Below are 57,060 nucleotides of genomic sequence, written 5' to 3'. Positions count from 1 at the left end.
GCATCGTGCCGTAGCGCACGGCATTGGTGCCGGACGCCCGCGTTGCCGCCATGCCGCCGAGCGAAGCATTGGCGCCCGGATCGATCGGAAAGAACAGGCCGGTGTCGCGCAAATGCCGGTTCAAATCCTCGCGGGTAACGCCGGCTTCGACCGTGCAGTCGAGATCCTGCGGATTGACCGCAAGGATGCGGTTCATTCGCGACGTATCGACCGAGATGCCGCCGCCCGGCGCATTGGTGTGGCCTTCCAGCGATGAGCCAACGCCGAAGGCGATCACCGGCACCCGATACGCGGCGCAGGCGCGCACGATCTCCTGCACCTCGGCCGTCGTCTCCGGGAAGGCGACACCATCCGGCGCCTGCGTCGGAATATAGGTGGTGGTGTGCGCGTGCTGGGAACGGATGGCCTGGCCAGTCTGGAAGCGCTCGCCGAGTCGCTGCTTGAGGATGCCGAGCACCGCCGCGATGCCTTCCTCGTTGCGTTCGACCAGATTAAGGTCGCTCAGAGCCATGAATTCCTCCGCGAATGGACCAGCGCGCACCCTTGTTGTGCATCTATGGATGATGCGCTCGGCGATTCCAGGAAAGGCGTGAAGCTTCCGTCCGGAATTGCGTCAAACAAGGAGATAGAGCAGTTCGGCGTTTCCGTGAAACGATGAACCGATCTAGTCTCACCGGCAACAGTCTGTCCAGCACCAGAACAAGGAAGTTTCGATGCCCATTCCCGCCCCCTTCGTCTCCCAATCCATGGACATCGAGAAGGACTGGATCGACTATAACGGCCATCTCAACATGGCCTATTACAACGTGCTGTTCGACCGCTGCTCGGACGACGCCTTTGAGGCGATGGGCATGGGGCCGAATTACGCCAGGGACCGCCGCCTCACCATCTACACGGCGGAAGTCCATGTCTGCTACGTGCAGGAGCTGCACCTCGAGCACAAGGTCACCGTCACCTTCCAGCTGATCGACCATGACGACAAGCGACTTCGGGTCTACCAGGAAATCCGCCACGTCGACGGCTGGCTGGCCGCGACATCGGAATCGCTTTCACTGCATGTCGACATGTCCGGGCCGAAGGTGGCGCCCTTTCCCGCCGATGTGCTTGCCAAGGTCGAAGCCATGCGCGCCGCCCATTCGGCACTGCCGATGCCGGAGCGCGCCGGCCGTTCGATCGGGATTCGCCGCAAGACCGCTTGAAGCGGCTCGACAGCCACGTTAACCTTACCGAGGTTTTAACGGGAACAAGCCAATTGAGCCATTGAACGACTCAGCGGAGCGGTCGAGAACGATGCTCATGGGTTGCGATACGGCGGCGGGCGAAGCCGGTTCGAGGGACGTGCATGAAAACCGACATCAAGGTCGAGGTGGACAGGCTGGTAGCCGATCCGCGCATCACCGACTATGATTTCTGGCGCTCGCTCAAGAACGTCAACAACGAGATCTTCCACATCGCCAACAACAACGAGCCGATCCCGTTCGACATGATCCGCTGGCGCGCCATCCTGAAGCAGGCGCGCATGAAGCGCGGCCACGCCTAGAGCCTTCGACCGACATCCTCGCCTTCAAGACTGGCGCTTCACCGCTCCCAGCGGCGAGCGCGCCACCACCGGCGACGACTGAATGATCGCCGTGTTGGTCATCGCGTAGGGAATGATGCGGTCGATCACCCGTTCGAGCTCGGCCACGGAGCCGACATGCGCCAGCGCGATGAAACAGTCCTCACCTGTCACCCGGTCGCATTGCGCAATCTCCGGCAGCTCGCGGATGATCTCGGCCACCACAGCCAGTTGCCCCGGCACCGGACGGATGCGCAGCCATGCCGATAGCGGCAGGCCAAGTGCCGCAGGGTTGATCCTGACCGAATAGGCCTCGATGACGCCGCTCTCCTGCAGCCGCTTGATGCGCTCGGCGACACTCGGCGCCGACAGGCCGACCGAGCGGGCAAGCTCCGCCGTGCTGATGCGCGCGTCCTTTTCCAGCAGCCGCAGGATCTTCATATCCGCCGCATCGAGGTCGGCGCTTTCAGTTCGAAGGCGTTTCAAGGAAATCTCCTTGCTTCCGGGAGAGAGATAGCCAGACGAGCCAATCATCACCCATATAAATCGACAATACTGCCTGCGATACTGATCCGATGGATGATCAAACGCAAGCTCTCGCGGCAAGCCCTTCCCCTGCCGGCCCTGTCCAGAGCGGGCTGGCGACAAGACTGCCGCCGCATGTCTGGTTTGGCGTCAGCGCCGTCTTCCATTATCTCGGGCCGGCATTCGCCGTGCTGCTGTTTCCGCATGTCGGCGTGCTCGGCATGGCGTGGCTGCGCATCGCCACCGCAGCCCTGGTCTTCGCGCCAGTGACCCGTCCATGGCGAACCTTCGCCCGCGCCGATCGCTCGACGCGGCTGCTGTTGCTGGCCTTTGGCGCCTGCCTGGCGGTGATGAACTGTTCGTTCTACCTGGCGCTCGACCGCTTGCCGATTTCGCTGGTCGCGGCAATCGAATTCGTCGGCACCATCGGCATTGCGCTGATCGGCCTCAGGAGCACGCGCAATCTCGCCGCGCTTGCCATTGCCGTCGCCGGCACTCTGCTGCTCATCGACGTCAAGTGGTCGAGCGATCCGCTCGGCCTGTCCTGGGCCTTCCTCAACGGGGTTCTGTTCGTTGGCTACATCGTGCTCGGCCACCGCGTCGCCCGCGCGGGCGCAGGCGACGGCATAGCGGGCCTCGGCGCAGCGATGGCCATTGCCTTCATCGTCGTGCTGCCGATCGGCCTCACCGACGCGCTGCCGGCCCTTTTCTCACCAGTGCTGTTGCTCGCCGCCATCGGCGTCGGCATTTGCTCGTCGGTCATTCCCTACATCTGCGACCAACTCGCCATGTCGCGGCTGCCGCGCGCGAGCTTTGCGCTGATGCTGTCGTGTCTGCCGGTCACCGCGACGCTGATCGGCGTCATCGTCTTGCGCCAGATTCCGAGCCTCATTGACTGCTTCGGCATCATTTTGGTCGTCGCTGGCGTTGCCTTGCATAAACCCGCAGCCGTCAGACAAGTTGAATAAAACAGTTTATTATCAAAGGCTTAAATCAACAACTCTTGAGCTCCGCGATTCGCCAGACTGCGATAAAATGGCTCAAGATTGAACTATTTCCACTCCTGAGCCGTTGGTCCCCACGAAAACGGCTTGGAGTAGAAAGAAATGGACTGGAAACGGACCAGGGAACCGGCTGACGCCTGGCGCATGACAGACGATCTGCATGCAGAACACGGCAAGGGCGATCCGTTCGCCGCCGCCATCCGCGCCACCCGCATGTCGATGATCATCACCGATCCCCGGCAACAGGACAATCCGATCGTCTTTGCAAATGACGCGTTCCTGCGCCTGACCGGCTATGAGCGCGACGAGGTCATGGGTAAGAACTGCCGTTTCCTGCAAGGACCCAAGACCGACAAGGCCGCCGTCGACAAGGTGCGCGCCGCGATCGAAGATCGAGCCGACATCGCCGTCGATCTTCTGAACTACCGCAAGGACGGTTCCAGCTTCTGGAATGCGCTCTACATCAGTCCGGTTTCCAACGACAAAGGCGAATTGCAGTTCTTTTTCGCCTCGCAACTGGACGTCTCGGACCGCAAGAGCTCGGAGCATCGCGTAAAAGCGGACAAGGACCGCTTCGAGAAGGCAGTACAGGAACGTACCAGCGAGCTTGAAGCCGCACTCGAGGCGCAGACAACCCTGCTCCACGAGGTCGACCATCGGGTGAAGAACAACCTGCAGATGATCTCCTCACTGATCATCATGCAGAGCCGGACCATGAAGGACGAATCGACCAAGCAGTCGCTGTCCACCATGCTGGCGCGCATCGAGGCGCTGAGCACCGTCCACCGCCGGCTCTACCAGTCGAAGGACGTTAGCCGGTTCGACGTCTCGGATTTCGCCAGGGATCTCGTATCCGACCTGCTCACGGCTTCGGGACGTTCGGAGATCAAGTCGACCCTCGACCTCGAACCCATCGTCATTTCGGCTGAAAAGGCAACGCCCGTCGCCCTGATGGTCAATGAGCTTGTCACCAACGCGCTAAAACATGCTTTCAAGGATAAGCCGGACGGCACGAGGGCGGGACGCATCGGCATCAAGATGAGCCAGCCTGACGGCCACTTCAACATCGAGGTGTCCGATGATGGGGTCGGCATGGCTGATGCCAGCGGCGACGGGTCTTTCGGCATGCGGCTGATCAAGTCGCTGGCCCGTCAGCTGCGAGCCGACATCGAATGGCGCGACGCCGGCCCCGGCACCAAAGTTATCATCTCGATGCCGAACGAACCGCAGCAAAAAGGGAATCTGTCATGATTGAACCGCTCAAGGTCCTGATCGTCGAAGACGAAGCGCTGCTGGCAATGGAACTGGAAGGCCTTGTCGAGGACGCCGGCCACAGCGTCGTTGGCTGGGCGACCTCCCTGACCGAAGCAAGGACCATGGTGGATACAACGGCCGCCGACATCGCCTTTGTCGACATTCATCTGACCGACGGGCCGACCGGCGTCGAAGTGGCCGAATATATCGGCCAGAAGAAGAACGCCATGGTGGTGTTCATGACCGCCAACCCGAAACGTATTCCCGATCATTTCGCAGGCGCGATCGGCGTGATTGCCAAACCTTACACGATGAACGGGCTGACCTCCGCGTTACGCTATCTGCAGGAAGGCGTGCGCCGTCCGCCGCCCGTCTCGGTGCTGCCGTCCGGCTTCACGCTGTCGCCGGCCTTCGAAACCGTCTGGGCGTCCTCAGGTGCCTGACTCCAAAGCTGGAGCACGGGAAAGCGCGTAGCGCTTTCCCTAAGGCAAATCCGAGCGGCGCGGCGTTACCGCGATGAAAAGCTCTACGCCAGCTTCTCCTTGAAGAATGCGATCGTGCGCCCCCAGGCGAGATCGGCCGCCTTCTTGTCGTAGCGCGCCGCCGAGGTGTCATTGTTGAAGGCGTGGTTGGCGCCTTCATAGACATACACCGTGTATTCGACATGCGCGGCATCGAGCTCCTTCTTGAAGGCGTCGATGCCGGCATTGGTGCGCTCGTCCAGCCCGGCATAGTGCAGCAGCAGTGCAGCCTTGATCTTCGACACATCGGCGGCCTTCGGCTGCATCCCGTAATAGGCGACGGAGGCGCTGAGATCGGGCGCGTTGACCGCCAACATGTTTGCCGTGCCCCCGCCCCAGCAGAAGCCAACGGCGCCGACCTTGCCGTTGCCGTCCTTTTCGGCCTTGAGGAAAGCGACCGTTGCCACCCCGTTGGCGACGGTCTGCGCGGAATCCAGTTTGGCGAACATGTCGCGCGCCTTGTCCTCGTCATCAGGCGTGCCGCCGAGCGGCGACAGGAAATCCGGGGCCAGCGCCACGAACCCTTCCAGCGCCACGCGCCGCGCCACATCGCGTATATGCGGGTTGAGTCCCCTGTTCTCGTGGATGACGATGACGGTGCCGAGCTTGCCGGACTGGCTCGCCGGCTTGACCAGATAGCCCTTCATCTCGCCCCCACTGCCGGCATATGTGATGTCCTCGCCCTTCACGCGTGGATCGTTGTCGGCGACGATTGCCGCTTGCGCCGAATTTGCCGCCAGCAGCGGTGCGATTGCGGCGGCGGCAGCACCCGATCCGGCGAGCCGGGTCAGTTGCTCCATGAAGCGGCGGCGGTCGAGTGTCAGATGGGTGTATTCATCGTAGGCGTCGATCATCGCCTGGGTGATGGCAGGTTTCGTCATGGGCGCGCTCCTTCGATCCGCTGTGGCATCGTTCGCAAGATAGGGGCGAGGCTCCTGTCGTCCAGTCACGGCCCGGTGACACCTCGTCCTTCCCTCGCGAATGCCCTGGAGGCTTCCAGCATCATCACGTTTTGGTCATCGGCCACAAATCCTGATGGCGCTGCCACAATAGTGGGGGACACTGACAGACGTCGGCCGCGCCTTGGCGCGGTCACGGTCCTGATCTTAAAGGCCCGATCTGGAAAGGAACGACGCCGATGACCATGCCCTCGCCAATCCTGGCAACCGCCTTCCTGTTTGCCGCGACCGCCATTCCAGCGTTGCGCGCGACGATCGTTGCCGCAAGTCGAAGGTCCATGATCAAGGTCCGCAGCCATCAGCGCCATCCGGCAAACACGAAAACCCAGGGTTGAGGTGAAGTCATGGACGTACAGGACATCGTGAACACAGTTTCGCAGAAGGCCGGTCTCGACCAGGCGACGACGGAAAWGGTCGTCGGCACCATTTTCTCGGTGCTCGAGCACGAGGCGGAAGGCACCAGCGCCTCCTCGTTCTTCGCGAAGATCCCCGGCGCCGACGCGTTGGCCCAGAAGTATGACGTCATGGCCGCCGCTCCGGCCGGCGGTGGCGGCTTTTTGTCCTCGCTGCAGGGCGCGCTTGGCGGAGTTCTCGGCGAGAAAGCCGGCGCACTGGTCAACGGCATTGCGGCGCTCAAGGCATCCGGCCTTGACATGGCGCAGATCCAGAAGGCGGGCGCGACGCTGATCCAGCAGGCCGAGGCCGCCGCCGGCCCCGACTTGACCAACGAGGTGCTGGGCTCGGTGCCCGGCCTGAAGAGCCATCTAGGGATCAGCTGAAGCGTCGATCTGCCAAGACAATACGTCCTGAAGTAGGCTCCCTACTTCGGCAGCGCGTAGGCCATCACATAGTCGCCCGGCTTTGTGCCGACCGAGCCGTGGCCGCCGGCAACGATGACCACGAATTGGCGTCCGTCGGCGACGGTGTAGGTCATCGGCGTCGATTGCCCGCCGGCCGGCAGTCGCGCCTGCCAGAGCTGCTTGCCCGATGTCAGGTCATAGGCGCGCAGATAATCGTCGACCGCGGCACCCAGGAAGGCGACGCCACCGGCGGTGATCATCGGTCCGCCAATGCCCGGCACACCGACCTTCAGTGGCAATGGCAGCGGCGTCATGTCGTAGACGGTGCCGTTGCGATGCTTGTAGGCGATGGTGCCGGTCCGCAAATCCACACCCGCGACATAGCCCCAGGGCGGCGCCTGGCAGGGAATGCCGAGCGGCGACAGGAACGGTCCCATCACCACCGCAAAGGGCGCGCCCTCGTTGCGGTTCAGCCCCTGCTCGCTGCCGCGCCCTTCATCCGGCGGCGGCACCTGATCGCGCGGAATGAGCTGCGACTTGAAAGCCAGATAGGTCGGCATGCCGAATAGTACCTGCCGCACCGGATCGACCGCGACGCCGCCCCAGTTGAAGGTGCCGAAATTGCCGGGATAGATTAGCGACCCCTGCACCGACGGCGGCGTGTAACGGCCTTCGTAGCGCAGGCCCTGGAATTCGATCCGGCACGCCAGTTGGTCGAACATGGTGATGCCCCACATGTCAGCGCCGGTCAGCGGCCTCGGATTGAAGGAGAGGTCCGACGCTGGCTGTGTTGGCGCGCTGTGGTCACCCTCGATGGCGCCGCCGGGCGCCGGCACTTCCTTGACCGCAACCACCGGCTCGCCGGTGCGACGGTCAAGCACATAGAGGTCGCCCTGCTTGGTCGGCCCGACCAGCGCCGGCACCACCGTGCCGTCGGCCTTGGTGATGTCGATCAGGCTCGGCTGCGCCGGCACGTCCATGTCCCACAGGTCGTGGTGCACGGTCTGCCGCACCCAGCGCAACTGCCCGGTGTTGAGGTCGAGCGCGGTGATCGAGGACGAGAACTTCTCGACATTGTCGCTGCGCCCGGCGCCGAGCTGGTCCGGCGTCTGGTTGCCGAGCGGCACGTAGAGCAAGCCGAGCTTCTCGTCGGCGCTGGGCGTTGACCACATGTTGGGCGAGTTGGCGGTATAGGTCTGGCCCGCCGCCAGAGGCGTCGTCTGGTCCGGATTGCCGGAATCCCAGTTCCACACCAGGGCGCCGGTGTTGACATCGTAGGCGCGGATGACGCCGGACGGCTCCTGCGTCGAATAATTGTCATTGACGGCGCCGCCGACGATGATCATGCCGCCCGATACCAACGGTGCCGAGGTCGAATAGTAATAGCCCGACTTCGGATAGGGCATGTTGGTCAGCAGGTTCAGCGTGCCGCCCTCGGCGAAGGCCGGACAGACCTGCCCGTTGGCGGCGTCGAGCGCGATCAGCCGCGCATCCGAGGTCGGCAGGTAGACCCGGCTTGCACAGGGCTGGCCGGCGGCGATGGCGGCATCGGCATAATAGGACACGCCGCGGCAGGTCTGGTGCTGGCGGTCCTTGTCGAGCTTGATCTTGGGATCGTAGCGCCATTTCTCCTTGCCGCTCGCCGCATCGACGGCGATGGCGAAATTGTGCGGCGTGCAGATGTAGAGCGTGTCGCCAATCTTCAGCGGTGTCACCTGATACGTTGTCTCGCTGATATCGTCCGGCCCCTTCACGTCGCCGGTGCGATAGGTCCAGGCCGGCTGCAGCTTGGCGACATTGTCCGGCGTGATCTGGTCGAGCGGCGAATAGCGTTGGCCAAACTGCGTGCGTCCGTAATAGTGCCACTCACCGGCCGGCACATCGTTGCCGAGATTGGCATTGGGGATCACCTTGTCGGTGTCGAGCTCGCCGGCAATGTCCTTCGGATCCGCTGTCATTGAATAACCGGCGACCGCCAGCGACGCCAGCACGGCAAGGATCAGCGGCGCGCGTGCGTCAGGGCCGGTAATCCCCCGCCGCGCCCACGGCGTCAGCAGCCACAGTGCAACCAGCACGATGATGCCGCCGCGCGGGCCGAGTTCCCACCAGTCGAAGCCGGTTTCCCAGACTGCCCAGGCCAGCGTGCCGATCACGATCGCCGCGTAGAGCCACAGCGCGGTGGACCGGCGCCGGTAGAGCAGCCAGGCGGCGATCAGGAAGGCGAGGCCGACGATAATATAGTACCAGCTGCCGCCCAGCGAAGCCAAGCGGATGCCGCCGCCGCCAAGCACCAGACCGATCAGGAAAAGGATGAGGGAGGTGATGGTGACAGCCAAGATGATACTCCTTCGACTGTTGCGTTTTGCGACGCCCAAGGACAGCCCGATGCACCCGTTCCTGCCCTTCGCACAGCTTTCTCCCGCCCGCCCCGCCTGTCAAGGCGACGCACACGCCAAGGTGGCAATCCATCTTGCCTGCGGTCGGGTTTTCCAGCAGTCTCAATCATCTCTCCGCAGGAGCAAGCAAATGACGTCGTTCGTTCCGCCGCTGACGCGCCTGATGCTTGCACTCTGTTGCCTTGTCTCTCTCACCGTGGCTGCGCCTGCGCAGACGCTGCATGAGATCAACAAGGCGAACGGCTTTCACGAGATGCTGATGGCTATCGGTCCGGGTTTCATCGCAGCCGTGAAATCGGCGCCGGAAACGCCGCCGCAAAAAGTCCAGGACGCCCTGGCGGCGGCCATGGAAGGCGCTTTTGACGCGAACAAGATGGAGGCAGCCATCGAAGCGCGAATGGCGGACAAACTGCCCGCCAGTGAATTGTCCGACCTGGCCTCGTTCTATGCGTCGCCCCTCGGTAAACAAGTCACGGCACTGGAAATCCAGGCGTCAACTCCGGAAGAAAGGCAACGCAAGACGATCGAAGGTCCCAAGATCCTGGGCGAACTTCCATCCAGGGATCCGGCTCGGCTCGCACTGTACAAGAAGCTCGTGGACGATCTCAGCGCTGTCGATACCGGAGAAGCCGTGGCCTTGAACATGGGCTATGCAATGCTTTCCGAGATGCTGGGAGCGGCCGGAAAGCCCCTGCCCGACGACCAGATCATGGCCCTGCTGCGTCAGCGATCCGAAGGCCTTCGCCATGACATCGAAACGGACGTCATGGCATCGGTGGCCTACATCTACCGGGATCTGCCGCTTGACGATCTCAAGCTCTACCAGACTTTCCTGACATCGCCCGCCGGCAGCCACTATTACGACCAGATGCAGGTCGCTCTCGGCGCCGTGATGACGGACGAGGCGCGCTCCTTCGGACATCGATTTTTCGTCGCCCTCGGTTACCGCAAGGCCTGAACGGCCCGTATCAGGCACTTTGGCGGAACAAAACGTAGACACTTCTGGCCTTTCGCCGCCGAATCACTACATTCGGGGGAGATGTCCGGCTTTTCCGAAGACATGCCCTTTTTCGATGAACCCAATGCGCGGCCCGCGGCCCCGTCGGGCATTGCCGCGCGCGCCATGGCTGCCCGCAGCGGCCACAACAACGCACCTGACTATCTGAAGGGGCTGAACCCCGAGCAGCGGCTGGCGGTGGAAACCACTGAGGGCCCGGTTCTGGTGCTGGCCGGCGCCGGCACCGGCAAGACGCGTGTGCTCACCACCCGCATCGCTCACATCCTCGCCACCGGTAAGGCGTTCCCCTCGCAGATCCTCGCCGTCACCTTCACCAACAAGGCCGCGCGCGAGATGAAACAGCGCATCGGCATCCTGATCGGCGAAGGCAATGTCGAAGGCATGCCGTGGCTCGGCACCTTCCACTCGATCGGAGTTAAGCTGCTTCGCAGACACGCCGAGCTTGCCGGTTTGCGCTCCGACTTCACCATCCTCGACACCGACGATGTCGTGCGGCTGATCAAGCAGTTGATCCAGGCCGAGGGGCTGGACGACAAGCGCTGGCCGGCCAAGCAGTTCGCCCAGATGATCGACGGATGGAAGAACAAGGGACAAGGCCCGGGCGACATCGCCGAGGGCGACGCACGCGCGTTCGCCAACGGCAAGGGCCGCGAGCTCTACAAGGCCTATCAGGCGCGGCTGCAGACGCTGAACGCCTGCGACTTCGGCGACCTTTTGTGTCATCCGATCCGCATCTTCCGCGCCAATCCAGATGTGCTGAAGGAATATCACAAGCGCTTCAAATACATCCTCGTCGACGAATATCAGGACACCAACACCGCCCAGTACATGTGGCTGCGCCTGCTGGCGCAGCGGCCGCCACCGTCGCGCCAATCTTCGTCGACCGCCGGCCTGCAGTCGGCCGAAGGCCGCAAGGACGACCGTCCGTCCGAGCCGTTGCGAGGCCCCCGCGGAGGGCCCGCGCCGGCAGGCGCGGAACAGCCCGTGAGCGACAACAAAGTCAACATCTGCTGTGTCGGCGACGACGATCAATCCATCTATGGCTGGCGGGGCGCCGAGATCGACAACATCCTGCGCTTCGACAAGGATTTTCCCGGCGCCACCATCATCCGGCTGGAACGCAACTACCGCTCCACCGCGCATATCCTGGGGGCTGCCTCCCACCTGATCGCCCACAATGAGGGCCGCTTCGGCAAGACGCTGTTCACCGACCGCGACGAGCCAGAGGACGACAAGGTGCATGTCCACGCCGCCTGGGATTCCGAGGAGGAAGCCCGCGCGGTCGGCGAGACCATCGAGGCCTACCAGCGCCAGAAGCACAATCTCAACGACATGGCCATTCTGGTCCGCGCCTCGTTCCAGATGCGCGAGTTCGAGGACCGCTTCGTCACGCTCGGCCTCAACTACCGCGTCATCGGCGGTCCGCGCTTCTACGAGCGCATGGAGATACGCGATGCGCTGGCCTTCTTCCGCGTCGTCGCGCAAGGCGCCGACGACCTCGCCTTCGAGCGCATCGTCAACGTGCCGAAGCGCGGGCTGGGCGAAACCACCATCCGCCAGATACACGACACGGCGCGCGCGCTGCGCGTGCCGATGCTGGAAGCCGCCGCCAAGCTCGCCGAAAGCGACGAGTTGAAGCCGAAGCCGCGCGCCGCCTTGCGCGAGGTCGCGGCCAATTTCGAGCGCTGGCAGAAGGCGCTGGAGACCACGCCGCACACCGAACTCGCCGAGACCATTCTGGAAGAGAGCGGTTACACCGACATGTGGAAAAACGACCGCTCGGTCGAAGCGCCCGGCCGGTTGGAGAATTTGAAGGAGCTGATCCGCTCCATGGAGGAATACGAGTCGCTGCGCTCCTTCCTCGAGCATGTGGCGCTGGTCATGGACGCCGAGCAGAATGCCGAGCTCGACGCCGTCAATATCATGACGCTGCATTCGGCCAAGGGTCTCGAATTCGAGACCGTCTTCCTGCCCGGCTGGGAGGAAGGCCTGTTCCCGCACCAGCGCGCACTCGATGAAGGCGGCCGCTCCGGGCTGGAGGAAGAACGGCGTCTGGCCTATGTCGGCCTGACCCGCGCCAAGAAGAACCTGCATTTGTGGTTCGTCTCCAACCGTCGCATCCACGGCCTGTGGCAGTCGACCATCCCGTCGCGCTTTCTCGAAGAACTGCCGGAAGCCCATGTCGATGTCGCCGAAAGCGGCAACAGCTATGGCGGCTATGGCAATTCCTATGGCGGGGGCTCATTCGCCTCCGGTCGCGGTGGCCGGCAAAATCCCTATGGCGCCTCGCGCTTCGACAATGTCGGCGCCAACACCGAAAAATCCGGCGCCTTCTCCAACACCTATGCGACGCCGGGCTGGCAGCGCGCGCAACAAAACCGCACCGAAGCGACCGACCGCAACTGGGGCTCGCGCTCCGGCCATCAGGTCGAGCGCATCGGCTACGGCGAGACCGACTCCGGCTACGGCGCCGGCCGCACCAGTGTCAAAGGCCGCACCATCGACGGCGAGCTGGTCGCCAAATCCGTCTCGGATACGCCATCCGCCTTCAGCGTCGGAGATCGCGTCTTCCACCAGAAATTCGGCAACGGCAACATTTCCGCCATCGAAGGCAACAAGCTGACGATCGACTTTGACAAGGCCGGCCAGAAGCGCGTGCTGGACGGGTTCGTCGCGGCGGTGTGAACGGCCGCTTGCCCCGTTGTCCTACAAGCGACCGCCCCAGCCAGAAATCTCCACCCGTCACCGATACCGCGCCTGGTTCCATTTGTGGCCGAGCAGCGACAGGATGATGATCAGCCCGTTGAAGAACTGCACGTAGAAGCCGCTCAGGCCCGCCGCCACGACGCCGGTCTGGATGAACGACACGGTGACCGCACCGATGGCGCCACCGACGACGGTGCCGATGCCGCCCCAGGTCGGCGTACCGCCGACGAACACCGATGCCAGCACCGGCAAGAGATAGCCGTCGCCGGCGGTCGGCCACCAGGTGAAGTTGATCATCACCGAGAAGGTGCCGGCGATCGCCGCACCGATGCCGACGAAGACGAATACTTTCACCCGCACACGCTTGACGTCGATGCCCATCTGCTGGGCGCTGTCGGGATTGTCGCCGACCACCCTCACCTGCGCGCCGAAGCGGTGGCGGTTGTAGAGCATCGCCGACAATACGACGAAGGCGATGGCCCAGAATATCTGCACCGGGATGCCATAAACCTGGCTGGAGAAAATCTTATAGGCCCAGCTGTCGGCAAGGTTGGTCAGCGCCATCGACTTGCCTTCGTTGATGATCTGGATCAGGCCGCGCAGCAGGAAATTCATGCCGAGCGTGGCGATCAGCGACGACAGCCCGCCATAGACCACCAGGGAGCCCACCAGGAAGCCGAGCAGTATGCCGGTGACGAGCGCCGCCAAAATGCCGAGAAACGGATCGTAGCCGGCCTGCACGACCAGCGCGAAGACCCATGAGGCAAAACCCATCGTCGCCGGAAACGACAGGTCGATCTCGCCGCAGGTAACGACGAAGACCAGCGGCACCACCACGAACAGCGCGACCGGCAGCGTGGTCAGCACCGAACTGTAGAGATACCAGGTGGTGAACACGGTCGGGTTGGCGATCATGAACACCGCCATCATGACGATGAACACGCCGAGCGTGCCGAGCGAAGCACGGTTGTCGAGGATGAACCCGCGCAGCCATTGATCGGATGGGTGTCTCCACTCCTTCTGTGGGCTGGGAATGGCGGTGGACGGCTCGTGCAGATCGGGTTCCATGGTCTTGCTCATCGCACTGCCCTCTCGGCGTCGCCGGTGTCGTGCAACCCGGCCAGCCCGCCGGGATGTGCGACATCCTCCATGAAGTTGATGAGGTCCTCGGCCGACTTGACCTCGCTGCGGTCGGCGGTGAGCGCGACCTTGCCGCGATCGAGCACCACGAAGCGGTCGGCGATGTCGAAGACATGATGGATGTTGTGGCCGATGAACAGGATCGAGCGGCCGCTCGCCCGCACTTGGCGCACGAAATGGAAGACCTTGGCGGTTTCGGTCAGCGACAGCGCCGTCGTTGGCTCGTCGAGGATGATCAGTTCCGCCTGCTTGTAGATGGCGCGCGCGATCGCCACGCCCTGGCGCTCGCCGCCCGACAGTTGGCCGACGATCGACTGCGGCGTGAACACTTTCGAGGTGAAGCCGATCTCGCGCATCAGCCGGCTGGCTTCCTCGATCTCCTTGTTGACCTTCAGCCAGCCGAGGAAGCCGGTGAGTTCTCGGCCCATGAAGATGTTGCGCACGATCGTCTGCTGCACGGCCAGCGCCCGGTCCTGGAACACCGTCTCGATGCCCGCGTCGCGCGAACGCGCCGCGCTCCATCCCGTCACCGCCTTTCCGCGCACGAGAATCTCGCCGCTGGTCGGCCTGACCACGCCGGACAGGATCTTGATCAGCGTCGACTTACCGGCGCCATTGTCGCCGATCAGGCCGACCACTTCGCCCCGATCGACGCTGAGATTGACCCCGCCCAGTGCATAGACCTGGCCATAGGACTTGCTGATATCGCGCAGTTCGATGATGCGTTCGGCCATCGGATCCTCACCTCTGTTGTCGCTGCCAGCGTCTCTGCCGGCGGTCCTGCCGGCCGGGCTCAGCCCCGGCCGGCAGCTTGGGAGGTCAGCGCAGTGCCTGCTTGGCGAGTTCGGCGACGATCTCGTAATTTTCAACCGTGACGAAGCCGGCGCCGGTGTCGACATTCATCGGCGCCAGACCGAGCACCACCTGCTGGCAGAGGCTGAGGATCGGCAGATAGCCCTGCAGGAACGGTTGCTGGTCGGCCGTCAGCTGTACCCAGCCGCCCTTGAAGGCCTCGACGATCTGCGGGCTGGTGTCGAAGCCGAAGTTGAAGATGTCGCCGGCCTTCCTCCCTGCGGCCTGCATGTATGTCGGCACATTGCCGAGCATCTGCCCGCCGGGATAGCCGACCGCCTTGACGTCGGGATTGTTGAGCAACGCGGCGGTGATTAACGGGATCGCGAGATTCGGATCGGCTGCCCATTCGGTTTGAGAATTGATTTGAATGACATCGATGCCGGCCTCTTTCAGCGCGGCGACTGTCCCACGCTCGCGCGCGCCCCGACTCTCATTTTCGAACGGGCCGATCATGATCGCCTTGTCGCCGGCCTTGAGCTTGGCCAGCTTGAACGCCTCGGCGCCGAGCGCGCGGCCCTGCTGCTCCTGCTGGGCGCCGACATAGCCGCCGCCGAACGCCGCCGTCACCGTCGGCACCGGCACGTTCTGGTACATCATCTTGATGCCATCCTTATGCGCCTGTTCGGCCAGCGGCATGATCGCCGCGTCGCCGGGGTGGCCCATCATGGCGATGCCGCCTGGCTTGACCGCGACCGCCTCGCGCAATTGCTGCACCATCTTTTCGACGTCCCAGCCGGAGAAGATGTAATCGACCTTTGGTCCGAGATCGGCTGCCGCCTGCTTGGCGCCATTGTAGACGATGGTGCCGAAGGCGTCGCCCTCGGCGCCGCCGACGAAGAAACGGATGTGGACGTCCTTGCACCATTGGGCGTCGAGCGCCTGCGCCGGCAAGGTCGAGATCGCAGCGGCGAGCGTCGTGGCGGCGGCCACGATGGTCGAGCGCAGAAGTGTCCTTCTCATCGTCATGCTCATGCACTTATCCTCCCTTTTTTCCCTGGCTAGGCCGAGGGGTTTTCGACGATCGCTTCGGCAGTGCGCCGCAATCTTGGCCAGCCGGCACCTCCCGCCGGCTCGCTCTCACACCGGGTTAGGCAGGTAGCTGGCACCTCCCCGGCATTGCTTCAGATAGTCCAGGGCGCGTACCTGCCCGGTGATCTCCAACTCGTTGCGATAGACCGGATCGTGCCAGCCCTCGATGTCGATGGCGCCCTTGTAGCCGGCCAGCCGCAGTTCGCTGATCACCCGCGTCCAGTCGCTGTCGCCAAAGCCCGGCGTGCGCATCTGCACGAACGGCAGCCGGCCGAACACGCCGTGTTCGCGGATCACATCCCAGCGCACCGTCGCGTCCTTGCCGTGGACATGGAAGATGCGCGGCGCCCATTTGCGGATTTGTGGCAGGGGATCGATCAGGTAGACGAGTTGGTGGCAGGGCTCCCATTCGAGGCCGAGATTCTCGTCTGGCAATTCATTGAACATCAGCTCCCAGGCATCCGGATTGTGGGCGATGTTCCAGTCTCCGCCAGCCCAGTTGCCGTCCATGGCGCAATTCTCGAAAGCGATGCGCACGCCCTTGTCGGCGGCGCGCCTGGCCAGCGGACCCCAGACTTCCTTGAAGCGTGGCAGGCTGTCGGGCAACGGCTTGCCACGGAGGCGGCCGGTGAAGCCGCTGACGATCGAGGTGCCGAACAGATGCGCGTTGTCGATCACCGTTTCCCAGGCCTGGAGCACGCCGCGATCGACTTCGCCGCTCTCCAGCGGATTGCCGAACACGCCGATCGAGGAGACCGTGACGTCGGCATCGCCGATCGCCTCGCGGATCTGGCCGGCAAGCCGCGGCAGATCCTTGCCGCCCAGCGTCTGCCAGAAGAAGGGCTGGATGCACTCGAAACCGAGCGGCAGGATCGCCTTGATATAGGCGGCCGGGTCATCGAGATTGGCCCGCACCATGGTGCCGATCCTGATGTCGAGAAGCGGGTTTGGCATCACTGTCCTTCCTGCGAAGAGATCGTCACCCGGCGCCCGGTCTCGGCGCTCTCGATAGCGCCGAAGACCATGGCCAGGCTCTTGATGTTATCGGCGCCGCGCGTCTCCGGCTCGGTGCCGGTCTCGATCGCGCGTATGAAATCCTGGATGATGCCAAGATGTCCGCCGACGCGGTCGGCGGGATCGAGCGGCGGCACGGCGATCGGCTCGGTACGGTCGAACAGGCCTTCACGGGCTGGCAGGACGACCTCGGCCTTCAACTCGTCATTGCCGTCCCAGACCAGGCTGCCGCGCTCGGCGACGATGCGCCATGTGCTCTCCCAGCTGGTGCGAAAGCCGGCGGCGCACCAGGAGCCGGCATAGGTGAAGACCTTGCCACCGCCGAGATCGAAGACGGCGCTGGCCGATGATCCCTGCCGGTACCAGGAACTCGCCGGCTCCCATTCCTGGCAATAGACGCCGGCCGGCTCGCCATTCACCATGTAGCGGGCGGCGTCGAAGGTGTGGATCGCCATGTCGAGCAGCAGGACGTGGGCCATCTCCTCGCGAAAACCGCCGAAATGCGGCGCGACGAAGAAGTCGGCATGGATGCTGGTCGCGGCACCGATGGCGCCGAAAGAGAGAAAGCGCCGGATACGCCTGACATTGGCGACATAGCGGCGGTTCTGGACGACGGCATGGATACGCCCGGCCCGGCGCGCGGCCTCGACGATGGCGCGCGCATTCTCGGGGCTGTCGGCGAGCGGCTTTTCCGTCAGGAGATGGCAATGATGGGCAAAGGCCGAGAACGCGACCTCACGCCGGGCGGCGGGAACCACCACATCGAACACTGCGTCCGGCCTGGTCTGGTCGAGCACCGCGTCGAGGCTGGTGCCGGTGACGGCGCTGGTGAGGTCGTATTCGCGCGCCCTCGCCTTCGCCCTGTCGGCGTCGAGGTCGACAAGGCCGACAACGGAAAGCCCGTCGATCTGCCTCACGGCATCGAGCCACTGCTTGCTCATCGCTCCGCAGCCGGCCAGGACGACATTGATCATCCAGCACTCCTCCTCCGCTCGGTCCCTCCAGACCGATCGTCACGGCATTCACGGCATGGCCGTAAACGTTTTTCCGTAAACGTTTACGAGAACACACCCGAAGGTGTAGAATGTCAATTGGTCGCTCGCAAAAAGTTGTCTTGTCGCCTTGGCCTGAGCGCTTACCGGTGCTAGCCAAGCAAGGGGGAGAACAGTCACTTGGCGTCCAGCATTCATGACCTTGCCCGTCACCTGAACATTTCGATCGGCACCGTGTCGCGCGCCCTCAACGGCCGCGCCGACGTCAACGCCGACACGCGCCAGCGCGTGCTCGAGGCGGCCAGGACGCTGAACTATTCGCCGAACCAGTCCGGCCGCAGCCTTCGGCAGGGCGCCACCCATTCGATCGCCTTCATGCTGCAGCCGCATCCGGGTGACCAGCAATATGGCGAGCCGTTCTTCATTCCCTTCCTGATCGGGCTGCAGGCGAAACTCGCCGAGAGCGGCCTCGACCTGATCGTGGTCATGGGCGCGCCGGGCGACTACCAGCAGGAACGCCTGCGTCGTGTCGTCGAGACACGCCGCGCCGATGCCGTGGTTCTGGCCTGGACGCGGCGCGAGGACGAGCGCATCGACTATCTCACCCGGGTCGGCTTCCCGTTCGCCACGCTCGGTCGCAGCCGCTCCGGAGCCAAGTCATACCCTTCGCTCGATCTCGATTTCGAAAAGGCCGGTGCCGACGCGGTCGACCGCCTGGTGGCGCGCGGCCACCGCCGCATTGCCGCCATCCGCCCGTCGCTCGATCTCAATTTCGCCTATCTGTTCCTCGACGGGTATCGCAAGGCCTTGCGGCGGCACGACATCGAAGTGGACCCCGAACTGATCGCGTCCGGCTTCATCAACGAGGCCGGCGGCTACGAGGTGACGCCGCAGGTCATGCGCTCCAAGGACCCGCCGACCGCCATCATCTTCAACAATGACGCGATGGCGCTTGGCGGTTGCAAGGCGCTGGCCGAGATGGGGATCAGGCCGGGGCACGACATGGCGGTGACCGTCATCGTCGACACGCCGCTCTGCCGTTACTTCTCGCCGGCGCTGACCGCCTTCCGCCCTGCCCTGGAGCCGATGGGTCAGCGGCTCGCTGAAATGCTGCTGGCCTCGATCCCGGCCTTCGCCGGCCCGGAGGGTCCGCGGATCATGCGCGAGGTCTGGCCGCTAGAGCTTGTGGCGCGCGACAGCGATTGATCTGGCCGAAAGCAGAGTCAGATCGGTCGCTACCTATCAGGCCTCAATCCACCTTTTTCTCACCCCTCTCGCCGGCCTTGACGATGTCGCCCGTGGTGAACAGGATTTCCTTCAGTTCCGCCCGCCAATCCTTTTTCTGGCGCAGCAGGAATTCGAGATCCATGCCGAAATGCTTGAACTCCTCGCCTTGCGCGTTCTTCATGATGGCGCGGGCCTGCGGGTCCTTCTCCACCGAGATGCGCTGTTCGTACCAGCCTATCGCTTCCGCCTCCTCGATCAGCGAGGTGATCATGCGGGCAAAGGTCCGCACCTTCTGCGACAGTTCTTCAGGCGGTTCGTGATACTGGTCGAATCCCATGTCGTCCTCCGTGGAGCCATCTCACAGAATGCCCGGGATCGACGCCGGTTCCGTATCATCGCTGCAATTCCGCCAATGCCCTCTGCAGGGGCGCCGGCGAAATCTGGATCGGGCCGGAGAACGGTATGTCCATATCCAGGATGAGGTAGATCGCACCGGCGATCAGCACGGCCGAAACCACGAAGGTCGAAACCGTGATGGCGTTGCGTGGTGCCCTGAACCCGAAGCTGGCGAAGATCAGCACCAGCCACGCAACCAGCATGGCGATCAGCGGCGCAGGGATCGTGCCCTCCGACTGCTCGATCAGAATCCATCGCAACTCCACCACTTTCTGCAGACGCTGACCGGCATCCTGCAGAAGGGCGCTGTGCGCCGCGTCGGCCGGCTCCAGCGCCCTCAGCCGGGTGCCGATCTCCGTCAGCAGATGTTCGGACAGCCGGTTGGCGACGACCGGAGTTTCACCCGTCGGCGAAGCGTCGCCCGCCACCCTCTGCACATAGACGACCAGCAGCTGGCGCGCCTCGTCGGTCTCCGGGCCATACTCGCGCAAGGTCCTGTCGAGCAGGATCAGCTCCGTCGCATAGTCGTGCACGTTGTGATCGATCGATTCGAACGTGTTCTTGGCCGAGTTGATCATCAGGCCGAGCACCAGCGAGGTCATGACTCCAAACAGGTTGGCGGCGAGCCGAACCACATTGTTCGTATCTTCGTCGCGATGTCTGACCGGCAGCCTGGGCCAGATCGCCATGCTGGCCAGCGGCGCCGCTGTCAGGCACAGGAAGATCATCACTGCGATCAAAGCTTCGCGCATGCGCCCATTTCTGCACGGGATGCGCCGATTGCCAATGACCCCGGCACCGATCACGTCGCGAAAGCTGCGTAACGCGTCTTGCGCGACTGCGCCCGCCCTCAGGACACCGGTGCTGCGCCGCCCTCTTGCGTGCGCCGGGCGATGAACGCGTCGAGGACGCCGGCGGTCGCGATAGCCGATTCCGGCGGCACGAAATCGGCCAGCGCCCGTCTCCAGACACCGGTGGCGCGCTCGCTCGCCGTCTTCGACCCGCCTTGCGTCCAATTGCCGAAATTCGACCAGTCGGCGACCAGCGGTTCGTAGAACGCGGTGCGGTAGCGCGCCATGGTGTGGCCGGCCGAGAAGAAGTGACCGCCCGGCTGTACCTCGGCGATTGCCTCGAAGCCGATGGAATCGATGTCGCCGGGCGTCGGGGCGCAGAGTTCAGCCACGGTCTGCAGCGCCTCGATATCGGTGACCAGCTTCTCGAAGGAAACACTCAAGCCGCCTTCCAGCCAGCCGGCGGCATGGATGCACATCGTCGCCCCGGCCAGCACCGAGCCCCACAGCGCGAATTGCGTCTCGTGCGCCGCCTGCGCGTCCGAAATGTTGGCCGCACTGCCGCCGCCGGACCGCCATGGCAGCCCGGTGAAGCGCGCCAGTTGGCCGGCGCCCAGCGTCGCCTTGACATGCTCCGGCGTGCCGAAGGCCGGCGCCCCGGATTTCATGTCGACATTGGAGGAGAAGGAGCCATAGACGACCGGCGCGCCGGGCCGCACGATCTGCGCCAGCGTCAGTCCGGCCAGCGCTTCGGCATGCTGCAGCGTCAGCGCACCGGCGACCGTGATCGGCGCCATCGCGCCCGCCAGGCAGAAGGGCGTGATGACGGAGATCTGCCCGGCCATGGCGAAATCGATGATGCCTTGCGCCATCGGGATGTCGAGCTGGCGCGGCGAGTTGGTGTTGATGACGGTGTAGCAGTGCGCGCCGGCAAGGAATTCGTCCTCCGACAGGCCGCGCGCCAACCGCAGCATCTCGAAGCCGTCCTCGACCTGCGGCGTGCCGCGCGCGAAGACGAACGGAAGCTTGTCGGAGAGCGTCAGCTGGGCACGGTTGACCGCATAGTGGCGAAAGCGGTTGTCGACGTCCTGCGGCTCGATGCAGGGTCCCAGCATATGCAGCACATCGAAATGCTGCACCAGCCGTATCAGATCCTCGAAATCGGCCAGCGTCCCCGGCCTCCGGCCTCGCTCGAGATCGGTGACGTTCGGCGCCCCGCATCCGGCCAGGAAAGTCATCGAGCCGAGTTCGAGCGTCAGATCGCGAGTGTGAGCACCGCCATGAGCATGGATCGACTTCGGCGCCGAGGCCAGTGCCGCCGTCACCATATCGCGGCCGATGCGCACCATGTCGGTGTCCGGATCGACCAGGGCGCCGGCGTGGGCGAAATGTTCACGCGCCTGCGGCAACAGCACCTTGATACCGAGCTCTTCCAGCACGCGCAGCGCCGTGTCGTGGATGGCGGCAACCTGATCATCCGAAAAGATCGGCTGCGGCAGGAACGGGTTCCTCAGCGAACGGTAATTGGGGCGGCGGCTGGTTTCCGAGCCGGCTTCGCCCGTCCGTCCACGCCGGCGCTCGCGCCTGCTGTCACGTGCCGCGTCATCCATCAGAAATCCTCCTCATTGCCGCATCGCCTTGCCTTCGGGGTCGTAGGGCGAGGCCGCGATGACGCGCGCCGGCCTCTCCGTGCCGACGACATGCACCGAGAGCGCGGTGCCCTCGCCTGCGAAATCACGATCGACGAGCGCCAGCGCCAGGCTTTTGCCGACAGTATAGCCATAGCCGCCCGAAGTGACGAAGCCGACGCGCCGGCCTTGATGCCAGACCGGCTCGAAGCCGCTGGCGTCGGCGTCGATGGCATCGATCTCCAGCGTCACCAGGCATTGGCCGCTGCCGCCCTCCCGCTGTTTCAATGCCGCCTCGCGACCGGTGAAGTCACCCTTCCCAAACGCGATGAACCGGTCGAGACCGGCCTGATCGGGTGTGTAGCCCTGGGTGAATTCACGCGACCAGATGCCGAAACTCTTCTCCAGCCGCAGCGCATTCAGCGCGTAATAGCCGATCTCGGCAAGGCCGAGATCCTCGCCGGCGGCCAGCAGCGTTTCGCGCAAGCTGGCATGCATGGTGACCGGACAACTGATCTCGAAACCGAGCTCACCGGCGATCGAAAGGCGGGCAACCCGCGCGGGCACCATACCGATGTCGAATGCCCCGCAGGCCATGAACGGCAGTGCCGCGCCCGACACGTCCTGATGCGTCGTGCGCGCCAGGATTTTGCGTGCATTCGGCCCGGTCAGCAGGAAGCCGCTCATCGTGTCGGAAAGGTCTGTGACAGTGATCCCCTCCGCCGCATGGCTCTCGAACCAGCGCATGTGGAATTCCCTGAGATAGTACGAGCCCATCAGCCAATAGTCGCCGCCACCCCAGTTGATGACCGTGAGGTCGCCCTTCAGCCGCCCGTCATGGCCGAGCATCGGCGCCAGCCTCGCCTGTCCCGGCTTCGGCAGCCTGCAGGCAAGCAACTGGTCAAGCCATGCTTCGGCCCCTTGCCCCGAGACCGCATAACGCGCATAGGCCGAGATATCGACGAGACCGGCGGCACGCCGAACCTGCAGCGCCTCGTCGCCGACGATGTTGAAGGCGTTGGAACGCCGCAGCGTCGTGTTCTCGCGAAACCCCATCGGTGCGAAATAGGCCGGGATTTCCAGACCCCAGGACGCCGTCCATTCGCATCCCGCCGCCGTCATGCCGTCATAGGCGCCGGGGCGTTTCAGCGGCCGGCCGGCGGGTAGCCGCTCATTGGGAAAGGTCATGACGAAGCGGCGCGAATAGAACTGGCGCGTCGTCTGCCTGAGATATTCGCGGTTGGCCGCGAAGGCGCCATAGCGGGCGATATCCATGCCGAAGATGTCGGCCTGCGGCTCACCATAGATCATCCACTCGGCCAGCGACTTGCCGACGCCGCCACCCTGGCTGAAGCCGGCCATGACGCCACAGGCAAGCCAGTAATTCTTCAGCCCGCGCACCGGCCCGACGATCGGATTGCCGTCGGGGGTGAAAGTGAAGGCGCCGTTGACCCATTTGCGGATGCCGGCCGTCCTCAGGCACGGAAAGCGCTCATAGGCCTTGGACAGTTCCGGGCTGATGCGGTCGATGTCTTCCGGGATCAGCTCGATGCCGTAATCCCATGGCGCGCCATCCATGTTCCAGTGCTTCGGGTTCTGCTCGTAGACGCCGAGCAGCACGCCCTTGCGCTCTTGCCTGAGGTAGGAAAAGCCGTCGAGATCGACCGCAAGACCGAGTTCCTTGTCGAGAGCGGCAACCTCCGGAATGTCTTCGGTGATGAAATAGTGGTGCTCCATCGGCGTCACCGGCAAGTCGACGCCGGCCATGCGGCCGAGCTGCTTTGCCCATAGCCCGCCGGCGTTGACGACATGCTCGGCCACGATCGTGCCTTGCTCGGTGACGACATCCCAGTGCCCGTCGGCACGCGCCTTCAACGCGACCACGCGGTTGCGCAGGATCACGTCGGCACCACGCTTTTTCGCGGCGCCGGCATAGGCATGCGTCGCTCCGTAAGGGTCGAGATGGCCTTCGTTGGAATCATAGAGGCCGCCGAGCACGTCGCTGACATCGACGATCGGGCAGATCTCCTTGATCTCTTCCGGTGTCACCAGGCGAGCCGTTTCGATGCCGACCGACTGGAACACGGCCCAGGCCGATTTCAGCCACTCCCAGCGCTGGGGATCGCTGGCCATGTTGACGCCGCCCGTCATGTGCAGGCCCGCGTCCTGGCCGGATTCGGCCTCGATCTCGCGATAGAGCTTGATGGTGTAGTCCTGCAGCGCCGCGACGTTGGGATCGGCATTGAGCGCGTGGAACCCGGCCGCCGCGTGCCAGGTCGAACCGGCCGTCAGTTCGGCTCGCTCGATCAGCGCCACATCGCTCCAGCCGAACCGTGTCAGATGATAGAGCACCGAGGCTCCGACCACGCCACCCCCGATGACGACTGAGCGGTAGTGCGACTTCAAGGCTTCCCTCCCCGGTTAGTCCGAAGGCTGCACCATATACGCACTGGACATATGTGTCTAGTGCGATGCGCACACACCTCGTTTTGTCGACCTGAGCCTGAGGGAGTGATCAATTCTTTCGTGCGACCACACGTTTTTGTCGGCTTACAAAGAAGCTGACGGGGAGGCCTTGCGCGCTGTCACGCAAGCATCATGTTCGGGCCGTAGACCGCTTTCGGGGAGGCGCGCGCGGCATCATCGATGCCGCACCTCTTTCAGCTTTTTCGCCATCGGCCGCTCCGGCACGCTTTGTTACAAAGAGGATCATCCATGAAACACCTGCACCGAACCGCGTCGCTCGGCGTCGCGCTGGCAATGTTCACCGCCTTGACGCCGGGGCTGGCCGACAGCACCGCGACCGTCGGCGGCATCAGCTTCGTCAACAAGGGACTGGTCGGCGTCGGCCGCATCCCGGCCAGCCAGAAGGACAAGTTCGGCGAAACGTTTGGCTCAGGTTCCGGCATGGCGATCGACACCGCCGGCTGGACGCATGGCGCCGACGGTTACAAGGGTTCGCTCTGGCTGCTGCCGGACCGCGGCTACAACGTCGTCGGCACCACCGACTACCGGCCGCGCCTCAACACGATCGGCATCGAGTTCGCGCCGACCGCCCCTGGTGCGGCACCCGCTCACGGCAAGGAGCAGTCCGGCGTCAAGGCGACACTCGCCGACACCATGCTCCTGACCGACGACAAGGGTGCTGATGCCACGGGCCTCGACCCGCTCAACGGCGTGCGCGCAGCAAGCGGCGACATGCCGATCCTGCCCGAGGCCAACGGCAAGCTGGCGCTCGACAACGAGGCGATCGTGCGGCTAGCCGACGGCTCGATGTTCATCTCCGACGAATACGGCCCGAACATCTATCGGTTTTCCGCCGAAGGCCGCCTGCTGTCGGCGACCCAGCCGCCGGCTGCCCTCGTGCCGATGCGCCATGGCGCGCCGAACTTCGCCTCGGACAATCCCGGCCCGGGTGCTGCCGAGCCCGATCCGAAGGATCCCGATACCGGCCGACAGAACAACCAGGGCCTCGAAGGCATGGCGATGACGCCGGACGGCAAGTTCCTGATCGCCGTGCTGCAGTCGGCGCCCCGGCAGGATGGCGGCGATTCCGGCGCGACGCGCCAGAACACGCGCGCGCTGGTCTATGACGCTTCCGACCTCGCCCATCTCAAGCTGGCGCACGAATATGTCGTGCCGCTGCCGGTGTTCAAGGATGCCAAGGGCAAGACCAAGGTGGCGGCGCAGAGCGAGATCGTCGCCCTGTCCGACCAGACCTTCCTGATGCTGACCCGCGACAGCGGCAGCGGCCAGGGGTTGAAGGGCGACACCTCGTTGCTTCGCCAGATCAACATCGTCGATCTCTCCGCCGCGACCGACATCGCCGGTGGCGCCTTCGACGCCGCCGACAAGCCGGTGGCGCCCAAGGGCGTGCTCGACCCATCGGTGACGCCGGCCAAGCTGACGCCATTCATCGACCTCAACGACAAGGGCGAACTTGGCCGCTTTGGCCTGCACAATGGCGCGCCGAACGACAAGAACAACCTCTCGGAAAAGTGGGAGGCGATGTCGGTGGTCAGCGTGCTCGATCCCAAGCTGCCGGACGACTATTTCCTGTTCGTGGCCAACGACAACGACTTCCTCACCCAGGACGGCTTCCAGGTCGGCGCACCCTACAAGGCCGAGGACGGCGCCGATGTCGACACCATGTTCACGGTCTATCAGGTCACGCTTCCCGGCCTCGCCAAGAAGTAACGCCACCACCCAGGCGGACGCGCCAAGCGCGTCCGCCTACGGATCGTGAAGGCAAACTTACTGTAACATCTCCGCGTCCTTCGGTACGCCCGCATCGATCGGCTCGGCAGTCCTGTTCGACACGGCGGTGATCTTCGCGGCGGCCGACAGGTTCGCGCGCACGAAGACCGGCGCGACGCCGTTGACGCGGCCGTAGAGGTCGATGATGTCCTGGTTCATGAAGCGCACACAGCCGGACGAAGCGTTCTTCCCGATCGAATCCCACTCCGGCGTGCCGTGCAGCCGGTACATCGTGTCCTTGCCGTCGCGGAAGAGATACAGCGCGCGGGCGCCAAGCGGGCTCTGCGGGCCGGGCGGCATGCCGTCCTTGTATTTCGCCAGTTCCGGCCGGCGCTGAATCATTTCCGGCGGCGGCGTCCAGACCGGCCATTTCTTCCTCGCCTGGACCACGGCGCTGCCGGTCCATCCGAAACCGGCCTTGCCCAGGCTGACGCCATAGCGGATAGCCTTGCCGCCATCGCGCACCAGATAGAGGAAGTGCTCGGAGACATCGACGACGATCGTGCCGGGTTTTTCTCCGGTCGGGTCGGACACGATCTGACGCACGAACCTCGGATCCATCTTAGCCACCGGGATCGCCGGCAGTTGATAGCCCTCGTCGACGCGCGCCGCATACATGGTTGCGACATCACCGAAAGCCGGATCGCTTGGCGGTGCCGCCACAGGTGGCATCACCACCTCCGTCGTGGTGCACGCCGAAAGAGCCACGGAGGCCGCGCCCAAAGCGGTGGCACCGAGAAACGCGCGCCTGTTCAGGCGCTCAAAACACAGTGGAATATCGGACATGAACCCCCGGCTTACGAGTTTGATCAAGTAAGGAACGCGCCCCACGCGCCCAGAACCACTATCCGATTACGGAAGCTTTGAGAACATGATTAGATCAAGGCACGGACCGACATAAGCCTTCGTCGAGTTGCCTTGCCATGGACGACAAGATGCCCACGCGCCGGCGCACCGGCGACCTGACCAGTGGCCCGATCCCGCGGACGCTGCTGCTGTTCGCCCTGCCGGTGCTCGGCTCCAACGTGCTGCAGTCGCTCAACGGCTCGATCAACGCCGTCTGGGTTGGCCGTTTTCTCGGCGAATCGGCGCTGACTGCCACCTCCAACGCCAACCTCGTCCTGTTCCTCATCCTCGGCACGGTGTTCGGCGTCGGCATGGCCGCCACCATCCTGGTGGCACAGTCGGTCGGCGCCCGCGACCTGCCCGAGGCGCGCCGCATCGTCGGCACCAGCGCGACCTTCTTCTTCCTCATCTCGGTCATCTTCGCGGTCTGCGGCTGGATATGGGTCGACGCCATCCTCAACACGCTCGGCACTCCGGCCGATGCCTTGCCGCTGGCGCGCTCCTATCTGCGCATCATCTTTGTCGCCGTGCCGATGATGAACCTTCTGTCCTTCGTCATGACCGTGCTGCGCGGCGCCGGCGATTCACGCACGCCCTTTTTGTTCATGGCGCTCGCCGTCGTCCTCGACATCGTGTTCAACCCGTTGCTCATCCGTGGCATCGGGCCATTCCCGGAACTCGGCATCGCCGGCTCCGCCACCGCGACGCTGATCGGCCAGACGGTCAGCGCAATCGCCATTCTGATCGTGCTCTATGTGCGCAAGCACCCGCTGCGGCTGGCCGGCGCCAACCTCGCTCTGCTGCGGCCCGACCCTGCCTTGCTGCGCATCATCGTGTTCAAGGGTGTGCCGATGGGCCTGCAGATGATCGTCATCTCGGTGGCGGCGCTGACGGTGATGGGCATCGTCAACTCCTACGGTTCGCAGGTCGCCGCCGCCTACGGCATCGCCGCGCAGCTTTGGACCTACATCCAGATGCCGGCGCTCGCCATCGGTGCGGCGGTCTCCTCGATGGCGGCGCAGAATGTCGGCGCCGGCCGCTGGGATCGGATCGGCCGCATCGCCGCCTCCGGTGTCGGCTTCAACCTGGTGCTGACCGGCGCATTGGTTGCCGTGCTTTGGGTTTTCGACCGTTCGGTGCTGAGCCTGTTCCTGAGCAACGACAGCGCTGCGATCGACATCGCCGCCCACATCAACAATGTTGCGTCCTGGTCGTTCATCCTGTTCGGGATCACCATCGTGCTGTTCGCCACCGTGCGCGCCACCGGCGCTGTGATGCCGCCGCTCGTCATCCTGGTGATTTCGGTGCTGGTTGTGCGCACCGGCTTCGCCTATTTCATGCGCGGCGTGATCGGCGAGGAAGCGCTGTGGTGGAGTTTCCCGGCCGGCTCGATCACCTCGCTGGTGCTGGCCGCGGCCTACTACCGCTTCGGCCGCTGGCGCACCCTGCACATGATCGAGGACAGGCCGGCTGCCGGCGAGCCGCCGGATACCGGCCTTGGCGTGCCGCGCCAGCGTGCGAATATGGCGCCCGAGACGCCCAACGGCTGAAAGACAAAAGATACCTCCACACTTCGCCTGCAACGGCGGCGAATTGATCTTCCTCCACCCGAACCGCACCTGTCCCATCCCGTCGTCAGAGGTGGTCGCCCAGCCACATGGCGGGTAGCCGCCGGTCCCGCCATCGCGTAGATTTCGCCGACAGTGGGGGAGGACTTATGGGCAAAGGCAGGGTCGAGGCATTCACCGATGGCGTCGTGGCCATCATCATCACCATCATGGTGCTCGAGCTGAAAGTGCCGCATGGCGAGGATGTTGCCGCCCTGTTGCCGTTGTGGCCGATCTTCTTCAGCTATGTGCTGTCCTTCATCAACGTCGGCATCTACTGGAACAATCTGCACAACATGTTCCACACCGTGCAGCGCGTCGACGGCCGCGTGCTGTGGGCGAACCTCAATCTTTTATTCTGGCTGTCGCTGATGCCGGTGACGACGGCCTTCATGGGCGAGAACCACTTCGCACCGGTGCCGGTCGCCGTCTACGGCATCGATCTCGTGCTATGCGCCGTCGCCTATACGATACTGGCCGCAGCACTGCATCGCCTGCATGGCAACGAGACCGCCTTTGCCAAGGCGCTGGGCAATGACCGCAAGGGCAAGATCTCGCTGAGCCTCTACATCGCAGGCGTCCTGCTGACCTTCGTCAGTCAGTGGATCGGCGTCGCGGTTTATGTGCTGGTTGCGATGATCTGGTTTGTGCCGGACAGGCGCTTCGCCCGGGTGATCGAAAAATAGCGCTTTTTGTCTGACGCGACTCCTAGGGAAAGCGCTACGTTCTTTTCCCGGGAAAACCGCCTCACACTTTTCCTGGAATTTCTCTACCTATGTCTTACGCAATTCCGGACGGAAAACCGTTTCACACTTTTCCTGGAATTGCTTCACTTTCGCATCGCCTTCAGCTTTTCCGCCACCGAGGCGGCAAGGTCGGCATAGCGCTCCTCCAGCCGTTCCGCCGCCTTGATGATCGAGAAATCATGGCCGAATTTCTCCAGTGCCATGCGCAGCTTCTCGACGAACTCGGCTTGTTTCTCCAGCGCGGAAAAGAGCGTTTTCACCTGCGCTTCGCTGATGTCGGGGTTGGCCAGCATCTGCGGCACCTCGCGGCTCATCTGATCGCCCGTGGCGGCCTGTTCCTTCAGAATTGCGACCCAGTCCGTCAATCAGGAAATCTCCATCTCTCACGGCAAAAGTCTCCTTTTGCCGAGGCAACATGCGCAGCCTCGGCCGGGCTGGTCAACCCAGGCCAATGCATGTCGCCCGAATGGGCGCAGTGGCTTTGGGACGACGACATGCATGAAAACAAGGCCCGAAGCGCGCCGCATAAATCCCTTCAAACCCAATGCGCTTTACGTGCGAGTGAGGCTTGCGCTGGCCCGTTCCAGCGCTAAGTTCTGCGCCATCGAAAGAAGGACCCCATAGCCCATGATCACCGACGCCGAAATCCAGACCGCCCTGCCCGCGCTTGGCCCGGGCAACACCGCCGTCATCACCGGCGCCGCCAGCGGTATTGGTCTTGCGGCCGCCAAGCGGCTTGCATTGATGGGCATGAAGATCGTGCTGGCAGACATCGGCAGCGCACGCCTTGACGACGCCTCCCGCGCCGTTTCCGCGATTGCGGGCGACGATGCCGTGCTTGCCGTTGCCGCCGACGTTTCGAACGCGGACGAAGTGGACCGTCTCGCCGAAAGAGCGTTCGGCGCCTTCGGCGACGTGTCGCTGCTGATGAACAATGCCGGCGTTGGCAACAACCCCGGAAAGCCCTGGGAAAACCGCGATGCTTGGAGGCGGCTTCTGGACATCAATTTCTGGGGCGTCGTGCATGGCGTCGAGGCCTTCGCGCCGCGCATGCTGGCCTCGGCCAAGCCCGGCCTGATCGTCAACACCGGCTCCAAGCAAGGCATCACCACGCCGCCCGGCAACCTTGCCTACAATGTCTCCAAGGCTGGCGTGAAGACCTACACGGAAGGCTTGGCACACGCGCTGCGCAACGAACCCGGCGCCCATCTCGCCGCCCATCTGCTGATCCCCGGCTTCACCTTTACCGGCCTCACCGAGGGCGCGACGGAAAAACCGGCTGGCGCCTGGAGCGGCGAACAGGTCATTGATTTCATGCTGGAATCCCTGACCAGGGGCGATTTCTACATCCTGTGCCCGGACAATGAGGCGGCGCGGCCGCTGGATGAAAAGCGCATGGCCTGGGCGATCGGCGACATCATCGAGAACCGTCCGGCCCTGTCGCGCTGGCATCCGGACTACAAGGAGAATTTCGCGGCGTTCATGAAGCAATGAGCATGACCGCACGGTTGATCCCGAACTAAACCGCGGACTCTTCAGGCCGCGTGCTTTTTCGGCCCTCGCTTCTGCGCCACGGCCTTCTTTGCCGCCATGGCGGCGATCTTCTCGTCATGCCGCCTGGCCGCACGCTCGCATTTGTCACGGATCTCCTCGACCTCCGATTCGGTCAGATGTTCGATGCCGATGAAGTTGTTGTGGCCCTCGCTGACGCGGATCAGCTCGTCGAGCTTGGCCTGGATCGCCGCGCCGTCGCGGTTCTGGGTGTTCTGGATGAGAAAGACCATCAGGAAGGTGATGATGGTCGTGCCGGTGTTGATGACGAGCTGCCAGGTGTCCGAAAAGCCGAAGAACGGCCCGGTCACTGCCCAGACGACGACGATCAGGCAGCAGGCGGCAAATGTCAGCGGCAGGCCGGTGACATGGGCGACCCAGTTGGCGATCTTGGTGAAAAGCTTTTCCATGTGTCGAAATCCCTCAACGCAGCGGCGCCATGAGAAACACCCAGCGACCGTTTCAGGTTCCGGCCGCAAACAAAATACATCCGGTGCAATTGGATACACGCATAAAGAGAACAAGGCGGAAAACACGCCTTATGGCTTCAATGCCACAATAGCGGCACAGGCAAGAGTGCTTGTTCCTTCCGCTACCCAGCGGGTTATCTCCAGCCCCTTTCGCCGCGCCACCCCCGCATGGCGGAAGGGGTTTCAGCCCGGTCAGATGGCGTCGTTTTCCCAGCGGTCGAGGAACGCCTCGATCGGCGATGCCTGCATGTCGGGAACTGCCCTGGCGAGCTTTTCGACCGGCCAGTCCCACCACGCGAGCGCTTCGATCCGAGCCGCGACAGTGGCCGGGAAGCGTGATCTGAGCGGTCTGGCCGGCACCCCGGCGACGATGGCGTAGGACGGTACGTCATGCGTCACCACCGCATTGGCGCCGATGACGGCGCCATTGCCGATGGTGACCCCGGGCATGATCACCGCGCCATGGCCGATCCAGACATCATGGCCGATGGTCACTGCTTTCGCCTGCCGCCGCTCGCGGAATGCGGCGTCGACGCCCAGCCAGCGAAAATACTCGTTCGGCCGGTAACTGACCTTGTGCTGGGTCAGCCGCTCGATGGGGTGCTCCAGCGCGTTGATGCGGCTGTTTGAAGCGATCGAACAGAATTTGCCGATCGTCGTGTAGATCGCTTCGGCGTGGCGCTCGAAATAGGAGAAGTCACCGACGGTCACTTCTCGGAGCACCACCCGCTCGCCGATCGAGGCATAACGGCCGAGCTTGCAGGCCTTCAGCTCCGCGGTGGGATGGATGCGCGGCTCGGAATCCTTCGGGACGAGATTTTCGGAACGGTCCATGCGGGCGGCTTTACCCCTAGGCGGTTGGTCCCGCAAGCGGGACCAACCGTCCGTAAGCTCGGTTCCAGCCGACCCACCTATTTCGGCTTGCCGCTGGTCCACACCACGTTCTGGCCGTAGAGCGGCACGGTGGTGACCGACATCTTGGCCGAGCCGTTCTGCACCTGGCGTGAATGCGACAGGTAGATCAGCGTCTCGTTGGCCTTGTCGTAGATGCGGTTCACCACCTGCTTCTTCCAGATCAGGCTGATGCCTTGCTTGAACACTTCTTCGCCGCCTTCGCTCATATCGATGTCGCCGATGGTGATTGGGCCGGTCTGGCGGCAGGAGATCGAGGAGTCGGACGGATCCTCGAACCAGTTGCCCTTATGCAGGCGGTCGATGATGCCGCGATCGAAATAGGCGACGTGACAGGTGACGCCCTCCACCTTCGGATCCTTGATCGCCTCGACGATGATGTCGTTGCCCAGCCAGTCGACACCGACCTTGCCGACTTCCTCGGCCACGGCCGTGCCAGCGCCAAGGACAACGCACGCGGCCAACGCGCCGCCGATCAGTTTCCGGCCAATCCGTGCTTGCAAGGGAGCCTCCTGCTTCGAGTTGCCGGTCACAGGTGGGGCGACCAACCCCGCTTTGCAAGCATATACGTCAACACCACTGCGGTTGCGGCAACGCGGCACTTTGCCTGGACGGGGTCGAACCGTTAAGACTGTCGTGCTGGCGCGGCCTTGGGCCGGCGCCCCGATGATTCTGCGGACGGACCTTACTGATGATGCGTTCTATTCTGGTCGGCATTCTCGTCCTGATGGCGGCCGGCATCGGCTGGCTGACCTTTGACTGGTACCGCGGCCACTATGGCGGCGAGCCCTTCGGCGCCGCCTTCACGCTGGTCGACCAGAAAGGCGCGCCGATCACCGAGGCCGCGTTCAGGGGCCAGCCCAGCGTCGTCTTCTTCGGCTTCACCCATTGCCCCGAAGTCTGCCCGACCACGCTGTTCGAACTGGCGGGCTGGCTGAAGACGCTCGGCGACGACGGCAAGAACCTGCATGCCTATTTCGTCTCGGTCGATCCGGAGCGCGACACGCCCGATGTGATGAACGCCTATGTCAGCAATTTCTCCGACCGCATCGTCGGCATCACCGGGGATCCGGACAAGGTCCATGCCATGGCCAAATCGTTCGGCATCTACTGGAAGAAAGTCGACACCGGCGACGGCGACTATACGATGGACCATACCGCCTCGGTGCTGCTGCTCAACGCCAAGGGCGACTTTGCCGGCACCATCGCCTATGGCGAAAGCGCTGACACGGCCGTCGCCAAGTTGAAGCGACTGGCCGAGGGCGCATGATCCCGAACCGAAGGACCGCGTCAGCGAAAAGTGGGAACCGGTTTTCGGACAAGATCATGCTCGAGCAAGACACATAATCGATGACCCAGACGCGGCTTCATTTCATTACCGGAAAGCTCGAATCCATCAGCATTTTCGCGGCTTTCGAGGCGGCCTTCGAGGATGAAGGCCTGCCGATCGCCGTGCTGGAGGTCGACGAGGATCGCGACATCTACGAAGTGTCGCTCTATGCCGATGGCGACGTCGATGCCGTCGAGGCGCGGGCCAAGGACATCCTTGCCGGCCTTTCCATTGCTAAGCCGATCGGCCGCGAGGCCCTGCCCGACATCGACTGGGTGGCGCGCTCGCTGGAAGGCTTGAAGCCGGTGCGCGCCGGCCGTTTCTTCGTCCACGGCGCACATGACCGCAGGAAGCGCCACAGCGGCGAACTCGCCATCGAGATCGAGGCGGGCCTTGCCTTCGGCACCGGCCACCACGGTACCACCGCCGGCTGCCTCGAAATGCTGGAAAAGGTCATGCGCCGTGAGCGCCCGCGCAAAGCGCTCGACCTCGGCACCGGCAGCGCGGTGCTGGCCATCGCCGTCGCCAAGCTGGCGCACATTCCGGTGCTGGCCACCGACATCGACCCGGTGGCGGTCAGAGTGGCCGCCGCCAATGCGCGGCTCAACCACGTCAAGGCGCTGGTGGAGACGGTGACCGCGCCGGGCTTTCACCATCCGATCTTTGGCAAGCGCGCGCCCTTTGATCTCATCGTCGCCAACATATTGGCGCGGCCGCTGATGCGGCTTGCACCGCAAATGGCCGATCACATCGCGTTGGGCGGCTCGGTCGTGCTGTCAGGCATCCTCGAGCGCCAGCGCGACGCCGTCGTCTCGGCCTATGTCGGCCAGAACTTCCGCCACGTGCGCACCTTGCACCGCGAGGGCTGGGTGACGATCCACCTCAAGCATTGAGGCCGACACGCCGGCAACGACCCAGCTTGGACCAAGCCCGGCCGGTTGTCAGTCAAGCGATGCTGTAGCAGGTTGCGCCAGCCGGAAATCGATTCCGATTTTCAAGCCCGTGCGCTACGGTCGCGCGGAATTCAGGGAGGCCACGATGTTCCAGACCTTCGATTCCGCGGGCGATGCCGCAGTCGGCAAGCCGCGCGTCGCACTGCTGCGCCAGTGGCTAGCCGCCAACGGGCTGGACGGCTTCATCGTGCCGCGCGCCGACGAACATCAGGGCGAGTATGTCGCCGATCGCTCGGCGCGGCTGAAATGGCTGACCGGTTTCAGTGGCTCGGCCGGTGTCGCCATCGTGCTGCGCGACCGCGCCTTCGCCTTTGTCGACGGGCGCTACACCCTGCAGGTGCGCCACGAGGTCGATCTCAACATCTTTTCGATCGAAAGCCTGGTCGACAACCCGCCAGCCGCCTGGCTCAGGGACAATCTGGGCAAGGGCGCACGGCTCGGATTTGACCCGTGGCTGCACACCATCAGTGAGGTCAAGGCACTGCAGGCCTCGGCCGACAAGACCGGCGCTGTGCTGGTGCCGCTCGACAAGAACCCGATCGACATCATCTGGAAGGACCAGCCCGAGGCGCCGGTGGCGCCGGTCGAGCTCCACCCGATCGGCTTTGCCGGCGAACTCGCCAAGGACAAGCTGGCGCGGTTGGCAACGGCGATCGCCAAGGACGGCGCCACCCATGCGGTGCTGACCGACCCCTCCTCCATCGCCTGGGCCTTCAACATCCGTGGCGGTGACGTGCCGCATACACCGCTGGCGCTCGGCTTCGCCATCCTCGCAGCCGACGGATCGCATCAGCTGTTCATGGACGGGCGCAAATTCTCGCGCCAGGTCGAGGCCTATCTCACGCAGCTCGCCGAGCCGCATGAGCCCGGCGAATTCGAAGCGGCGATCGTGGCCCTTGCCAAGGGTGGCGCGAAGATCGCGCTCGACCCGGTGCTGGCGGCCGACAGGCTGCGCATGCTGGTCGAAGACAATGGCGGCACGGTGGTTGCCGCAGCCGACCCCGCCCGCATTCCGCGCGCCACCAAGAACCAGGCCGAGATCAACGGTTCCCGCGCCGCGCATCGGCGCGATGGCGCTGCAGTAGCGAAGCTTTTGTGCTGGCTGGAGCGCCAGAAACCCGGCTCGCTCGACGAGATCGCCGTGGTGACCAGGCTGGAAGAGACGCGCCGGCAGACCGGCGAGGAAACCCAGATGCCACTGCGCGACATCTCTTTCGACACCATTTCCGGCGCCGGCCCGAACGGCGCCATCATGCATTACCGCGTGTCGCGCGCCACCAGCCGCAAGCTGCAGGCCGGCGAGTTGTTCCTGCTCGATTCCGGCGGCCAGTATCAGGACGGCACCACCGACATCACCCGCACGGTGCCGATCGGCCAGCCGACCGAGGAAATGCGCGAACGATTCACGCTGGTGCTGAAAGGCATGATCGGCATTTCGACGCTGCGTTTCCCCGCCGGCACGCGCGGCTCGGAAATCGACGCCGTCGCCCGCATGGCGCTGTGGAAGCACGGCTGCGACTTCGCCCACGGCACCGGCCACGGCGTCGGCTCGTACCTGGCCGTGCATGAGGGGCCTCAGCGCATTGCCCGCACCGGCACCGAAAAGCTGCTCGAAGGCATGATGCTGTCCAACGAGCCCGGCTACTACAAGGAAGGCTCCTACGGCATCCGCATCGAGAACCTGATCCTGGTGACGCCGGCGGAACAGGTCGAGGGCGGCGACATCGCCATGCACGGCTTCGAGACGCTGACGCTGGCGCCGATCGACATCCGCCTGGTGCGCACCGATCTGCTGACGCGCGACGAGCTGCACTGGCTCGACGCCTACCATGCCCGCGTGCTGGCTGAGATCGGACCGATGCTAGACGGCGAAACGTTGGCCTGGCTGGAAAAGGCCACCGCGCCGCTGCCGCACGATGCGAAGATTTAGGGACTGGTCTTGGAAAGCTGGCGCCACCCCTCATCTGCCTGCCGGCATCTTCTTCCCGTATAGTGACGGGGAGAAGGGGCCGTTGCGACCTCGGCGCCCTTTTCTGCAACGCTGGCGATTGGCGAAACCCTCGATGGCAGCGTCTTTCTCCCCGTCTCTATACGGGGAGAATTGCCCGGCAGGGCAATGAGGGGCGGCGCCAACCGTACGAAAAGGACCGCGCGGCAGAATTCCTACCCGACGAACTGCCGCGCCAGTATCAGCACCGCCGCGCCGGCGAGAAACATCGACATCAGCCCGCCGCGCAGCGAAACCACGGCGGTGACAACCAGTGCTGCCCATTCCGCCGGTCCCGCGTTCAACAGCTCCGGCGCGACCAGGGTCGTCAGCACCGCCGCCGGCACGGCATTGAGGCCGGCCTCGACGCGCGGATGGATGTTCTCGAAACGGGAGATGACCAGATGCCCGCCGATGCGCGTCAGGTAGGTCGCGATCGCACCAGCGATGATGATCCAGAATGTCGTGCTCATGGCCGTGCCTTCACGCCGCTGTGATGAGGTGGCAGGATGACGGCGAGCAGCACGCCGGCAACCGCGCCGATCGAGACGTGCCAGGGCGAGCCGACGGTCTTGTAGGCGATGATCGAGGCAGCGGTGCTGGCAATGACCACCGGCAGCCACAGCGGCCGCTGGCGAAAACCCAGGACAAGACCGAGAAAATAGATCGGCAGCAGGAAATCGATGCCCAGCGCATGCGTGTCGGGGATCAGCTTGCCAAACACCGCGCCAAGCGCACTTTCGATCACCCAGAACACATAGACCGGAAGACCGAGCCCGAGATACCAGGCGAAGCCGACCGTCTGGCCGGATTGCGCCCTCGCCTCGGCCACCGCGAACTGCGGATCGGTGAGGATGAAATAGCCGAGCGCCTGGCTGATGACAGGCCAGTGCGCGATGCGCCGGCCGATGCCGGCGGAATAGAGCACATGGCGGAAGTTGACGGCGAAGATCGACAGCACGATCAGCCACGGCGCCACGTGTTGGCCGAACAGCTGGATGCCGACCATCTGGCTGGCGCCGCCATAGACCAGCGCGCTCATCAGGAAGGCCTCGAGGACCGACAAGCCATTGTCGACGGCAAGCGCCCCGAACAGCACCGCGAACGGCGCCGACGCCACGACGACAGGCATCGAGAGCCGCACGCCCTGCCAGAAATCGCTCCTTGCGCCACTCTCGGAGATTGCGTCCGTCGCCATCAATCACTCCCTTGCGAAGGGCGGTATGTAGGTGGCGCAGCCCGGTCTGTCACACGAATTTGCTTGAGCCAAATGATCAGCGGAAATGATCGTCGTGATGCTTGTCGAAGGCTAGGCGGCGAGGGCTTTGCCCTCGATCGCCCTGCCCCAGTCGAGAAGCGGCCTGGCGCGCAAGGTGAAATCGATGAGTTCGTCGACCAGCGCCGCCGTATGGATCCCCGCCGGGTCGATAACGTGCTGGACGACAAAATGCCGGTTGCGAATGGCCTCGACCAGATCGGGTTCGCTGATCTGCTCGAAACTGCGTGGCGTACGCTTCATGCGGCCTTCCGTCTCAAGCTCAAGGCCGTTCTTCTTCAGCGCCTTTACCATGGCGCGGAACTTGTCAGGCTGCGTCGCGATGGCTTTGCGCATAGCCAGCAGCAGTTCCGGCTCCGGCTGCCACCAGGCAACGTCGGCAAAGCAACCCTCAAGCCCGACATGAACGTAGAACACGCCGTGCGCCATCTTGGTGCCATCGGGCGACAGGATCGCCGACAGGTGCCGGTTGTAAGGCCGCTTGTCCTTGGCGAAGCGCACGTCGCGGTTGATACGGAACAGCGACTTCTTGCGATCGCCGCGCAGGCCGAGCCCAGCTTGCGTGAAACGCTCCGTGAGCGTTTCGACCAGATCGCCGAAGGGGTCGCGCAACTCCTTCTCGAACAGGTCGCGGTTTTCCAGGAACCACTCCCGGCTCTGATGGAAATCCAGTGCCTTCAGGAACGGAATGGCCTTCGGCCCGAAACCCTTGAATGCACCTTCCATCACGCCTTGCCGATCCGCACCAGCCAGGCGTCCTCGTCGATCACTTCGACGCCGAGCTCGCTGGCAAGCTTGAGCTTGGAGCCGGCGCCCGGCCCGGCGACCACCAGATCCGTCTTCGCCGAAACAGAACCCGCAACCTTCGCGCCGAGGCGTTCGGCCATTGCCTTGGCTTCGGGGCGGGTCATCTTTTCCAGCGTGCCTGTGAACACGATCGTCTTGCCGGCCACCGCGCTGTCGGCCGAGATGGTCACGATATACGGCTTCGGCTTGACCTGTTTGAGCAGTGCGTCCAGCACGTCGTCGTTGCGCTCATTGCCAAAAAAATCGCGAAGTGCATCGATGACCGTGTCGCCGATGCCGTTGACCGATGGGAAAACGCTGTGCGGATCGTCGGCCGCCGCTGTCTCCTTGCCGACGCGGATCAGTTCCTCGATAGTCGAGAAGGTTTTGGCAAGCACTGCGGCCGTGGTTTCGCCGATATGGCGGATGCCGAGCGCGAAGATGAAGCGGTCCAGTTCCGGTTCGCGGCGCGAGTCGATGGCAGCAAACAGTTTGTCGAGGCCTTCGTAATTGCGATCCTCGACGCTGCGCACATTCTTGCGCGTCTTGCCCGATGCCGCCTCTCGCTGCCTGGCCTGCTCCTCACGCCGCTCGGCCAACGCCTTGGTGACGGCCGGACGGCGATCCCTGAGCGTGAAGATATCGGCGGCTGTCTTGATCAATCCCGCATTGAAGAAAGTGTCTATGTTCTCGGCGCCCAGGCCTTCGATGTCCAAGGCACCGCGTGACACGAAGTGCCGCAATCCTTCCACGGCCTGCGCGGGGCAGATCAGTTCGCCGGTGCAACGGCGGCGGGAATCTTCCTTGCCTGTCTTCTCGTTGATTTCGCGCGTCGCGGGCGAGCCGCAGATCGGACAGGTGTGCGGGAATTGGTATGGCACGGCGTCGGGCGGACGCTTGTCGATGACGACGCTGACGATCTGTGGAATGACATCCCCTGCCCGCTGGATCACCACCGTATCGCCGATGCGCACGTCGATGCCGTCCCTTATCGGCTGGCCCGTGCTGTCCAGGCCCTTGATGTAGTCCTCATTGTGCAGCGTGACGTTTTCGACCACGACGCCGCCGACCGTGACCGGCGCCAGCCGCGCAACCGGCGCCAGCGTGCCGGTGCGGCCGACCTGGATGTCGATCTTCTGCACGGTCGTCATCGCCTGTTCGGCGGGGAATTTATGCGCAACGGCCCAGCGCGGCTCGCCAGTGACGAAACCCCATCTGCGCTGCAACTCCAACTGGTCGACCTTGTAGACGACGCCGTCAATGTCGTAGCCCAACGAGGAGCGCTGCTCCTCGATCCGATGATAATGCGCGATCAGCTCATCGGCCGACTTCGCCCGCACCATCAGCGGACTGATTGCGAAACCCCAATCTTTGAACTTCTGCACGGCGCCGTACTGGGTCGAAGCGGGATCCTCAGACGTATAGCCCCAGGCATAGGCGAAGAATTTGAGGTTTCGGCTGGCGGTGACAGATGGATCCTTCTGGCGCAGGGAACCGGCCGCCGTGTTGCGAGGATTGACGTAGTCCTGTCCGCCAACCGCCGCCGAGCGTTGCTTCAGCGCCTCGAATTCCGCGTAGGTCATATAGACCTCGCCGCGTATCTCGATGATTTCGGGCCAGCCCGAACCCTTCAGCTTCGCGGGGATGTCGGCGATCGTCCTGAGATTGGCGGTGATGTCCTCGCCGACGGCACCGTCGCCACGCGTTGCGCCCTGCACGAACACGCCGCTTTCATAGCGCAGCGAAGCCGACAAACCGTCGATCTTCGGCTCGGCCGTGAAGGCGATGTCGAGATCCTTGTCGCGATCGAAGAACCGCCGGCCGCGTTCGATGAAGTCGGCGACATCCTCGTCGGTATAGGCCTTGGCGAGGCTGAGCATGGGCACCGCATGGCGCACCTTGGCGAAGCCTTCCGCCGGCGCCGCACCGACCCTGCGCGACGGTGAATCCTCGCGCACCAGCGCTGGAAAGCGCTGCTCGATGGCAAGGTTGCGCCGTGTCAGCGCATCATATTCCGCATCGGAGATTACCGGCGCGTCCTCGGTATGGTAGCGCCGGTCGTGCTCGGCGATCTCTTCCGCCAGGCGCCTCAGCTCGGCTTCGGCTTCGCTGTCTGTCAGGGCATCGACTGGTTTTTCAGACATGGTTTCAGACCCGGCTCATCAATGTATGCCGCCCAAAAGTGCGCAGCGGTTTTGGGACAACGACACACATAGCAACAAAGACCCAGAACACGTCGCGCAAATCCGATTCGGCGCGACGCGCTTTGGCGGTCCGCGACCATAGATCAGCTTTCGGATTCAAGGGAGCAAAATTCTAATAAAACCGCGCCGAAACAGCGGGATGGCGCCACAAGCTGACTCTGTTGCGAAGCCGGGATTTTTGCCAGCCTGGCGAACCGTGCATCGTCAGGACGCGGCGGTGTTCTCGCGCAGCAGCCGCTCGGCGGCAGCGCGCGCCTCGTCGGTGATGGTGGCGCCGGCCAGCATGCGCGCGATCTCTTCCTGCCGCGCCGGCCGGTCCATCTCGGCAATGCCGGTCGCGACCCGGTCGGTGCTGCCCGATTTGGAGATCAGGAAATGCGTCGCGGCGCGCGCCGCGACCTGCGGCGCATGCGTGACCGACAGCACCTGAACGCGCTTCGACAGCCGCGCCAGCCGCTGGCCGATGGCATCCGCCACAGCGCCACCCACGCCGGTGTCGATTTCATCAAAAACCAGCGTCGGCGCCGAGCCACGGTCGGCCAGCGCCACCTTGAGCGCCAACAGGAAGCGAGAAAGCTCGCCGCCGGAAGCGACCTTCATCATCGGCCCGGGCCGTGTGCCTGGATTGGTGCGCACCCAGAATTCGATCTGGTCGATGCCTTCTTCCATGCGGCTCTCGGCCTCGCTCTTCATCTCGACGATGAAGGCGGCGCGTTCGAGCTTCAGTGCCGGCAATTCGGCCATGACCGCCTTGGTCAGGCCGACTGCTGCCGCATGACGCAGCGAGGACAACTGTGCGGCGGCAATGTCATAGGTCTCGCGCGCCGCGGCCGCCTGCTTTTCGAGCCCATGCAAGCGTTCCTCGCCGGCATCGAGATCGGCGAGATCGGCCGACATCGTGTCGCGCAATTGCGCCAGGTCGTCGACGGCGACAGTGTGCTTGCGCGAAGCGGCGCGCAGCGAAAACAACCGCTCCTCGGCCTTCTCGAGCCGCTGTGGATCATATTCGGTGGCGCGCAGCGCGGCCTCGACGCCCGATTGCGCGGCGTCGAGCGACAGCATTGCCTCGTCGAGCGACTTGACCACGTCATCGAGCAGGCCCGGCGCTTCCGTCACCTTGCGCTGCAGCCGTCTGAGCAGGCTCGCCAGTTGCGGCAAGGGCGAGGACGGACCGGACAGCACATCTTGCGCGTCATGGATTTCGGAAGCGATCTTTTCCGCCCGCATCATCGAAGCGCGCAGCTCTGCGAGATCGGTCTCCTCGCCCGGCTGCGGATCGAGCTTCGTCAGTTCCGCCACCGCCGCACGCAGATAGTCGGCCTCGCGCGCGGCCGCCGCCACCTTGGCGCTGTGACGCGACAGCTCGTGCTCGCAGGCGCGCCAGTGCCGCCACGCCTCGCCGGTCGAGCGGACAGCGCCGAGATGGCCGCTGAAAGCGTCAAGCACATCGCGGTGTGCGCCGGGATCGACCAGAGCGCGTTCGTCGTGCTGGCCGTGGATCTCGACCAGCGCGCGGCCGACATCGCGCATCAGCGTGACGCTCGAAGGCTGGTCGTTGACGAAGACGCGGGTGCGGCCATCCGCCGTCTGGAGGCGGCGCAGGATGATATCCCCGTCATCGTCGATGGCGTTTTCGGCAAGCAGTGTGCGGGCTGGATGGTTGCGCGGCACGTCGAAGACGGCGATCACCTGGCCCTGCGCCGCGCCATGGCGCACCAGCGACGCGTCGCCGCGCGCGCCGAGCGCCAGCGACAGGGCATCGAGCAGGATGGATTTGCCGGCGCCGGTTTCGCCGGTCAGCACGGAAAGACCTGGCTGGAAGTCGATATCCAGCTTCTCGATCAGGACGATATCGCGGATCGACAGTCTGGAAAGCATCAGAACCCGGACCTATTGCATGTCGCCCAAAAGTGGACCCGGTTTTGGGATAACGACATGCACAAAGACAAAAGACCTAAAGCGCGATGCGCTTTAGAGCGGCACGCGACCATCTGGAGTCGCAGCGCCGCACTATCTTTTTGTTTGGGCACCGGATCAATCCGAAAAAGCGTTGTGTACGCTTCGGTCCAATGCTCTGGGGTCAGGCGCCGCCGGTGATCATCTTCCCGGCCTTGGATATCCATGAGCCGGCATTCTCGCGCGGCGCAAGCCCATTGCTCTGCAGCAGCTTGTAAGAATCCTTGTACCACGAACTGTCGGGGTAGTTGGTGCCGAGCACCGCGGCGGCGGTCTGTGCCTCCGAGGTCAGGCCCATCGCGTAGTAGCTTTCGGTCAGGCGGGCGAGCGCTTCCTCGACATGGCGTGTGTTGGAATAGTTCTCCACCACGGTGCGGAAGCGCTTGACGGCGGCGATGTATTCGCGGCGCTCGAGATAATAGCGGCCGATCTGCATTTCCTTGCCGGCCAGCTGGTCGTTGGCGAAGCGCATCTTTTCCTTGGCGTCATCGACATATTCCGATGTCGGCCAACGCGTCACCAAGTCCTGCATCGTCTGAAGGGTCTGGCGCGCTTCCTTCTGGTCCTGCGTCACGTCCTTGATCTGGCGGTAGTAGCTCAAGCCGATGATGTACTGCGCGTAAGCGGCGTCGTCAGTCGACGGATAGAGCGTGAGGTAGCGTTTGGCCGAGCCGATCGCCTCGTCGTAGTTGCCCTGGCGATAGTCGGCGAAAGCGCCCATCACCATCGATTTGCGGGCGAATTCCGAATAGGGATGCTGGCGGTCGACGGCATCGAATTTGCGGCTCGCCTCCTGCAGGCGTCCGGCATTCAGATTGGCAAGGCCTTGATTGTAGAGAACATCGGCCGGCTCGGTCTGGTCGACATAGGTCGACAGGTCGATATCTTTCTCCGACGACATGCAGGCCGACAGGAAGAGCGATGGAACAACCACCGAAAGCGCCAGGAAAACAGCCCGCTGCGGCGCTTTCGATTGACCAACTCGCTTGAAGAACATGATTGGATTCCGCCCTTTCGGCGTTATTTCAATGCGTGTTGCATGCCGTGGTCCCAAACTTGATCCCCACTTTTGAGCGACATGCCCTAATCGACGGCAGAGCCATAAACCATAACCGCCTTGCCCGGCAACGCTATCGCCGGCCAATCGCACATTTTTGTGGCAGCCGGACCCTGCTTGAAAATCAGTGCAATTTCACCAACAGGTGGTGCATTTGTGCAACACCTCTATCTGCCAGGAATCCGAAAAAAGTTAAGTAAATCAGATCATCCAAGGCGCGTAGAGCGGCGCGTTGACGGCATTCATCTCGGCGCTGCGGCCGCGCTCGCGGCGAGTCGTCTCGACGATCTCGAATGCCGTGCGATCCGACAGCAGGCGGCGCAGCGCGGCGGCATTCATCCTGTGGCCGCCGCGATAGGAGCGGAAGCAGCCGATGAAACGGGCGCCGGCCAGCGCCAGGTCGCCCATGGCGTCAAGGGTCTTGTGGCGGACGAATTCGTTGGGATAACGCAGGCCACCCATGTTGATGACGCGGTTGTCGTCACCGATCACCAGCGAATTCTCCAGCGAGGAGCCGAGCGCATAGCCGGCGGCCCACAGCCGCTCGACATCCTTCATGAAGCCGAAGGTGCGGGCGCGTGCGAGGTCGCGCCGGAAAATATCGGCGTTGAGGTCGGACGCGAACAGCTGACGGCCGATCGCCGGGCTTTCGAAGTCGATCTCGATCTCGAAACGGGTGCCGTCGTAAGGCTTGAACTCTGCCCACGAGGCACCGTTCTCGATGCGGACCGGCTTGATGACTCGAATATAGCGCCGCTTGACCGACAGCGTCTCGACGCCGGCCTGGTCGATGGCTTCGACGAACGCCGTGGCGCTGCCGTCGAAGATGGGAACCTCGGACCCGTCGATCTCGATGGCGACATTGTCGATGCCGAGCCCGAACAGCGCCGCCATGATGTGCTCTACCGTGGCGATGTGCTCGCCAGCGGGATCACCAAGCATGGTGCACAGGTCTGTGGCGCCGACTTCGGAAACCAGGGCGCGAACCTCGCGGCCCTGCTCTGCGCCGTTGAAAAGCTGGAACACGATGCCGGTATCGGCATCTGCCGGCACGAAGCTGATGGAAACTTCCTTGCCGCTGTGGACGCCGGTGCCGGTAAGCGACGCGCGCGTCTTCACTGTCGTCTGATAGTCGTGCAAGACAATCCCCATAAGCCCGTAATGCCTAAGGTCCGCTTCTCCAGCCCGAGGGCGCGGCTCTTGTTGAAATCGGCAGGCAGGGCGACTTCCCCCGAAATCCTGACAAACCGACTATGGTGGCCGGAAGATAATGTCGCGGGTGGGAGACTCCAAATCACGGTTTCTTACTCTTTGTAACCGCGAGCCGGATCCAGTTGAGCTTGATAAACCATTGAAATCTCATGATTTTAAACATTAACAGGCAAGCAATTTCTTGCTTGCCTGTTAACAATTCTTAAAGCCCGTTTACCGATCAGTTGGCCTGGCGGCGCAGGAACGCCGGAATCTCCAGCTGATCATCGTCCTGAGTCGCCCTCACCTGCGGCGTCAGGCGGCCCTGCTCGTCGAGCTGACCGCGGCGCGGTGCGTAGAGCTGCGCATCCTGGCTGGCAAGACGGCGCACCTCAGGCGCTGCCTGGCGCAGCTTGGGTTCGCGCGGCTGCGCCGGCTGCAGCCGTGCAGGCTCTTCCTCGCGACGGGTCAGGCCGTTCGTCAGGCGCTTCAGCAGGCCCATCGGTCCGCTGCTGTTCTCGTGGTCGGCCGGGCGGTTCTTGGCATCCACCTCGGCCTTGACGACCGGCGGAAAGTCCTCGACGCGCGGCATCCGCTGCGGCGCCATGGCAACCGGTTGCGGCGCTTCACGCAGCATTTCGCGTGGCTGCGGGGCCGGGTGTGCCACGGGCTGCGGCATCGGCTGTGCTGGCGGTGCCTGGAAGATCTTGCTCTGCGGGCGGAAATCCTCCGCATGGGCAACGGGAGCCGGACGAGCCTGCGCCATCGCCGCTGCATTTGCTTCCGCCAGCTGGATGGCTTCGGCGACCGGGTCGACGGCGCGCGGTTCGTAAGCTGCCTGCTGGACCGGCGCCGGTCGGCTTTCCACCGCGGCAACGGCCGGGCGGACCGGCTTCTGCGGAGCGGTGCGGATCGAGATCGGCGCTGCGGCGATTTCCGCCGCCGACTTGTCGATACCCGTGGCAACCACCGAGACGCGGATGACCCCTTCGAGCTCTTCGTCGAAGGTGGCGCCTAGGATGATGTTGGCATCCTGGTCGACTTCCTCGCGGATGCGGGTCGCCGCTTCGTCAACCTCGAACAGGGTCAGGTCGCGGCCGCCGGTGATCGAGATCAGCAGGCCCTTGGCGCCCTTCATCGAGGTCTCGTCGAGCAGCGGGTTGGCAATGGCAGCCTCGGCTGCGGCCATCGCACGGCCCTCGCCCGAAGCCTCGCCGGTGCCCATCATAGCCTTGCCCATCTCGCGCATGACCGAACGCACGTCGGCGAAGTCGAGGTTGATCAGGCCTTCCTTGACCATCAGGTCGGTGATGCAGGCAACACCGGAATAGAGCACCTGGTCGGCCATGGCGAAGGCGTCGGCGAAGGTCGTCTTGTCATTGGCCAGCCGGAACAGGTTCTGGTTGGGGATGACGATCAGCGTATCGACGCATTTCTGCAGCTCTTCGATGCCAAAATCCGCGGTCTTCATGCGGCGCTGGCCTTCGAAATGGAACGGCTTGGTGACGACGCCGACGGTGAGGATGCCCTTTTCGCGTGCGGCACGCGCCACGACTGGAGCCGCACCCGTGCCGGTGCCGCCGCCCATGCCCGCGGTGACGAAGCACATATGGGTGTTGGACAGATGATCGATGATCTCGTCGATGCATTCCTCCGCCGCCGCGCGGCCGACTTCCGGCTGCGATCCGGCGCCAAGGCCTTCGGTGACATGCGCGCCGAGCTGGATCAGCCGATCGGCCTTCGACATGGTCAGCGCCTGAGCGTCGGTGTTGGCCACCACGAACTCGACACCGCGCAGACCGGCGGTGATCATGTTGTTGACGGCATTGCCGCCGCCGCCGCCGACACCGAACACGGTGATCCGCGGCTTAAGCTCGGTGATGTCCGGCTTCTGCAGATTGATCGTCATTGTCTCCGTCCTTTGCCTTTCACGCCGCTTCGCCGCCGCGGCCGCCTATGGGGCTGTCCCCGTCAATTAGAAACTGTCTCTCAACCACTGACTCATGCGATGCAGTTTTCCACCCGTTCCAGTCATTCTGAGACCGGAAATTCCTTTCGCCGGATGGCTCTCGAAGCTCGCCATCTGCGGATAGATCAGAAGCCCCACCGCAGCCGAGAAGGCCGGTCCCTTTGCCGCTTCCGGCAGGCCGGCCACGCCAAGCGGGCGACCGATGCGCACATTGCGTCCGAGGATCCGGCGCGCCGCCTCCGGCAGGCCGGCAAGCTGGCTGGCGCCGCCGGTCAAGACGACGCGCTTGCCCACCGCATTGCCGTAGCCGGACTTGTTCAGCCGGTCGCGCAGCAGTTCGAGCGTCTCGTCGATGCGCGCGCGCACGATGCGCGTCATCACCGAGCGCGGGATCTGCAGGGGCACGTCGCCATCGTCGCCGATCGGTTGGATCGAGACCAGGTCGCGGTCGTCGGCGCTGCCCGGCAATGCCGAGCCATGCATCACCTTCAGCCGCTCGGCCGCGTCGAGCGAGGTCGACAGGCCCTTGGCCATGTCCAGCGTGACATGGTTGCCGCCGATTGCGATGGCGTCGCCATGGACGAACTTGCCGTCCGAAAACACCGAGATTGTCGTCGTGCCGCCGCCCATGTCGATGCAGGCGGCGCCCATTTCCAGTTCGTCATCGACCAGGGCGGCCAGCCCGCTGGCATAGGGCGTCGCCACCATGCGCTCGACCGACAGGTGCGACCGGTTGATGGAAAGCTCCAGGTTGCGCATCGGCGCGGCGTCACCGGTCAAGACATGCATGTCGACGCCAAGTGCGTCGCCGACCATGCCGCGCGGATCGCGCACGCCGCGCTCGGCATCGAGCGAAAAGCCGACCGGGAGCGAATGGATCACCTCGCGCTCGGCCTTCAGCGCCTGCTTGGCGCCGGCGCCGAGAACGCGCTTGATATCGGCCTCGTCGGCCTCGTGGCCGCCAAGGTTGATGGTGGCCGAGAAGGCTTCGCTCTTCAGCCGGCCGGCGGTCATGTTGACGATCAGCGAATCGACCGTCAGCCCAGCCATGCGCTCGGCCGCGTCGACGGAAAGACGAATGGCATGCTCGGCGCGGTCGAGGTCGACGACGACTCCCGACTTCACGCCTTGCGACTTCTGATGGCCAATGCCGATCACCTGGATCCGGTGCGAGCGGCCGCGCAACAGCTTGCCGTCTTCGCTCGGCTTCAGCTTGGCCACCATGCAGCAGACCTTGCTCGAACCGACATCCAGCACCGTCAGGGTGCCGGACCGGCGCGACGCGGCGTCGCCATGACCGCCAAGCCAGCTCATATCTTCGTCTCCGGCTTGCGCTTCAGGCTTTTGGGTTTTTCGTTGAGGGCGGCTTCGCGCTGCGTCGCCGCCTCGGGCGTCAACTGCACGACCAGCCTGTCCGTCAGGCGCATGTCGATGGCGGCGATATCGCGCGACAACAGCCCCTTGTCCTGGTCCATCTTGACAAGTTCGGCGATCGCCTGATCCTCGCCATCCTCGGGAAGCTTGACGGTGATGCCGTTGTCCAACTTCAGGTCCCAGCGCCGCTCACCAACGCGGACATAGCCTTTGATCCGGGTCGCGAGTTCAGGATATTTTTCGACCTTGACCAGGAAGTCCGGCGCCTTGGCCGGCGCACCGACGCCGATCAGCAAAGGCAGAAGCACCTGCTTCCCGCCGGAGAACGGCGCAATCACGGCGCCATTCTTCTCGATAACAGAGAGCTCATCGCCCTGCTGCCAGAGAGCGAAGGGCAAGCGCTCCTCGACGCGCACTTCCAGCGTGTGCGGATAGACCTTGCGCACCGCGGCGACCTCGATCCAGGGCAAGGTAGCAATGCGCTCCCGCGCGGCCTCGGCATCGAAACCGATCAGCGAGGTCCAGCCGTCGAGCTCAAGTCTGTCGAGAATGTCGATCTCGGAGGTCTGGCGATTGCCGACCACCTTGACCTGATCGACGGCAAAGCCGGTGCGGGCAGTGACGCTTTGGACGATGCCGTCGACATGGCCGCCGAGATAGGCGCCATAGGCACTGCTCGAGACAAGCAGCACGGCAGACATCATGGCCGCAGAGAAGCGCGGCGCCTGGAATTCACCCACGCCCAGGCGCGCAAGAACGCGCACCGGGCGGCGAAGCACACGCGGCAGCACGAAATGGCCTGATGACAACGGCAGGCCGAACAGCGCCGGCCCGGCCGCGCCCTTCCCCTTGCCTTGTCCCCATTTCAACGCAGACACGAAGCGTCCTCCACCATCCAACTCAACAAATCGCCAAACGAATGCCCGGCCTGGGCGGCGATTTCAGGCACCAAGGACGTCGGCGTCATACCCGGCTGGGTGTTGACCTCGAGCCAGACAACCTCGCCGTTTTCGGAATGCCGATCGTCATAACGGAAGTCCGACCGGGAAACGCCCCGACAGCCGATCGCTTGATGAGCCTTGAGCGCCAGTGTTTGTATTTTTTGGTAAATATTCGGTGAAACTTTTGCGGGGCATTCGTGTTTTGACCCCCCCGCGACATATTTTGAATCATAGTCGTAGAAGGAATGGCCGGTCGGGATGATCTCGCAGACCCCCAGAGCGACATCGCCCATTACGGCGCAGGTCAGCTCGCGGCCATGGATGTAGCGTTCGACCATGACGGTATCGCCATACTTCCATTCGGACGAGCCGATGACCTGCGGCGGATGCGACTGCCCCTCGTGCACGATAACGACGCCGAAGCTCGACCCCTCATTGACGGGCTTGACCACGTAGGGCGGCTTCATCGGGTGCTTGTTCTGGATGGCGAAGCGGCTGGCGACCTTCGATTCGGCGACAGGGACACCGACCGATCTGGCAACCCGCTTGGCCTGCTCCTTGTTCATGGCCAGCGCCGAAGCGAGCACGCCGGAATGCGTATAGGGGACACCGAGATATTCGAGGATACCCTGGATGGTACCATCCTCGCCAAACGGACCATGCAGCGCATTGAACGCGACATCCGGCCGAAGTTCGGCAAGCACCGAGCCGACATCGCGTCCGACATCGACGCGCGTGACCTGGTAGCCTTCCTTCTCGAGCTCATCGGCACAAGCCTTTCCCGAGGACAGGGACACGGGCCGCTCGGACGAGAAACCTCCCAGCAGGACGGCCACATGCTTGCTTTTCATTCCCCCGTCATCCCCTCTCACCGCGGACCAAAAACCAAGATTTCCGCAACATTGAGTCCGAGTCTCCCGGCAGGTTGCCCCCCCAGACGGAAAACGCTGAACGCGTCGAACGACTCAAATCAGGAAACGCTTTGGAGCAGAGAATCAGAGAGTTGATTCACTGGCAAGTACTTACGATTCCGAGAGATTCACTTTCTGAGAAAATGGGTGCGAAAACCGCGCCGTTGAGTCTTTGCGGCAACGGTCGCGAGCCATTTTCGGCCCCATTGAAGTTCATGCATCACGTGAACTTCAACACCCACTATAGAAGTTGCCCGAGAAACTCCTGCACGGCATGCCCCGGCCGGAAATTGCCGATGCGCTTGATTTCCCATTGCAGCCGGATGCCCGAATTTTCCAGCACCCGCGTTCGCACCGTCTCGCCGAGATATTCGAGGTCGTAGCCGGTCGCGGTTCCCGTATTGATCATGAAGTTGCAATGCAGCGGCGACATCTGGGCACCGCCGATCATCAGGCCGCGGCAGCCCGCCTTGTCGATCTCCTTCCAGGCTGACGTGCCTTCGGGATTTTTGAAGGTCGAGCCGCCGGTCTTTTCGCGGATCGGCTGCACGGTCTCGCGATGGTTCTGCACCGCGTCCATCGCCGCCTTGATCGCTGCCTTGTCCTCGGCAAACCCCTCGAACAAAGCCGAGGTGAAGATCAGCCCGGAAGGTGCCGCCGAATGGCGGTAGGCGTAGCCCATGTCGGCATTGCTCAGCGTTTGCACATTGCCCTTGCGGTCGAGCGCACGCACCTCGACGACGCGTTCGCGCGTCTCGACGCCGTTGGCGCCGGCGTTCATCCGCAGCGCGCCGCCAATGGCGCCCGGAATGCCGTGATAGAAATGAAAGCCGCCAATACCAGCTTCGAGCGCCACGGCGGCAACGCGCTTGTCGGGCGTGGCCGCGCCCGCCTTGATCGTGGTCGGCGAAACAATTTCTGCCTCACCAAACCCTTTAGCCGAAAGCCGGATGACAAAACCCGGAATGCCGCCGTCACGAACCAGAAGGTTCGAGCCGACGCCGACGACGGTCAGCGGTATTTCCTCGGGAACGGCTTTGAGGAAGGCGGCCAGGTCCTCCTCGTCGGCCGGCTGGAACAGCACTTCGGCCAGCCCCCCCGCGCGAAACCAGGTGATCTTGTCCATCTCGGCATTCGGCGTAAGGCGGCCACGCAGGCCGGCAAGCCGGTCACCAAGTCTGTCGATCAGGGCCTGGCCATACATCATGAGACCGTCCCGCCAAGCTCCTTGGGCAACGCATAAGCCCATTGGGTGATGTTGCCGGCGCCGAGGAAGACGACGAAGTCCCCGGGTTTGGCCAGATCGCGGATGATCGGCGCAATTGCCGCCGGACCTTCGATGTAGCGTGCGTCGCGATGGCCGCCGGCGCGGATGCGCGACACCAGTGCATCGGATGTCACGCCTTCGATCGGTTCTTCACCGGCCGCGTAGACCGGCGCCACCATCACCGTGTCGGCGTCGTTGAAACAGGTGGAAAACTCGTTGAACAGGTCGTGCAGCCGGGTGAAGCGATGCGGCTGGGCAATGGCGATGACGCGGCCCTTGGTGGCGCTGCGCGCCGCCTTCAGCACAGCCGAGATCTCGACCGGATGATGGCCGTAATCGTCGAACACATCGACGCCGTTCCATGAACCGGTATGAGTGAAGCGGCGTTTGACGCCGGCGAAGGACGACAGGCCCTTCTTGATCGCCTCGGCGGACAGGCCAAGTTCATGCGCGACAGCGATCGCCGCCGTCGCGTTGGAGACGTTGTGGCGACCGGGCATCGGCAGGCGCAGGCCGGCGATCGTCGTCTGGCCACCGCTCTTGCGGTTGCGGATCACCACGTCGAATTCCGAAATGGCACCCGTCATGCGGTGGTTGGTGAAGCGCACGTCGGCCTGCGCGTTCTCGCCATAGGTGATGACGCGGCGGTCCTCGATGCGGCCGACCAGGGCCTGCACTTCCGGGTGATCGGTGCACATCACGCCGAAGCCGTAGAACGGCACGTTCTCGACGAACTGGCGGAACGCCTCGCGCACCTTGTCGAAGCTGCCATAGTGGTCGAGATGCTCAGGATCGATGTTGGTGACGACGGCGATTTCGGCCGGCAGCTTGAGGAATGTGCCGTCGCTCTCGTCGGCCTCGACCACCATCCATTCGCCATCGCCCATGCGCGCATTGGTGCCATAGGCGTTGATGATGCCGCCATTGATGACAGTCGGATCGAGCCCGCCGGCTTCGAGCAAGGTCGCCACCATCGAGGTCGTCGTCGTCTTGCCATGCGTGCCGCCAATCGCCACCGCCTGGCGAAAACGCATCAGCTCGGCCAGCATCTCGGCACGGCGCACGATCGGCAGCAGCTTCTCGCGCGCGGCCTTCAGTTCGGGGTTTGTTTTCTTGATCGCCGTCGAGACGACGACAACCTCGGCATCGCCGAGATTTTCGGCCTGGTGCCCGACGAAGCATTCGATGCCCTTGTCGCGCAGCCGCTGCACATTGGCGCTGTCGGCCTGGTCGGACCCCTGCACCTTGTAGCCGAGATTGTGCAGCACTTCAGCGATGCCGCTCATGCCGATGCCGCCAATACCGATGAAATGCACAAGGCCGATGGTCTGCGGCATCTTCATGCGTGCGTCCCCTTCCTGAAGTCTGAAACGGTTTTTTGGGACGCAATAGCCTCTGTCAGATCGGCGAGCAACTGTGCCGCGTCGGGCCGGCCGGCCGATTTCGCTCCCGCCGCCATGGCCTCCAGCCGCTCGGGGCTGTCCATCAGCCCGCCGATGAGGGCCGCGATGCGCTCGGGCGAAAGCGAGGATTGCGGATGCACTTCGCCACCGCCAGCGGCGGCAAGGGCCGCCGCGTTCGCCGCCTGGTCGTGGTCGAGCGCATAGGGATATGGCACCAGCAGCGCCGGCCGGCCGATGACGGCGATCTCCGAAACGGTCGAGGCGCCGGAGCGCGAGACCACCAGATGCGCCGCCGCTATGCGCTGCGCCATGTCGGTGAAGAAGGGTGAGACTTCGACATTGACGCCAAGTGCGGCATAGGCCGCCTTCACCCGCGCCACGTCATCGGCGCGCGCCTGCTGTGTGATCAGCAACCGCTTGCGCTGCGCATCGGAAAGCAGCGCGACGGCCGCCGGCACCGCGTCCGAAAAGAACTGGGCGCCCTGGCTGCCGCCGAACACCAACAGCCTGAACGGCTGCTCCCCGGTCGATGCCGCATAAGGCGTCTTGGCCGCTTCCAGCACGGGAGGCCGGACCGGATTGCCTGTCGTCACCGTCTTGGCGCCGGCCGCACTCGCGTCCTGTGGCAGGAAGCCGCCGGCGATGGCGTCGACACGCCCGGCCAGCGCCCGGTTGGCGCGCCCCATCACTGCGTTCTGCTCATGGATCAGCGTCGGCACCTTGCGCCGTGTCGCCGCATAGAGCGGCGGCAAGGTCGGGTAGCCGCCAAAGCCGACGACCGCATCCGGCTTGATCCTGGCGATGACCGCGGAGGCCTGGCGCACTCCGCGCCAGATTTTCCAGAAGGCACCAAGCAGGGCGATGGGATTCTTCGAGCCCATTGTCGCCGACTGGATCGGATGGATGGCGGCCGCCGGGAAATGGGCAGCGAACCGCTCGGCGCGGTCGTCGGTGGCCAGATGCACCGTCCAGCCGCGCTCGTTCAGCTCATGCGCCAGCGCCTCGGCCGGAAACAGATGCCCGCCGGTTCCACCTGCCGCGAGAAGGATGACGCCTCTCGCCATATCACTCCGCCGGCAAGGCGCGTTGCGGCAGGGCAAAGCCCATTTGCTTGCGCTTTTCGGGCCGCTTGCGCGTCAGCGCCAGCACCATGCCCATCGAGATGGCGATCGCGATCTGAGAGGAGCCGCCATAGGAGATGAATGGCAGCGTCATGCCCTTGGCAGGCACCAGTTGCAGGTTGACGCACATGTTGATGACGGCCTGCAGGCCGAACACCGTAACCAACCCGCCGACCGCATAGCGGGTGAAGTCGTCATGTTCCTTCAGCGCGGTGTTGAGGCCGCGCAGCACGATGAAGGCGAAGATCGACATGATGAAGAAGCACATGATCAACCCGAATTCCTCGCCGGCGACCGAAAAGACGAAGTCGGCATGGCTGTCCGGGATGACCCGCTTGATGGTGCCCTCGCCCGGCCCGACGCCGAACCAGCCCCCATTGATCAGCGCCTCGCGGCCCATGTCGACCTGGAACGTGTCGCCTTCGCCAGTGAGGAACTTGTCGATGCGCAAGGCGACGTGCGGAAACACCGAATAGGCGGCGAACACGCCCCCGACGCCCGCGCCACCAAGCGCGATGATCCACAGCCATGGCAGCCCGGCCATGAAGAACATCACACCCCAGGTGCCGGTCACCAGCATGGTCTGGCCGAGATCCGGCTGCGCCACCAGCAGCGAGACGACCAGCGCCAGCAGCAGCATGGCAAACAGATTGCCTGGAATGTCGGGCTGGCGCTTGTGTTCGGCGAACAGCCAGGCGCACATGATGACGAAGGCGGGCTTTAGGAATTCCGACGGCTGGATCGACAGGCCGGCCAGCGACACCCAACGGCGCGCGCCCTTCACTTCGACGCCGATGTAGAGCACCGCCACCATCAGCACCAGCATCAGGCACAGCATGATCAGCGCCATGCGCCGGATCTGCCGGGATTCGAGGAAGGACACCGCCAGCATCACGCCAAGCGCCGGCACGGTGAAGATGATCTGCCTGGTGGCGAAATGGAAGCTGTCGAGGCCGATGCGTTCTGCCACCGCCGGGCTGGCGGCAAAGGACAGCACGATGCCGAGCCCCATCAGCGACAGGAACGCCGCCAGGAACCAGCGATCGATCGTCCACCACCAGGTCGCAACCGGACTTTTATCGAGACGGCTCTGCATTATCGTGCCCCTCCGATGGGTTTCACACCCTCGATAGCATTCGCAGCTTGCCTGAAGGCTTCGCCGCGGACTTCGAAATTCTTGAACTGGTCGAAACTGGCGCAGGCCGGCGACAACAGCACCACCACTTCGCTCGCATCGTCTTGAGCCGCATCATGCGCGGCATGTTCGACCGCAGCGGCCAGCGTGCCCGATATTTCGTAGGGGACGGCCTCGCCCAGTGTCGCCGAAAAGGCGGGCGCCGCCTCGCCGATCAGATAGGCCTTGGCGATGCGCGGGAAGAAGCCGCGCAGCGGCTCGATGCCGCCCTCCTTGGGCAGGCCGCCGGCGATCCAGTAGATGCGCGGAAAGCTCGACAAAGCCGGTGCCGCAGCGTCAGCATTGGTGGCCTTGGAATCGTTGACGAACAGAACGTGATCCTTGCGGCCGACCTGCTCCATACGGTGCGCAAGGCCGGGAAAACTTTCCAGTCCGGATTGGATTTCGCCAAGGTCCAGCCCGACCTTGAGGCAAGCAGCGACCGCCGCCAACGCGTTTTGCGCATTGTGCTGGCCGCGCAGCGAGCCGATGCCTTCGAGGAAAGCGACGCGGCTGTAGCGGCCGTTAACCGCCTCCATCAGGTTGCCGCCGTCGGCGAAATAGCCGTCGGTCAGCGGCAGCCGCTTGGAAATGCGGATGACATGCCGCCCTGCCCGCTCCAGCCGCTCGGCGATCTGAGCGCACCAGGAATCGTCGATGCCGATGATCGCAGTCTCGCTGCCGGCCACCAGCCGTTCCTTGATCGAGGCGTAGTGCTGCATGGTGCCGTGCCGATCGAGATGGTCCGGCGTCAAATTGAGCAGGATGCCGGCCGTCGGGTTGATCGAGGGCGCGAGATCGATCTGGTACGACGAGCATTCGACGACATAATGCCGATTGGGCTCGGGCGGATCGAGCGTCATCACCGCGCGGCCGATATTGCCGCCCATCTGGGTGTCGCGTCCCGCCGCTTTGAGGATATGCGCGGTCAATGCGGTCGTCGTCGACTTGCCGTTGGTACCGGTGATGGCGATGAACGGCGCTGCCGGCGCGGCTAGCATCCGTTCGCGGCAGAAAAGCTCGATGTCGCCAATGATCTCGACGCCGGCACCACGCGCCAGTTCCACCGTCCAATGCGGCTTGGGATGCGTCAGCGGCACGCCCGGCGACAGCACGAAAGCCGAGAACTTCGCCCAGTCGGCGCCGCGCAAATCGCTGGTTGCGATGCCGTCCGCCGCCGCCTTGGCAACGCTGTCGGGGTTGTCGTCCCAGGCCAACACGTCCGCCCCGCCGGCGATCAGCGCGCGCGCCGTCGCGATCCCCGAGCCACCGAGCCCGAAAAGCGAAACGCGCTTGCTTGCGAAGGATACGGCGGGGATCAAGCGGCCTCCTATCTCAGCTTCAGGGTGGACAGGCCGACCAGCGCCAGGATGACGGCGATGATCCAGAATCGGATCACCACCTGGCTTTCGGTCCAGCCGAGCTTTTCGAAATGATGGTGGATCGGCGCCATCAGGAACACCCGCTTGCCGGTCATCTTGAAGTAGCCGACCTGGATGATGACCGACAGGATTTCGACGACAAACAATCCGCCGACGATGACCAGCACGATCTCGTGCTTGGTGGCGACTGCAACCGTGCCGATCAGGCCGCCCATGGCCAGCGAGCCGGTGTCGCCCATGAAGATCGCCGCCGGCGGCGCGTTGAACCAGAGGAAGCCGAGGCCGGCGCCGATGACCGCGCCGAGCACGACCGCCAGTTCGCCGGTGCCGGGCACGAAATGGATCTGCAAGTATTCTGCGAACACGGCGTTGCCGGACAGATAGGCGATGACGCCGAAGGACGCCGCCGCGATCATGATGGGCACAATCGCCAGCCCGTCGAGGCCGTCGGTCAGGTTCACCGCATTACCGGCGCCGACGATGACGAAGCAGGAGAACGGGATGAAGAACCAGCCGAGATTGATGATGAATTCCTTGGCGAAGGGGAATGTCAGCGACGACGAGAACGGCGCCTGG

52 protein-coding genes (2 of these 52 cut by a window edge) are annotated in these 57,060 nt (G+C 63.9%); 16 read left to right on the top strand and 36 right to left on the bottom strand.

The annotated features are described in order from the left end of the window. A protein-coding gene (locus AC1DZP_RS10550) for an FAD-binding oxidoreductase (protein WP_477302104.1) crosses the window boundary here: on the bottom strand, positions 1-511 show its start. 902 nt of this gene lie to the left of the window's left edge; 511 of the gene's 1,413 nt are visible here — the first part of the coding sequence; its start codon is at positions 509-511; the stop codon falls past the left edge of the window. Positions 512-713: 202 nt separating this feature from the next. Between AC1DZP_RS10550 and AC1DZP_RS10545 the strand changes: the two genes are divergently transcribed. Then, complete coding sequence (locus AC1DZP_RS10545) at positions 714-1,199, top strand: thioesterase family protein (protein WP_477302102.1); 486 nt, start codon at positions 714-716, stop codon at positions 1,197-1,199. Between the two features lie 143 nt (positions 1,200-1,342). Next, on the top strand, positions 1,343-1,540 hold the full coding sequence (locus AC1DZP_RS10540; RefSeq protein WP_095087062.1) for a hypothetical protein: 198 nt from the start codon (positions 1,343-1,345) through the stop codon (positions 1,538-1,540). 24 nt (positions 1,541-1,564) lie between these two features. Here the strand turns inward: AC1DZP_RS10540 and AC1DZP_RS10535 are convergent, their stop codons facing one another. After that, positions 1,565-2,044, bottom strand: a complete 480-nt coding sequence (locus AC1DZP_RS10535) for an Lrp/AsnC family transcriptional regulator (protein WP_477227020.1) — start codon at positions 2,042-2,044, stop codon at positions 1,565-1,567. An 89-nt stretch (positions 2,045-2,133) separates the two neighbouring features. Here AC1DZP_RS10535 and AC1DZP_RS10530 point away from each other — a divergent pair, with 89 nt between their 5' ends. From AC1DZP_RS10530 to AC1DZP_RS10520, 3 genes are all read left to right on the top strand, one after another. Beyond that, a complete protein-coding gene (locus AC1DZP_RS10530) occupies positions 2,134-3,051 on the top strand; it encodes an EamA family transporter (protein ID WP_477302100.1) in 918 nt (305 codons plus the stop codon). A 138-nt stretch (positions 3,052-3,189) separates the two neighbouring features. Then, a complete protein-coding gene (locus AC1DZP_RS10525) occupies positions 3,190-4,338 on the top strand; it encodes a histidine kinase dimerization/phosphoacceptor domain -containing protein (protein WP_477302098.1) in 1,149 nt (382 codons plus the stop codon). After that, positions 4,335-4,784 (top strand): response regulator, encoded by a 450-nt coding sequence (locus tag AC1DZP_RS10520; protein WP_095087049.1) that lies wholly within the window; start codon positions 4,335-4,337, stop codon positions 4,782-4,784. Before AC1DZP_RS10525 ends, AC1DZP_RS10520 begins: the two co-directional genes overlap by 4 nt. Before the next feature lie 83 nt (positions 4,785-4,867). Here the strand turns inward: AC1DZP_RS10520 and AC1DZP_RS10515 are convergent, their stop codons facing one another. Continuing rightward, positions 4,868-5,743 (bottom strand): dienelactone hydrolase family protein, encoded by an 876-nt coding sequence (locus AC1DZP_RS10515; RefSeq protein ID WP_477302096.1) that lies wholly within the window; start codon positions 5,741-5,743, stop codon positions 4,868-4,870. Positions 5,744-5,954: 211 nt separating this feature from the next. Beyond that, positions 5,955-6,101, bottom strand: coding sequence for a hypothetical protein (locus AC1DZP_RS10510; RefSeq protein WP_477302094.1), 147 nt, complete (start codon positions 6,099-6,101; stop codon positions 5,955-5,957). A gap of 64 nt (positions 6,102-6,165) precedes the next feature. On the opposite strand from AC1DZP_RS10510, the gene AC1DZP_RS10505 reads away from it, so the two are divergent. Next, positions 6,166-6,600 (top strand): hypothetical protein, encoded by a 435-nt coding sequence (locus AC1DZP_RS10505; protein WP_477302093.1) that lies wholly within the window; start codon positions 6,166-6,168, stop codon positions 6,598-6,600. A gap of 41 nt (positions 6,601-6,641) precedes the next feature. Here AC1DZP_RS10505 and AC1DZP_RS10500 read toward each other — a convergent pair whose 3' ends face one another. Beyond that, positions 6,642-8,957: a glucose/quinate/shikimate family membrane-bound PQQ-dependent dehydrogenase gene (locus AC1DZP_RS10500; protein WP_477302091.1), complete on the bottom strand. Its 2,316-nt coding sequence runs from the start codon at positions 8,955-8,957 to the stop codon at positions 6,642-6,644. Between AC1DZP_RS10500 and AC1DZP_RS10495 the strand changes: the two genes are divergently transcribed. Together AC1DZP_RS10495 and AC1DZP_RS10490 are read left to right on the top strand one after the other, a co-directional pair. Further along, the gene (locus tag AC1DZP_RS10495; RefSeq protein ID WP_477302089.1) at positions 8,947-9,975 is read left to right on the top strand and encodes a DUF2059 domain-containing protein; all 1,029 of its coding nucleotides are present in this window, start codon (positions 8,947-8,949) and stop codon (positions 9,973-9,975) included. The genes AC1DZP_RS10500 and AC1DZP_RS10495 overlap by 11 nt on opposite strands. 81 nt (positions 9,976-10,056) lie before the next feature. Beyond that, positions 10,057-12,720: an ATP-dependent helicase gene (locus tag AC1DZP_RS10490; protein ID WP_477302087.1), complete on the top strand. Its 2,664-nt coding sequence runs from the start codon at positions 10,057-10,059 to the stop codon at positions 12,718-12,720. A gap of 57 nt (positions 12,721-12,777) precedes the next feature. On the opposite strand, the gene AC1DZP_RS10485 is transcribed toward AC1DZP_RS10490, so the two are convergent. From AC1DZP_RS10485 to AC1DZP_RS10465, 5 genes are all read right to left on the bottom strand, one after another. Beyond that, positions 12,778-13,821 carry an ABC transporter permease gene (locus tag AC1DZP_RS10485; protein ID WP_477302085.1) on the bottom strand — a complete coding sequence of 348 codons (1,044 nt, stop codon included), beginning with the start codon at positions 13,819-13,821 and terminating at the stop codon, positions 12,778-12,780. Then, positions 13,818-14,615: an ATP-binding cassette domain-containing protein gene (locus AC1DZP_RS10480; RefSeq protein ID WP_095087031.1), complete on the bottom strand. Its 798-nt coding sequence runs from the start codon at positions 14,613-14,615 to the stop codon at positions 13,818-13,820. Before AC1DZP_RS10480 ends, AC1DZP_RS10485 begins: the two co-directional genes overlap by 4 nt. Positions 14,616-14,700: 85 nt before the next feature. Then, positions 14,701-15,708 (bottom strand): substrate-binding domain-containing protein, encoded by a 1,008-nt coding sequence (locus tag AC1DZP_RS10475; protein WP_095087028.1) that lies wholly within the window; start codon positions 15,706-15,708, stop codon positions 14,701-14,703. Between the two features lie 105 nt (positions 15,709-15,813). Further along, entirely contained in the window at positions 15,814-16,719 is a 906-nt protein-coding gene (locus AC1DZP_RS10470; protein ID WP_477302083.1) for a sugar phosphate isomerase/epimerase family protein, read from the bottom strand. After that, positions 16,719-17,753: a Gfo/Idh/MocA family protein gene (locus AC1DZP_RS10465; protein WP_477302081.1), complete on the bottom strand. Its 1,035-nt coding sequence runs from the start codon at positions 17,751-17,753 to the stop codon at positions 16,719-16,721. The genes AC1DZP_RS10470 and AC1DZP_RS10465 overlap by 1 nt, the downstream gene beginning before the upstream one ends. 198 nt (positions 17,754-17,951) lie before the next feature. Here AC1DZP_RS10465 and AC1DZP_RS10460 point away from each other — a divergent pair, with 198 nt between their 5' ends. After that, positions 17,952-18,977, top strand: coding sequence for a LacI family DNA-binding transcriptional regulator (locus tag AC1DZP_RS10460; RefSeq protein ID WP_477302079.1), 1,026 nt, complete (start codon positions 17,952-17,954; stop codon positions 18,975-18,977). A gap of 43 nt (positions 18,978-19,020) precedes the next feature. Here the strand turns inward: AC1DZP_RS10460 and AC1DZP_RS10455 are convergent, their stop codons facing one another. From AC1DZP_RS10455 to AC1DZP_RS10440, 4 genes are all read right to left on the bottom strand, one after another. Then, complete coding sequence (locus AC1DZP_RS10455) at positions 19,021-19,335, bottom strand: ferritin family protein (protein WP_095087016.1); 315 nt, start codon at positions 19,333-19,335, stop codon at positions 19,021-19,023. 55 nt (positions 19,336-19,390) lie between these two features. Beyond that, on the bottom strand, positions 19,391-20,146 hold the full coding sequence (locus tag AC1DZP_RS10450) for a bestrophin-like domain (RefSeq protein ID WP_477302077.1): 756 nt from the start codon (positions 20,144-20,146) through the stop codon (positions 19,391-19,393). Positions 20,147-20,244: 98 nt separating this feature from the next. Next, positions 20,245-21,798 (bottom strand): trimethylamine methyltransferase family protein, encoded by a 1,554-nt coding sequence (locus AC1DZP_RS10445; RefSeq protein ID WP_477302227.1) that lies wholly within the window; start codon positions 21,796-21,798, stop codon positions 20,245-20,247. Positions 21,799-21,807: 9 nt separating this feature from the next. Continuing rightward, positions 21,808-24,219, bottom strand: a complete 2,412-nt coding sequence (locus tag AC1DZP_RS10440) for a GcvT family protein (RefSeq protein WP_477302075.1) — start codon at positions 24,217-24,219, stop codon at positions 21,808-21,810. Between the two features lie 309 nt (positions 24,220-24,528). On the opposite strand from AC1DZP_RS10440, the gene AC1DZP_RS10435 reads away from it, so the two are divergent. Beyond that, positions 24,529-26,010 (top strand): esterase-like activity of phytase family protein, encoded by a 1,482-nt coding sequence (locus AC1DZP_RS10435; RefSeq protein WP_477302073.1) that lies wholly within the window; start codon positions 24,529-24,531, stop codon positions 26,008-26,010. A gap of 57 nt (positions 26,011-26,067) precedes the next feature. Here the strand turns inward: AC1DZP_RS10435 and AC1DZP_RS10430 are convergent, their stop codons facing one another. Next, positions 26,068-26,856, bottom strand: coding sequence for a L,D-transpeptidase (locus tag AC1DZP_RS10430; protein WP_477302071.1), 789 nt, complete (start codon positions 26,854-26,856; stop codon positions 26,068-26,070). A 137-nt stretch (positions 26,857-26,993) separates the two neighbouring features. Here AC1DZP_RS10430 and AC1DZP_RS10425 point away from each other — a divergent pair, with 137 nt between their 5' ends. Continuing rightward, positions 26,994-28,466 (top strand): MATE family efflux transporter, encoded by a 1,473-nt coding sequence (locus AC1DZP_RS10425; protein WP_477302069.1) that lies wholly within the window; start codon positions 26,994-26,996, stop codon positions 28,464-28,466. Between the two features lie 167 nt (positions 28,467-28,633). Continuing rightward, positions 28,634-29,209 (top strand): TMEM175 family protein, encoded by a 576-nt coding sequence (locus AC1DZP_RS10420; RefSeq protein WP_477302067.1) that lies wholly within the window; start codon positions 28,634-28,636, stop codon positions 29,207-29,209. 143 nt (positions 29,210-29,352) lie between these two features. On the opposite strand, the gene AC1DZP_RS10415 is transcribed toward AC1DZP_RS10420, so the two are convergent. After that, complete coding sequence (locus AC1DZP_RS10415; RefSeq protein WP_477302065.1) at positions 29,353-29,634, bottom strand: hypothetical protein; 282 nt, start codon at positions 29,632-29,634, stop codon at positions 29,353-29,355. Between the two features lie 262 nt (positions 29,635-29,896). On the opposite strand from AC1DZP_RS10415, the gene AC1DZP_RS10410 reads away from it, so the two are divergent. Then, on the top strand, positions 29,897-30,763 hold the full coding sequence (locus AC1DZP_RS10410) for an SDR family NAD(P)-dependent oxidoreductase (RefSeq protein ID WP_477302063.1): 867 nt from the start codon (positions 29,897-29,899) through the stop codon (positions 30,761-30,763). 41 nt (positions 30,764-30,804) lie between these two features. Here the strand turns inward: AC1DZP_RS10410 and AC1DZP_RS10405 are convergent, their stop codons facing one another. From AC1DZP_RS10405 to AC1DZP_RS10395, 3 genes are all read right to left on the bottom strand, one after another. Continuing rightward, positions 30,805-31,230: a low affinity iron permease family protein gene (locus AC1DZP_RS10405; protein ID WP_457151469.1), complete on the bottom strand. Its 426-nt coding sequence runs from the start codon at positions 31,228-31,230 to the stop codon at positions 30,805-30,807. Between the two features lie 252 nt (positions 31,231-31,482). Then, on the bottom strand, positions 31,483-32,124 hold the full coding sequence (locus AC1DZP_RS10400; RefSeq protein ID WP_477302061.1) for a DapH/DapD/GlmU-related protein: 642 nt from the start codon (positions 32,122-32,124) through the stop codon (positions 31,483-31,485). Between the two features lie 77 nt (positions 32,125-32,201). Next, on the bottom strand, positions 32,202-32,705 hold the full coding sequence (locus AC1DZP_RS10395; RefSeq protein ID WP_477302059.1) for a CreA family protein: 504 nt from the start codon (positions 32,703-32,705) through the stop codon (positions 32,202-32,204). A 188-nt stretch (positions 32,706-32,893) separates the two neighbouring features. Here AC1DZP_RS10395 and AC1DZP_RS10390 point away from each other — a divergent pair, with 188 nt between their 5' ends. The 3 genes from AC1DZP_RS10390 to AC1DZP_RS10380 all read left to right on the top strand — a co-directional run bounded on the left by AC1DZP_RS10390 (position 32,894) and on the right by AC1DZP_RS10380 (position 36,415). Then, positions 32,894-33,472, top strand: a complete 579-nt coding sequence (locus AC1DZP_RS10390) for an SCO family protein (RefSeq protein WP_457151472.1) — start codon at positions 32,894-32,896, stop codon at positions 33,470-33,472. An 80-nt stretch (positions 33,473-33,552) separates the two neighbouring features. Further along, complete coding sequence (locus AC1DZP_RS10385; protein WP_477302057.1) at positions 33,553-34,425, top strand: 50S ribosomal protein L11 methyltransferase; 873 nt, start codon at positions 33,553-33,555, stop codon at positions 34,423-34,425. A gap of 145 nt (positions 34,426-34,570) precedes the next feature. Then, the gene (locus AC1DZP_RS10380) at positions 34,571-36,415 is read left to right on the top strand and encodes an aminopeptidase P family protein (RefSeq protein WP_477302055.1); all 1,845 of its coding nucleotides are present in this window, start codon (positions 34,571-34,573) and stop codon (positions 36,413-36,415) included. A 233-nt stretch (positions 36,416-36,648) separates the two neighbouring features. On the opposite strand, the gene AC1DZP_RS10375 is transcribed toward AC1DZP_RS10380, so the two are convergent. From AC1DZP_RS10375 to mraY, 17 genes are all read right to left on the bottom strand, one after another. Then, complete coding sequence (locus tag AC1DZP_RS10375; RefSeq protein ID WP_184874906.1) at positions 36,649-36,945, bottom strand: AzlD family protein; 297 nt, start codon at positions 36,943-36,945, stop codon at positions 36,649-36,651. Next, positions 36,942-37,670 carry an AzlC family ABC transporter permease gene (locus tag AC1DZP_RS10370; protein ID WP_477302053.1) on the bottom strand — a complete coding sequence of 243 codons (729 nt, stop codon included), beginning with the start codon at positions 37,668-37,670 and terminating at the stop codon, positions 36,942-36,944. Before AC1DZP_RS10370 ends, AC1DZP_RS10375 begins: the two co-directional genes overlap by 4 nt. A 111-nt stretch (positions 37,671-37,781) precedes the next feature. Beyond that, positions 37,782-38,474, bottom strand: coding sequence for a DUF2461 domain-containing protein (locus tag AC1DZP_RS10365; protein ID WP_477302225.1), 693 nt, complete (start codon positions 38,472-38,474; stop codon positions 37,782-37,784). Beyond that, positions 38,474-40,678 carry an NAD-dependent DNA ligase LigA gene (gene ligA / locus AC1DZP_RS10360; protein ID WP_477302051.1) on the bottom strand — a complete coding sequence of 735 codons (2,205 nt, stop codon included), beginning with the start codon at positions 40,676-40,678 and terminating at the stop codon, positions 38,474-38,476. Before ligA ends, AC1DZP_RS10365 begins: the two co-directional genes overlap by 1 nt. A gap of 264 nt (positions 40,679-40,942) precedes the next feature. Continuing rightward, complete coding sequence (gene recN / locus AC1DZP_RS10355; protein WP_477302049.1) at positions 40,943-42,616, bottom strand: DNA repair protein RecN; 1,674 nt, start codon at positions 42,614-42,616, stop codon at positions 40,943-40,945. 202 nt (positions 42,617-42,818) lie between these two features. After that, on the bottom strand, positions 42,819-43,691 hold the full coding sequence (locus AC1DZP_RS10350; RefSeq protein ID WP_095086961.1) for an outer membrane protein assembly factor BamD: 873 nt from the start codon (positions 43,689-43,691) through the stop codon (positions 42,819-42,821). A 261-nt stretch (positions 43,692-43,952) separates the two neighbouring features. Beyond that, positions 43,953-44,903 carry a UDP-3-O-acyl-N-acetylglucosamine deacetylase gene (gene lpxC / locus AC1DZP_RS10345; RefSeq protein WP_477302047.1) on the bottom strand — a complete coding sequence of 317 codons (951 nt, stop codon included), beginning with the start codon at positions 44,901-44,903 and terminating at the stop codon, positions 43,953-43,955. A 280-nt stretch (positions 44,904-45,183) separates the two neighbouring features. Next, positions 45,184-46,851, bottom strand: a complete 1,668-nt coding sequence (gene ftsZ, locus AC1DZP_RS10340) for a cell division protein FtsZ (RefSeq protein WP_477302045.1) — start codon at positions 46,849-46,851, stop codon at positions 45,184-45,186. A 66-nt stretch (positions 46,852-46,917) separates the two neighbouring features. After that, entirely contained in the window at positions 46,918-48,225 is a 1,308-nt protein-coding gene (gene ftsA / locus AC1DZP_RS10335; RefSeq protein WP_477302043.1) for a cell division protein FtsA, read from the bottom strand. Further along, entirely contained in the window at positions 48,222-49,163 is a 942-nt protein-coding gene (locus tag AC1DZP_RS10330; protein WP_477302041.1) for a cell division protein FtsQ/DivIB, read from the bottom strand. The genes ftsA and AC1DZP_RS10330 overlap by 4 nt, the downstream gene beginning before the upstream one ends. After that, a complete protein-coding gene (locus tag AC1DZP_RS10325; protein WP_095086947.1) occupies positions 49,151-50,077 on the bottom strand; it encodes a D-alanine--D-alanine ligase in 927 nt (308 codons plus the stop codon). Before AC1DZP_RS10325 ends, AC1DZP_RS10330 begins: the two co-directional genes overlap by 13 nt. 301 nt (positions 50,078-50,378) lie before the next feature. Next, positions 50,379-51,344 (bottom strand): UDP-N-acetylmuramate dehydrogenase, encoded by a 966-nt coding sequence (murB, locus tag AC1DZP_RS10320; RefSeq protein ID WP_477302039.1) that lies wholly within the window; start codon positions 51,342-51,344, stop codon positions 50,379-50,381. Next, entirely contained in the window at positions 51,341-52,747 is a 1,407-nt protein-coding gene (murC, locus tag AC1DZP_RS10315; RefSeq protein WP_477302037.1) for a UDP-N-acetylmuramate--L-alanine ligase, read from the bottom strand. The genes murB and murC overlap by 4 nt, the downstream gene beginning before the upstream one ends. Next, entirely contained in the window at positions 52,744-53,871 is a 1,128-nt protein-coding gene (gene murG / locus AC1DZP_RS10310) for an undecaprenyldiphospho-muramoylpentapeptide beta-N-acetylglucosaminyltransferase (RefSeq protein ID WP_477302035.1), read from the bottom strand. Before murG ends, murC begins: the two co-directional genes overlap by 4 nt. A gap of 1 nt (position 53,872) precedes the next feature. Beyond that, the gene (gene ftsW / locus AC1DZP_RS10305; protein ID WP_477302033.1) at positions 53,873-55,024 is read right to left on the bottom strand and encodes a putative lipid II flippase FtsW; all 1,152 of its coding nucleotides are present in this window, start codon (positions 55,022-55,024) and stop codon (positions 53,873-53,875) included. Continuing rightward, a complete protein-coding gene (gene murD, locus AC1DZP_RS10300) occupies positions 55,024-56,424 on the bottom strand; it encodes a UDP-N-acetylmuramoyl-L-alanine--D-glutamate ligase (RefSeq protein ID WP_477302031.1) in 1,401 nt (466 codons plus the stop codon). The genes ftsW and murD overlap by 1 nt, the downstream gene beginning before the upstream one ends. A gap of 8 nt (positions 56,425-56,432) precedes the next feature. Continuing rightward, positions 56,433-57,060, bottom strand: the 3' portion of a protein-coding gene (mraY, locus tag AC1DZP_RS10295) for a phospho-N-acetylmuramoyl-pentapeptide-transferase (protein ID WP_023765130.1). It continues 455 nt past the right edge of the window; the window shows 628 of its 1,083 coding nt (coding positions 456-1,083); the start codon falls outside the window, past its right edge; it ends in the stop codon at positions 56,433-56,435.

It is taken from the genome of Mesorhizobium sp. P2_F8 (assembly GCF_056403655.1).
The sequence above is the reverse complement of the archived record's forward strand: the minus strand, read 5'-3'. Positions and strand labels throughout refer to the sequence as shown.

What these genes read in the sequence shown, in the direction of transcription:
- AC1DZP_RS10490 (WP_477302087.1), top strand. Translation starts at nt 10,057, where the DNA reads ATGTCCGGCTTTTCCGAAGACATGCCCTTTTTCGATGAACCCAATGCG.
- AC1DZP_RS10510 (WP_477302094.1), bottom strand. Translation starts at nt 6,101, where the DNA reads ATGGACCTTCGACTTGCGGCAACGATCGTCGCGCGCAACGCTGGAATG.
- AC1DZP_RS10450 (WP_477302077.1), bottom strand. Translation starts at nt 20,146, where the DNA reads ATGCGCGAAGCTTTGATCGCAGTGATGATCTTCCTGTGCCTGACAGCG.
- ftsW (WP_477302033.1), bottom strand. Translation starts at nt 55,024, where the DNA reads ATGCAGAGCCGTCTCGATAAAAGTCCGGTTGCGACCTGGTGGTGGACG.
- AC1DZP_RS10435 (WP_477302073.1), top strand. Translation starts at nt 24,529, where the DNA reads ATGAAACACCTGCACCGAACCGCGTCGCTCGGCGTCGCGCTGGCAATG.
- AC1DZP_RS10530 (WP_477302100.1), top strand. Translation starts at nt 2,134, where the DNA reads ATGGATGATCAAACGCAAGCTCTCGCGGCAAGCCCTTCCCCTGCCGGC.
- murB (WP_477302039.1), bottom strand. Translation starts at nt 51,344, where the DNA reads ATGATGTATGGCCAGGCCCTGATCGACAGACTTGGTGACCGGCTTGCC.
- AC1DZP_RS10420 (WP_477302067.1), top strand. Translation starts at nt 28,634, where the DNA reads ATGGGCAAAGGCAGGGTCGAGGCATTCACCGATGGCGTCGTGGCCATC.
- AC1DZP_RS10470 (WP_477302083.1), bottom strand. Translation starts at nt 16,719, where the DNA reads ATGCCAAACCCGCTTCTCGACATCAGGATCGGCACCATGGTGCGGGCC.
- AC1DZP_RS10390 (WP_457151472.1), top strand. Translation starts at nt 32,894, where the DNA reads ATGATGCGTTCTATTCTGGTCGGCATTCTCGTCCTGATGGCGGCCGGC.
- AC1DZP_RS10350 (WP_095086961.1), bottom strand. Translation starts at nt 43,691, where the DNA reads ATGTTCTTCAAGCGAGTTGGTCAATCGAAAGCGCCGCAGCGGGCTGTT.
- AC1DZP_RS10465 (WP_477302081.1), bottom strand. Translation starts at nt 17,753, where the DNA reads ATGATCAATGTCGTCCTGGCCGGCTGCGGAGCGATGAGCAAGCAGTGG.
- AC1DZP_RS10410 (WP_477302063.1), top strand. Translation starts at nt 29,897, where the DNA reads ATGATCACCGACGCCGAAATCCAGACCGCCCTGCCCGCGCTTGGCCCG.
- AC1DZP_RS10430 (WP_477302071.1), bottom strand. Translation starts at nt 26,856, where the DNA reads ATGTCCGATATTCCACTGTGTTTTGAGCGCCTGAACAGGCGCGCGTTT.
- AC1DZP_RS10515 (WP_477302096.1), bottom strand. Translation starts at nt 5,743, where the DNA reads ATGACGAAACCTGCCATCACCCAGGCGATGATCGACGCCTACGATGAA.
- lpxC (WP_477302047.1), bottom strand. Translation starts at nt 44,903, where the DNA reads ATGGGGATTGTCTTGCACGACTATCAGACGACAGTGAAGACGCGCGCG.
- recN (WP_477302049.1), bottom strand. Translation starts at nt 42,616, where the DNA reads ATGCTTTCCAGACTGTCGATCCGCGATATCGTCCTGATCGAGAAGCTG.
- ftsZ (WP_477302045.1), bottom strand. Translation starts at nt 46,851, where the DNA reads ATGACGATCAATCTGCAGAAGCCGGACATCACCGAGCTTAAGCCGCGG.
- AC1DZP_RS10405 (WP_457151469.1), bottom strand. Translation starts at nt 31,230, where the DNA reads ATGGAAAAGCTTTTCACCAAGATCGCCAACTGGGTCGCCCATGTCACC.
- AC1DZP_RS10385 (WP_477302057.1), top strand. Translation starts at nt 33,553, where the DNA reads ATGACCCAGACGCGGCTTCATTTCATTACCGGAAAGCTCGAATCCATC.
- ligA (WP_477302051.1), bottom strand. Translation starts at nt 40,678, where the DNA reads ATGTCTGAAAAACCAGTCGATGCCCTGACAGACAGCGAAGCCGAAGCC.
- AC1DZP_RS10520 (WP_095087049.1), top strand. Translation starts at nt 4,335, where the DNA reads ATGATTGAACCGCTCAAGGTCCTGATCGTCGAAGACGAAGCGCTGCTG.
- AC1DZP_RS10475 (WP_095087028.1), bottom strand. Translation starts at nt 15,708, where the DNA reads ATGAGCATGACGATGAGAAGGACACTTCTGCGCTCGACCATCGTGGCC.
- ftsA (WP_477302043.1), bottom strand. Translation starts at nt 48,225, where the DNA reads ATGAGCTGGCTTGGCGGTCATGGCGACGCCGCGTCGCGCCGGTCCGGC.
- AC1DZP_RS10540 (WP_095087062.1), top strand. Translation starts at nt 1,343, where the DNA reads ATGAAAACCGACATCAAGGTCGAGGTGGACAGGCTGGTAGCCGATCCG.
- murG (WP_477302035.1), bottom strand. Translation starts at nt 53,871, where the DNA reads ATGGCGAGAGGCGTCATCCTTCTCGCGGCAGGTGGAACCGGCGGGCAT.
- AC1DZP_RS10525 (WP_477302098.1), top strand. Translation starts at nt 3,190, where the DNA reads ATGGACTGGAAACGGACCAGGGAACCGGCTGACGCCTGGCGCATGACA.
- AC1DZP_RS10370 (WP_477302053.1), bottom strand. Translation starts at nt 37,670, where the DNA reads ATGGCGACGGACGCAATCTCCGAGAGTGGCGCAAGGAGCGATTTCTGG.
- AC1DZP_RS10380 (WP_477302055.1), top strand. Translation starts at nt 34,571, where the DNA reads ATGTTCCAGACCTTCGATTCCGCGGGCGATGCCGCAGTCGGCAAGCCG.
- AC1DZP_RS10365 (WP_477302225.1), bottom strand. Translation starts at nt 38,474, where the DNA reads ATGGAAGGTGCATTCAAGGGTTTCGGGCCGAAGGCCATTCCGTTCCTG.
- AC1DZP_RS10400 (WP_477302061.1), bottom strand. Translation starts at nt 32,124, where the DNA reads ATGGACCGTTCCGAAAATCTCGTCCCGAAGGATTCCGAGCCGCGCATC.
- AC1DZP_RS10325 (WP_095086947.1), bottom strand. Translation starts at nt 50,077, where the DNA reads ATGAAAAGCAAGCATGTGGCCGTCCTGCTGGGAGGTTTCTCGTCCGAG.
- AC1DZP_RS10375 (WP_184874906.1), bottom strand. Translation starts at nt 36,945, where the DNA reads ATGAGCACGACATTCTGGATCATCATCGCTGGTGCGATCGCGACCTAC.
- AC1DZP_RS10545 (WP_477302102.1), top strand. Translation starts at nt 714, where the DNA reads ATGCCCATTCCCGCCCCCTTCGTCTCCCAATCCATGGACATCGAGAAG.
- murC (WP_477302037.1), bottom strand. Translation starts at nt 52,747, where the DNA reads ATGAAGATGCCGCAGACCATCGGCCTTGTGCATTTCATCGGTATTGGC.
- AC1DZP_RS10455 (WP_095087016.1), bottom strand. Translation starts at nt 19,335, where the DNA reads ATGGGATTCGACCAGTATCACGAACCGCCTGAAGAACTGTCGCAGAAG.
- AC1DZP_RS10480 (WP_095087031.1), bottom strand. Translation starts at nt 14,615, where the DNA reads ATGGCCGAACGCATCATCGAACTGCGCGATATCAGCAAGTCCTATGGC.
- AC1DZP_RS10485 (WP_477302085.1), bottom strand. Translation starts at nt 13,821, where the DNA reads ATGAGCAAGACCATGGAACCCGATCTGCACGAGCCGTCCACCGCCATT.
- AC1DZP_RS10425 (WP_477302069.1), top strand. Translation starts at nt 26,994, where the DNA reads ATGGACGACAAGATGCCCACGCGCCGGCGCACCGGCGACCTGACCAGT.